The sequence below is a fragment of the Puerhibacterium puerhi genome, from assembly GCF_009846865.1.
GTDB lineage: Bacteria > Actinomycetota > Actinomycetes > Actinomycetales > Cellulomonadaceae > Puerhibacterium > Puerhibacterium puerhi.
Window position 1 is genome coordinate 1 of record NZ_WUWN01000009.1, and the last position, 56,764, is coordinate 56,764.

Below are 56,764 nucleotides of genomic sequence, written 5' to 3' on the forward strand. Positions count from 1 at the left end.
CCCGGCCGAGGCTGCGGCGCCGGCCGCTGCCGAGCCCGCCGGCGGCCCCGCCACCGAGCCCGTCACCGAGCCCGTCACCGAGCCCGCCACGGCCCCGGAGCCCGTGCTGAGCGAGGACGAGGTCGCCGCGGCCGAGGAGGTCGCCGCGATCGAGGCCGAGCTGCTGGCCGACGGCGTGGAGCTGGTCGACCTCGCCCCCGAGGACCTCGTCGAGGACGAGACCGACATCGACACCGACACCGACACCGAGGCCGACGCCGAGGGCGACCTCGACGCCGAGGAGCGCCCGCGCCGCCGTCGGCGCCGGGGCGGTCGCGGCCGCCGGGGCGGGCGCCGCGGCGACGAGCCCGCGGACCGCGAGGACGAGGAGCCCGAGGACGAGGCCGAGGAGGCCGAGGAGACCTCCGGCGCCGACGAAGGCCAGGGCGTCGAACGGGACGAGGCGGCAGCGGGCGAGCAGGACGACGAGCAGGAGGGCGGCGCGTCGCGCCGTCGCCGGCGGCGCCGCCGCGGCTCGCGTGCCGAGCGCCTCGAGCGCGCCGAGACCGCGACCGGCCGCGCGCGCGAGCGTGACGAGGTCACCGCGCTCAAGGGCTCGACCCGCCTGGAGGCCAAGCGCCAGCGCCGCCGCGAGGGCCGCGACGCCGGCCGCCGCCGCCAGATCATCACCGAGGCCGAGTTCCTCGCGCGCCGCGAGTCGGTCAAGCGCTCGATGATCGTGCGCGAGAAGAACGGCCGCACGCAGATCGCGGTGCTCGAGGACGGCGTGCTCGTGGAGCACTACGTCTCGCAGCAGTCGCAGGCCTCGATGGTCGGCAACGTCTACCTCGGCCGCGTGCAGAACGTGCTGCCCTCCATGGAGGCGGCGTTCGTCGACGTCGGCAAGGGCCGCAACGCCGTGCTGTACGCCGGCGAGGTGAACTGGGACGCCGCGGGCCTCGAGGGCCAGCCGCGCCGCATCGAGCAGGCCCTCAAGTCGGGCGACACCGTGCTGGTGCAGGTCACCAAGGACCCGATCGGGCACAAGGGCGCGCGCCTGACCAGCCAGATCACCCTGGCCGGCCGCTACCTCGTGTTCGTTCCCGGTGGGGGCATGACCGGCATCAGCCGCAAGCTGCCCGACGTCGAGCGGGGCCGCCTCAAGAAGATCCTGCGCGAGATCGTGCCCGACGGCGCCGGCGTCATCGTGCGCACCGCCGCGGAGGGCGCGAGCGCCGAGGAGCTGCGGGCCGACGTCGAGCGCCTGCAGAACCAGTGGGCGGCGATCAGCGCCAAGGCCGAGAAGGGCGCGTCGGCGCCCGCCCTGCTGCAGGGCGAGCCGGACCTGGCGATCCGCGTCGTGCGCGACATCTTCAACGACGACTTCACCTCGCTCGTCGTCCAGGGCGACGACGCGTGGCGCGAGGTCTCGGGCTATGTCGAGGAGCTGGCGCCGGACCTGCGCGAGCGCGTCACCAGGTGGACCGAGAACACGGACGCGTTCGCGGCGCACCGCATCGACGAGCAGCTCGCCAAGGGCATGGACCGCAAGGTCTGGCTGCCGTCCGGCGGTTCGCTGGTCATCGACCGCACCGAGGCGATGACGGTCATCGACGTCAACACCGGCAAGTTCACCGGCGAGGGCGGCACGCTCGAGGAGACCGTCACCCGCAACAACCTCGAGGCGGCCGAGGAGATCGTCCGCCAGCTGAGGCTGCGGGACATCGGCGGCATCATCGTCATCGACTTCATCGACATGGTGCTCGAGTCGAACCGCGACCTGGTGCTGCGCCGCCTCGTGGAGTGCCTGGGCCGCGACCGGACCAAGCACCAGGTGGCCGAGGTGACCTCGCTCGGCCTGGTGCAGATGACCCGCAAGCGCGTGGGCCAGGGCCTGGTCGAGGCGTTCTCGGAGACCTGCGAGCACTGCAAGGGCCGCGGGTTCATCGTGCACGCCGACCCGATCGAGAAGAGCCACCACAACCACGCCCACGACAACGGCGGCGACGCCGAGGGCTCGAAGCGCGCGCGCCGCAAGCGCGGCGCGGCCAAGGAGCCCGAGCCGGCGCACGCCGACGTCCCCAAGCTCCCCGACGACAAGTCGGAGGCGCGCGAGGCCGTCAAGGCCACCCTGGCGACCATCGCGGCCGCCGCGGCGCACGCCCACGAGCACAAGGACGACGAGGCGGTGGTGGTCGAGGAGACCCGGACCGTCCAGCAGACCGTCGTCGTCGCCGGCCGCGAGGAGGTCGTGGAGCCCGTCGGCGAGCCGACCGGGCCCGCCGAGGACTGAGGCCGCCCAGTCGCGACGCACGACGCCCCGCCGCGCACCGCGCGGCGGGGCGTCGTCGTGCGCGGGGTGTGCTTGACCGGTCGGCTTGACTGGGCGCATGACTGGGCGCATGACGGGGGAGCAGGGCGCGGCGCCGGGCCTGGGCGCCGGGCGCATCGAGGTCGTCGCCGGGCCGATGTTCGCCGGCAAGTCGGAGGAGCTGGTGCGGCGGGTGCGCCGCGCGCAGCTGGCGGGCCGCGCCGTCGTCGTGGTCAGCCACGCGCTCGACACACGCTCGGGCGCCGGGCGGGTCGCCTCGCACTCGGGCCTGGAGATGGCGTCGCTGCAGGCCGCCTCGGCGGCGGACGTGCCCGGGCTCGTCCCGCCCGGCACGGAGCTCGTCGCCATCGACGAGGCGCAGTTCTTCGGCCCGGGGCTCGTCGAGGTCGTCGCTGGCCTCGCGGACGCGGGGGTCGTCGTCGTGGTGGCCGGGCTCTCGGTGACGTTCGACGGCCGGCCGTTCGAGCCGCTGCCGGCCCTCATGGCCGTGGCCGAGCGCGTCGACAAGCTCACCGCCGTCTGCGCCGTGTGCGGGCGGGACGCCGCCTACCACGTGCGGGTCCGCGCCGACGGTCCGCCCGAGGCCGCCACCGACGCCGCGGCCCCCGTGGCCGCGCACGTCGGCGGCGCGGAGTCCTACCAGGCCCGCTGCCGCCTGCACCGCGCCTGAGCGCGCGCGGCGGCCGGCCCGGCCGGGCCGCCGTCAGACCCCGCGCAGGCGGTGGTAGGCGGGGCAGTCGAACGGGTCGCGCGCCGCGAGGCCGACCCGGTTGAGGTAGCGCACCACGATCGCGTAGGACCGCACGAGGCTCGTCTCGGTGTAGGGCACCTGGTGGGCGGCGCAGTGCGCGCGCACCAGCTCGCGGGCGCGGGCCAGGTGCGGGCGCGGCATGCTCGGGAACAGGTGGTGCTCCACCTGGTGGTTGAGCCCGCCCATCAGCACGCTCATCAGCGCGCCGCCGCGGATGTTGCGCGAGGTCAGGACCTGCTTGGAGAAGAAGTCGATCCGGCTCTCGGCCGGGATGATCGCCATGCCCTTGTGGTTGGGCGCGAACGAGGCGCCCATGTAGACGCCGAAGACGGCGAGCTGGACGCCGAGGAACGCCGCGGCGAGCCCGGGCGGCAGGAACCAGCACACCGCCGCGACGTACGCGGCCAGCCGCACCGCGATGGCGGCCACCTCGAGCGCACGCGCGCCGCGGTCGGCGCGCGTGCCGTGCAGCAGCGAGCGGATCGAGGTGACGTGCAGGTTGAGCCCCTCGAGGGTCAGCAGCGGGAAGAACGCCCAGCCCTGCACCCGGGTGAGCGGCCGCAGCCAGCGGTGCTGGGCGCGGGCGCCGTCCTCGGTGAAGACGACGGTGTCGTTGGCGATGTCCGGGTCCTTGCCGAGCCGGTTGGGGTTGGCGTGGTGGCGCGAGTGCTTGGACATCCACCAGGAGTAGCTGATGCCCACCACGCCGTTGGCGAGGAACCGCCCCAGGCGGTCGTTGGCCGGGCCGGAGGCGAGCACCTGGCGGTGGGCCGCCTCGTGGGCGAGGAACGCGAACTGCGTCAGCACGATCCCCAGGGCGCCGGCGACCAGCAGCTGCAGCCACGAGTCGCCCAGGAGCACGAACCCGGCGACGAGGCCGCCGAGCGCCACGACGAGCACGGCGCCGGTCCACGCGTAGTACCGGTAGGCGCGGCGCAGGAGGCCGGCCTCCCGCACGGCCTGGGACAGGGCGGTGTAGGAGCTGGTGGCGGCCGTGCGGCGCGCGGAGGAGGGTGCGGTGGACGGTGCTGCCAGGGGCATGCTGCCTCGCAGGGGTCGGGGTCGACTTCCCAGCCGCGGAGGTGAGCGGGTGCCCGTGGATGCCCCGAGCCTACGGGACCGTAGGTTTCGCCGCGCGCGGCACGTGTGAAGGGTGTGCGCGGGTCCGGCGGATCACTCCTCGGCCTCGACGAGCGGCACGAACGAGTAGGTGCCGTGCCCGCTGACGTGCACCTCGCCGTCGTCGTCCCGGGTGACCAGCGCCAGCACGTGGCGCACCGGGATGACCATGCGGCCGCCGGGTGCCACCTGCGCCACGAGCGCCGGCGGCAGCGACTGCGCGGCGGCGGAGACCAGCACGCGCTCCCACCCGCCGGGGCGCGGGGCGCCGAGCACGCCCGGCGCCGCGCCGACGAGCCGGGCCCACGGCATGCCCGCCCGTGCGACGTTGGCGGCGCCCCAGGCCGCCAGGCCCGGACGCACCTCGACGCCGAGCACCTCGCCGTCGGGCCCGACGAGGTGCCCGAGCAGCGCCGTCGTCCAGCCGGACCCCGCGCCCACGTCGAGCACGCGGGCGCCGCGGGGCACCCGCAGCAGCCGCAGCATCGCCGCCACCGTGGACGGCTGCGAGCACGTCTGGCCCAGCCCGATGTCGAGCGGCCGGTCCTCGCGGGCGTGCGCCCGGCGCGCGCGGGGCAGGAAGCCCCGCCGGTCCACGGCGCGCAGCGCCTCGGCCACGGGGTCGTCGCCGGCGTCCCACGCGCGCCCCATGCCCCCATCGTGCCGCCGAGTGGCGCGGCCCACAGGCCGGGCCGATCCTGGCGGTGCACCGAGGCGGTGCGGACGGTCGACGACGATCGGAGGACGACATGGCAGGCACCCACACGGTCGCGCGGATCACCGAGATCAGCGCACGGTCGGAGACGAGCTTCGAGGACGCCATCCGGGTCGGTGTGGAGCGGGCCACCTCCACGCTGCGCCACGTCCAGGGGGCGTGGGTCAAGGACCAGAAGGTCGAGATCGAGGACGGCCGCATCGTCGCGTGGACGGTGATGCTCGCGATCACGTTCGTCCTCGAGGACTGAGCGGCCTCAGCCCACCGGTGCGGGCGTGCGGCCGTCGCCGGCCGCATCCGCGGGCCGCTCGCCGGAACGGTCCGCCCTGTCCTGGGGGTGGTCCTCGGGGTGGTCCTCGGGCTGGTCCTCGGGCTGGTCCTCGGGCTGGTACCAGTCCGTCAGCGCCGGGTCCTCGGTGTCCAGCCAGGCGCCGGCCCCCTCGTCGGGCTCGGTGGCGACGACGCCGACGACGAAGTCGTCGCCGTGCTCCTCGATGCCCGCGCGCACGCCCTGGTCGAGGGCCTCGCGCGCGTACCGCCGGCGCAGCGTGAGCGGGTCGCGTGCCAGGTCCTTGGCCCACGCCACCATCACGAGGATCTGCAGCCCTGACAGCGCCACCTGCCCGCCGCCGACGAGCAGCACGGCGGCGATCGCGGCCAGCGCGACGCCCCACACCACGGTGGTCCACCGGCGCGGCTCCGGGTTGCCCTCCTCCGACAGGCTCGCCATGACGATCGAGGCCGAGTCCGCGCTGGTGACGAAGAAGATGACGATCGAGACCATCGCCAGCACCGACGTCACGGCGCCGAAGGGCAGCTCGCGCAGCACGGTGAACAGCATGTCCTCGCCGGACTCGGCGGCGCTGATCGCGGCGCCGGTCTGCTCCAGCCACATGCTGGTGCCACCCACGATCGTGAACCAGACCAGGCACACGACGCTCGGCACGACGATCACGGTGACCACGAACTCGCGCAGCGTGCGGCCGCGGCTGATCTTGGCGATGAACATGCCCACGAACGGCGTCCAGGACACCCACCACGCCCAGTAGTAGGTGGTCCAGGTGCTCATGAACCCCTGGGCGTCCGGCGCGGACGCCGCGGACTGCGCCATCAGCGTGGGCAGGTCGCCGACGAACGTCATCAGCACGCCGGGCACGAGGTTGAGCAGCAGCACCGTGGGCCCGACCACGAAGACGAACAGCCCGAGCAGCCCGGCCACGGCCATGTTGATGTTCGACAGCGCGCGGATGCCGCGCTTCAGGCCGGAGACGGCCGAGAAGATGAACGCCACGGCCAGCAGGGCGATGATCCCGACGATCACGCCGTTGCCCAGCGGCCCCGTGCCGCCGACGATCTCGACGCCCCGGCCGATCTGCAGCGCTCCGATGCCGAGCGACACCGCGGTGCCGAAGAGCGTGACGACGATCGCGAAGACGCCGACGACCTTGCCCAGCGGGCCCTCGGTGCGTCGGCCGAAGATCGGCTCCAGCAGCGCCGACATCAGCGGGGAGCGACCTTTGCGGTAGGCGGCGTACGCGACCGCGCCGCCGACCAGGGCGTAGTAGCCCCACGCGACCGGCCCCCAGTGGAACAGCGTCTGGGCGAGGGCCACGTGCATCGCCTCGTTGCTGCCGGCCGCGACGTCCTCGAACGCGGGCGGGAGCTCCAGGAAGTAGGTCATCGGCTCGAGCGGCCCGTAGAACAGCAGCCCGATGCCGATGCCCGCGGAGAACAGCATCGCGACCCAGGAGACGGTGGAGAACTCCGGCTTCTCGTCGTCCTGCCCCAGGCGCACCGCGCGGTAGCGGCCGAAGCCCAGCCACATCATGAACAGGAAGACCGCCACGGTCAGGATGCCGAAGAACCAGCCGAAGTCCGTGGTGACGACCGAGAACCCGGCGGCGGCGAAGGCGGCGAGGCCGTCGGGGGCGGCGACGCCCCAGACGATCACCGCGACCACCAGCGCGGCGGCGACGGCGAAGACGACCCTGTCGACGCCGAAGCTGCGGTGCGTCTGCTCGACCCCGATGCCGGGCAGGAGCGCCGGGTGCGGGAGCCCGGCGGGGGCGGGGGCGGCGACCTCCCGCAGGATGCGGGCGGCGCGAGGCCTTTGGGCGGGCGTCGTATGGCCGGGCTCGTCACCGGACGAGGTGCGCTGGCTGGGCGCCATGGATACGTGTCCTCTCATCAACAGGTCAAGAGACGGCCAACGACCCTAGCAGCACGGCCGCCTCCCCTTTGCCGAGGGGATAGATACCGCATCGGCGCGCGCCGCGCCCGTCGGAGGGGTGCGCGGCGGTGCTGCACCTCACGTTTGAACCGGGGGGAGGCGTCGCGTAGGCTGTGACGTCGGCGCGCCCTCGGTGCGCCTGTCCCGTGTGCCCACGGACGCACCGCACTCGACCGCCGCGGCGGGCCGAGTTGCCGACCAAGACGGTGTACCCCGACGTGCGGCACGCCAAGACCAGGAGAGATGAGCAGCAACGTGGTTTACGCGATCGTCAAGGCCGGTGGCCGTCAGGAGAAGGTGTCCGTCGGGGACATCGTCGTCACGAACAAGATCGAGGCGAAGGCCGGCGACACCGTCGAGCTCGCCGCTCTCCTGCTGGTGGACGGGGAGAAGGTGACCACCGACGCCGCCGCGCTGGCGAAGGTCAAGGTCACCGCCGAGGTCGTGCGGGACGAGAAGGGCCCGAAGGTCACGATCCTCAAGTACAAGAACAAGACCGGCTACCGCAAGCGCCAGGGTCACCGCCAGAGCCTGACCCGCCTGAAGGTCACCGGCATCAAGTGACTTCCCGGCGTCGCGGGCCCGCCCGCGCCGCGCCGGTGATCAACCCCGTTCTTCAGTACTGAAAGCAGGTCAGACAGATGGCACACAAGAAGGGCGCGAGCTCCTCGCGCAACGGTCGCGACTCGAACGCCAAGTCCCTCGGCGTCAAGCGCTTCGGCGGTCAGGTCGTCAAGGCCGGCGAGATCATCGTCCGCCAGCGCGGCACCCACTTCCACCCGGGCGCCAACGTCGGCCGCGGTGGCGACGACACGCTGTTCGCGCTGGCCGCCGGCTCGGTCCAGTTCGCGACGCGTCGTGGCCGCAAGGTCGTCGACATCGTCGAGGCCTGAGCCTCACCCCGAAACACTCCAGCGGAGGGGCGCACCGGTGCGGTGCGCCCCTCCGCTGCGTCCTGAGAGGATCGTCCCATGGCCAGCTTCGTCGACCGAGTCGTCCTGCACGCTTCCGGCGGAGACGGCGGCCACGGTGTCGCCTCCATCCGCCGCGAGAAGTTCAAGCCCCTGGCGGGCCCCGACGGCGGCAACGGCGGCGACGGCGGCAGCGTCCGCCTCGTCGTCGACCCCCAGGTCACCACGCTGCTCGAGTACCACCACCTGCCCCACCGCCACGCCACCAACGGCACCCAGGGCATGGGCGACGACCGCGACGGCGCCAAGGGCGAGGACCTCGTGCTGCGCGTGCCCGACGGCACCGTGGTCAAGGACCCCGACGGCACCGTGCTCGCGGACCTGGTCGGCGCGGGCGCCGAGTACGTCGTGGCGCACGGCGGGCGCGGCGGCCTCGGCAACCGCGCGCTGTCCTCGCCCAAGCGCAAGGCCCCCGGCTTCGCGCTGCTGGGCGAGCCAGGCGAGACCGCCGACGTCGTGCTCGAGCTCAAGACGATCGCGGACGTCGCGCTCGTCGGCTTCCCCAGCGCCGGCAAGTCGTCGCTCATCGCCGCGATCTCCGCGGCGCGGCCGAAGATCGCCGACTACCCGTTCACCACGCTCGTGCCGAACCTCGGCGTGGTCGAGGCGGGGGACACCCGGTTCACCGTCGCCGACGTGCCGGGCCTGATCCCCGGCGCGAGCGAGGGCAAGGGCCTGGGCCTGGAGTTCCTGCGCCACATCGAGCGCACCGCCGTGATCGTGCACGTGCTCGACTGCGCCACGCTCGAGCCGGGCCGCGACCCGCTCACCGACCTCGACGTCATCGAGGCCGAGCTCGCCGCCTACGCCGGCGACCTGGAGATCTCCGGCGGCCGGGTGCCGCTGACCGAGCGCCCCCGCCTGGTGGTGCTCAACAAGATCGACGTGCCGGAGGCGCGCGAGCTGGCCGACCTGGTGCGCCCGGAGCTCGAGGCCCGCGGCCTGCGGGTGTTCGAGATCTCGACGGCGAGCCACGAGGGCCTGCGCCCGCTGACGTTCGCGCTCGCCGAGATCGTCGCCCAGGCCCGCGCCGCCGCGCCGGCGCCCGAGCCGGCCCGCGTGGTGCTGCGCCCGCGCGCCGTCGACGAGGCGGGCTTCACGGTCACGCGCAAGAGCGACGCCGACGGCGTCTACTACGAGGTGCGCGGCGCCAAGCCGGAGCGCTGGGTGCGCCAGACGGACTTCAACAACGACGAGGCCGTCGGCTTCCTCGCCGACCGCCTGGCCAAGCTCGGCGTCGAGGACAAGCTCTTCGAGGCCGGCGCCGTGGCGGGCGACGAGGTGCGCATCGGCGACCCGCGCAACGCCGTCGTCTTCGACTGGGAGCCCACGCTCATGACGGGCCCCGAGCTGCTCGGCGCCCGCGGCACCGACCTGCGCCTCGAGGACCGCGCGCGGCCCACGCGCGCCGACCGGCGCCGGGAGTTCACCGAGCGCATGGACGCCAAGACGGAGGCGCGCCGCGAGCTGTGGACCGAGCGCGAGCAGGGCATCTGGACCCGTCCGGACGACGAGTGACGGCGGTCTGACCGGCGGACACGTCCGCGCGGCGGGCGTCCGGCGGGCGATGATGGGGCAGTGAACGTCCCCCTCGTCCGCGCCGTCCCCCGCGATGCCAGCTCGCGCGCCGCGCTGCCCGCCGCCCGCCGCGTCGTCGTCAAGATCGGGTCGTCCTCGCTCACCGGGCCGGACGGCCTGCTCGACGTCGGCGCCCTGCGCGCGCTGGTCGACGTGCTGGCCGCGCGGCACGCCGCGGGCGGGCAGGTCGTGCTGGTGACCTCCGGCGCCATCTCGGCCGGCATCGGTCCCCTCGGCCTGGCCACGCGCCCGCGGGACCTGGCCACCATGCAGGCTGCCGCGTCGGTGGGCCAGGGGATGCTCGTGGCCCGCTACACCGAGGCGTTCGCCGCGCACGGCATCGGCGTGGGGCAGATCCTGCTCACCGCCGAGGACACGGTGCGCCGCCTGCGCTACAAGAACGCCCAGCGCTCGCTGTCGCGGCTGCTGGCGCTCGGCGTCGTGCCGGTGGTCAACGAGAACGACGCCGTGACCACCGACGAGCTGAAGTTCGGCGACAACGACCGGCTCGCCGCGCTCGTGTCGCACCTGGTCAAGGCGGACGCGCTCGTGCTGCTCACCGACGTCGACGGCCTGCACGACGCGCCGCCGTCGCGCCCCGGCGCCCGCCGCATCCCGCACGTGGGCGACCTGGCCGAGGTGGCGGACGTGCCCGTGACCGCCCGCGGCAGCGTGCTGGGCACCGGCGGCATGGTCACCAAGCTGGAGTCGGTGCGCATCGCGACGGCGTCCGGCGTGCCGGTGGTGCTCACGCGCGCGGCGAACGCCGCCGCGGCGCTGGCGGGCGAGGACGTCGGCACGTTCTTCGCCGCCACGGGCCGGCGGACCTCGGCGCGCCGGCTGTGGATCGCGCACGCGGCGCGGGTGCGCGGTCGGCTGCACGTCGACGACGGCGCGGCCCGGGCGGTGCTCGGCGGGCGGGCGTCGCTGCTGCCGGCCGGGGTGACGCGGGTCGACGGCGAGTTCGACGCCGGCGACCCCGTCGAGCTCGTGGCGCCGGACGGCGCCGTCGTGGCCCGCGGACTGGTGGCGTTCGACTCCCACGAGCTGCCCGCCCTGCTGGGCCGCCAGACGGCCGAGCTGCGCGCGGCGCTGGGGGAGGGGTACGACCGCGAGATCGTGCACCGCGACGACCTGGTGCTCGAGCCGCGGGCCCGCGCGCGGGCCCGCGCCCCGCGCTGACCCCGCCCCGCGCTGACCGCCTCCGCAACGGTCAGGCGGTGGGGAGGTCCTCCTCCAGGCGGCGGCCCTTGAGCTCCGCGAGCAGCGCCGAGCCGGCCATCGCCAGCACGAACGCCGCGGCGAACACCACGAAGACGCCGACGGTCCCGATGCGGTCGTGCAGCGGCAGCACCACCAGCGGGGCGAGGATCGAGGCGACCCGGCCGAACGCCGTCGCGCTGCCGGAGCCGGTGGCGCGCACGGCGGTGGGGTAGCTCTCCGGGGTCACCGCGTACAGCGCGCCCCAGGCGCCGAGGTTGAAGAACGACAGCGCGATGCCGGCGACGAGGATCGCCGGCACCGAGCCCGCCAGGCCGAAGCCGATCGCCGAGACCGCCGAGCCGGCCAGGAACGTCACCAGCACGGCGCGCCGGCCCCAGGACTCGATGAGCCAGGCGGCCACGGCGTACCCGGGCAGCTGGGCGAGCGTGAAGACGAGGGTGAACGTGAACGAGCGCACCATGCCGAACCCGTCGGCCACCAGCAGGGTGGGCATCCAGGTGAACGCGCCGTAGTAGGCGAAGTTCACGCCGAACCAGGTCAGCCACAGCGCCACGGTCCGGCGGCGCAGCGCCGCGGTGAACAGCTCGCGCACCGGGACGCGCGGCGCGGGCGCGGCAGTGCGGGCCGCGGGGGTGACGGCGACGGCGGCCCGGTCCCCGGCGCCCGCGGGCGCCGGCACGCCGGCCGAGGCCTCGAAGCGGCGCACCGCCGCCTCGGCCTCGGCGTGGCGGCCCTGGCGCTCGAGGAACCGCACCGACTCGGGCAGGCCGGTGCGCACGACGATGGCGTACAGCGCCGGCACGAGCCCGATGAGGAACGCCCAGCGCCAGCCGTCGTCGGACCCAGCGACGACGAAGGTGCCGATGAGCGCCGCGGCGATCCAGCCGACGGCCCAGAAGGACTCGAGCACCACGATGACCCGGCCGCGGATGCGCGCGGGGGCGTACTCGCTCACCAGCGTCGAGGCCACGGGGAGCTCGGCGCCGAGGCCCAGCCCGACGACGAAGCGCAGCACCAGCAGCACGGCCACGCCGCCGGCGAGGGCCGACGCGCCGGTCGCGAGCCCGTACACGAGCAGCGTCAGGGCGAACACCTGGCGGCGGCCCACCTTGTCGGCGAGCAGGCCGCCGAGCGCTGCGCCCACGGCCATGCCGGCGAAGCCGATCGAGCCGAGCAGCGACAGCTCGCCGGTGCTCAGCTCCCACTGCACGGCCAGGGCGGCCAGCACGTAGGACACGATGCCGACGTCCATCGCGTCGAGCGCCCAGCCGACGCCGGCGCCCGTGAGCAGCCGGCCGTGCGCCCGGGTGAAGGGCAGCCGGTCGAGCCGCGCGGTGCGGCTGAGGTCGGGGGTGGTCTCGGTGGACATCGGTTCTCCCGTCGTGACCACGCCCGTCGCGGTCGGCGGAATGCTAGGGGGTGGCGCGCGGGCCTGGCCAGCGCCGTCTCGCGCGCCACCGCGGACGGCCCTGCCGCGCCGCGCGTCGCCGTCGTACCCTCGGGGCATGACCTCGACCCTCAGCGACCGGACGGCGGGCACCGACGTCGAGCAGGACGTCCGCGACGTCGCGCGCCGCGCCAAGGTGGCCTCGCGCGCCCTGGCGACCGCGACCCGCGCCACGAAGGACGCGGCGCTGCACGCCGTCGCGGACGCGCTCGTCGCCGCGGCCGACGACGTCGTCGCGGCCAACCGCGAGGACCTGGCGCGCGGCCGCGAGAACGGCCTGACGCCGGGCCTGCTTGACCGCCTCGAGCTGACCCCGGCCCGCGTGGGCGCCGTCGCCGAGGCGCTGCGCGAGCTCGCGGGCCTGCCCGACCCGGTGGGGGAGGTGCTGCGCGGCCAGACCCTGCCGAACGGCCTGCGGCTGCGCCAGCTGCGCGTGCCCATGGGCGTGGTCGGCGTGATCTACGAGGCGCGGCCGAACGTGACGGTCGACGCCGCCGGCCTCGCGCTGAAGTCGGGCAACGCGGTGATCCTGCGCGGCGGCAGCGCCGCGGCGTCGTCCAACACCGTGATCACCGACGTCATGCGCCGCGCGCTGGAGGCCCAGGGCCTGCCCGCCGACCTGGTGCAGTCCATCGACCGGTACGGCCGCCCCGGCGGCGTGGCGCTCATGCACGCCCGCGGCCTGGTCGACGTGCTCATCCCGCGCGGCGGGGCGGACCTCATCCGCACCGTCGTCCAGGAGTCGACGGTCCCGGTCATCGAGACCGGCGTGGGCAACGTGCACGTCTACGTCGACGCGACCGCCGACGTCGCCACGGCCGTCGAGATCGTCATGAACGCCAAGACCCAGCGCGTCGGCGTCTGCAACGCCGCCGAGACGCTGCTGGTGCACCGCGACGCCGCCGACGCGTTCCTGCCCGCGGCGCTCGCCGCCCTCGGCGGGGCCGGCGTGGTGCTGCACGGCGACGAGCGGACGACGGCGCTCGCGCCCGAGAGCGTCGAGGTGATCCCGGCCACCGACGCCGACTGGGCCACGGAGTACCTCGCGCTGGAGCTCGCGGTGCGCGTCGTCGACTCGCTCGACGAGGCGATCGAGCACATCCGCACCTGGTCGTCGGGCCACACCGAGGCGATCCTCACGCGCGACATCGCGGCGGCCGACCGATTCGTCGCCGAGCTCGACTCCGCAGCGATCATGGTCAACGCCTCGACGCGGTTCACCGACGGCGGCCAGCTCGGCCTGGGCGCCGAGATCGGCATCTCCACGCAGAAGCTGCACGCGCGCGGCCCGATGGGCCTGGCCGAGCTGACCACCACGAAGTGGGTGGTGCACGGCGACGGGCACGTGCGCCCCTGACCCGGCGCCCGCGCCCCGCCCCCGACGCGCCCGGGACGCTCGGGGGCGCGCCGTCGTGAGAGACTGACGACCGAAGTCCACGCACACCAGGAGGAGCATCGTGCTGCAGACCGTCGTCCAGGCCGCCCAGGAGACCAGCGAGGTCGTGGGGGGCATCTCGCCCGTCGCGCTCGGGGGCCTCGCCTTCGTCGGCTTCCTCTGCGCGCTGGGCGTGACCTACGCGTTCCGCAACGTCGGGAACCGCCACTGAGCAGCCGCTCAGGACCGTCTGCCTGCCCGTGAGTCTCGACGCCCCCGACCGCCACCCTTCCCGCCCTCGCATCGGCGTGATGGGTGGCACCTTCGACCCGATCCACCACGGACACCTCGTGGCCGCCTCGGAGGTGGCCGCGCACTTCGACCTCGACGAGGTCGTGTTCGTTCCCACGGGCAAGCCGAGCTTCAAGCAGCACCAGAGGGTCTCGCCGGCCGAGGACCGCTATCTCATGACGGTCATCGCGACGGCGTCGAACCCGCGGTTCACCGTCAGCCGGGTCGACATCGACCGGCCTGGCCTGACCTACACCGTCGACACGCTGCGCGACCTGCGCGCCGAGCGGCCCGACGCCGACCTGTTCTTCATCACCGGCGCCGACGCCGTCGAGCAGATCCTGGCGTGGAAGAACGCGGACGAGCTGTGGGGCATGGCGCACTTCGTCGCCGTGACGCGCCCCGACCACGCCCTGTCGATCGACGGCATCCCCGAGGGCGCCGTGACGACGCTCGAGGTGCCCGCCATGGCGATCTCCTCCACCGACTGCCGTCGGCGCGCCGAGGCCGGCCAGCCGGTCTGGTACCTGGTGCCCGACGGGGTGGTGCAGTACATCGCCAAGCACGGTCTGTATCGAGGTTCCGAGGATGAGTGAGAGCTCTGACCGGCCGGGACGGCCGCTGACGCGCCGCGAGCTGCGCGAGCGCGAGGAGATCCGCCTGCGCGAGGACGCACGCCCCGCGTCCGACGCCGCGGCCCCGGCGCCCGGCGCCGCCGCCCCGGCGTTCCCGCCGGTGGGCGGCGGTGCGACCCCGCCGACGCGCCGCTCGCTGCACCAGCCGCCCGCGGGGCCGGCCGGCGGCACGACGCCGCCCGTGGTGCGCCCGCCCGCCTCGACCGGCGGTGTGCGCGGCTTCGACGCGACGACCGGGCGCCTGACGCCGGTGCAGCGCACCGGCGTGGGCTCCGTGCCGGTGCAGTCCGGCGTCCCCGTGCAGTCCGGCGTCCCGGTGCGGCCCAGCACGCCGCAGCCCGGCGCCGCGTCGCCCGGTGCGCCGACCCGCACGTCGGCGCGCTCGGCGTTCCCGCCGGTGCGTCCCGCGGGCGCGACCGGCGCGCAGGCGCCCGCCTGGAACCCGGTGTCGAACCCGGTGTCGCCCGCCGCCACGTCGTCGGACCCCGCGCTCCCGGCACCGGCGCAGCCGTCGTCCGGCGCGGCGGGCATGCCCGCGAGCGTGCCCCCCGGCGGCCGCCGGCCGGCGCCGACGCCCGTGCAGCCCGCGACGCCCTCGCGGTCCGCGGCCCCCACGCCGTTCGACGCCGTGCTGGGCGTGGAGGCGCCGCAGCGTGCCGGCGCGGCGGAGCCGCAGCCGCAGGAGGCCGACGAGAAGCGCGGCGCGTCCTACACCTGGCTGCACTACATCGTCCTGGTCGTGGTCGCCTTCGTCCTCGGCCTGCTGCTGTGGAAGCTCATCGACACCGAGCAGCCCAGCTTCTCGTCCACCGACTCCGCCGCGGCGACGGTCACGACCGTCGCGCCCGGCCCCTGGGAGGGAACCCTGTGACCGCATCCGAGCGCGCCGTCGAGCTCGCCGTCGTCGCCGCCCGCGCGGCCGCCGAGCGCAAGGCGGAGGAGATCATCGCGCTCGACGTGAGCGAGCAGCTGGTGCTCACCGACGTGTTCCTCATCGCGTCCGGCACGAACGAGCGCCAGGTCTCGGCGATCGTCGACGCCGTCGAGGAGGCCATGCACAAGGCGGGCGCCAAGCCGATCCGCCGCGAGGGCCGCTCCGAGGCGCGCTGGGTGCTGCTCGACTTCGGCGACGTCGTCGTCCACGTGCAGCACGCCGAGGACCGCGTGTACTACGCGCTCGAGCGGCTGTGGAAGGACTGCCCGGTGGTGCCGCTGCCGGACGACGTCACGAACGCCGACGGCACGCCCGCCCAGCCGGCGACCGCCGACTGAGCCGCGCAGTGACCGCACGCACAGTCGTCCTGCTGCGCCACGGGCGCACCGAGTGGAACCTCGTCGGCCGCCTGCAGGGCCAGACCGACGTCCCGCTCGACGAGGTCGGCCGCTGGCAGGCCGCCGAGGCCGCCACGCACCTGGCGCGCGGCCACCGCGCGGCACGGGTGGTGGCGTCCGACCTGGCGCGGGCCGTGGACACGGCCCGCGCGTACGCCGACCTCGTGGGTGCCGAGGTGCTCCCCGACGAGCGGCTGCGCGAGCGGGCGTTCGGCAAGTGGGAGGGCCTGACCGACGCGCAGATCGCCGCCGGCTGGCCCGAGGAGCACGCCGCCTGGCGCGGCGGGCACGACGTGGAGGGCGTCCCGCCCGGCGGGGAGACCCGGGGCGAGGTCGGCCGGCGCGTGCTCGAGGCGGTCACCGAGCACGCCGAGGCCGTCGAGGACGGCGGCACGCTCGTCGTGGTCTCGCACGGCGCCGCCCTGACGACCGGCCTGACCGCGCTGCTCGGCCTGGACCCGGACGCCTGGCGCGGCGTCGTCGGCCTGACGAACGCCCACTGGTCGGAGCTGCGCCGCGCCCGCGGCGGCGACCTGGCGCCCGGGTGGCGGCTGGTCACCCACAACGTCGGCGCCGGCTACGCGGCCGAGGAGTGGCACGCCGGGCCGGCCACCGGCGCCGAGCAGCAGGCGGACACCGCCGATTTGGAGCCGAGGGGCAATCCTGCGTAGTATTACGGACGTTCCCGCGGAGCAGTCCCGGGAGCAACCACCCGAATCGGGCGTCACAGCCAGGTTCACGGGGCTGTGGCGCAGCTGGTAGCGCACCTGCATGGCATGCAGGGGGTCAGGGGTTCGAGTCCCCTCAGCTCCACCGGAGAACGCCGGACTCGTCGAGTCCGGCGTTTTTTGTCGTCCGGAGCGGGCCCGCTCGGCGCGGTTGCGCCGCCCGCGCGGCCTGCCACGGTGGAGCCATGATCGTCATCGGCGTCGACGTCGGCTCGGTCCGCCGCCCCGGCGGCTTCTCGTGGGCGGCGCCGGACGACAGCGTGCGCGGCCAGGACGACCCCTCGCTGCTCGGCGCCGTCGTCGTCGCCGCCCTGGAGGCGGGCGAGCAGGTGGCGCTGGCCGTCGAGTGCCCGCTGTCGGTCCCCGTGCCCGCCGCGACGGACGCGGGGTGGCGCCGGTGCCGAGCTGTTCGTCGCGGAGGCCATGGTGACCGCCGAGGGCAAGCCCGAGCCAGTGGGCGGCGCCGACCACGCCGACGCGGTGGCCGCCGCGCGGCGCCTCCAGGAGCTGCTGGACGACCGGGCGGCCGGAGACGCGCCCGTCGGGGACGTGACGTGCGCGCCGCACGTGCCGCTCAACCTCGCGGCCGTGACGATGCTGCACGCCGGCCTGCGCGTCGACCCGGGCGAGCTGCGGCAGGACGTGCTCGTCGCGAAGGCCCGCCCGGTGGCGGCACCGTGACCCGTCCGTGTGCGGACGTGCCACGCGGATCGGGTAGGATTCCGGAGGCTCGTGCGCCGGGGGACCGGCGGCAGGGCCGCGGGGCTGTGGCGCAGCTGGTAGCGCACCTGCATGGCATGCAGGGGGTCAGGGGTTCGAGTCCCCTCAGCTCCACCGCGCAGGACATGGGCACCGGAGCCTTCCTCCTGCCTCCACGGCGCGGGCCGATCCACCGGACGAGCGCGTCAGCGCCGCCGGCGCTGCGCACCGCCGTGTGCCGCGCGCTCAGCGCGGCGGGGGAGCCGTGCTCGCCCGGACGACGAGACGGGTCGGCACCATGACGGGCTCGAGACCCGGCGCCCCGTCGCCGCGGATCTGGACGAGCAGCAGCTCGACGAGCTCCCGGCCCATCCGGTGGAAGTCCTGCTCCACCGTGGTCAGCGGCGGGACGCTGTACTCGGACAGCCTGATCCCGTCGAAGCCGACCACGGAGACGTCCTCCGGGACGCGGCGGCCGTGCTCGTGCAGGGCCCGGAGCAGCCCGAACGCGGTCTCGTCGTTCGCGCAGAGCACCGCGGTGACGTCAGGGTCGGCCGCGACGTGCCGGCCGGCCGCGTACCCCGCCTGCGGGGTCCAGTCGCCGGGCCACGGCGGGGGCGGCGTGACGCCCGCCTCCAGCAGCCGGCCCCGCCAGGCGGCGAGCCGGCTCAGGGCGGGCTCGGAGCCGACCGGGCCCGCGACGTGGTGCACGGTCCGGTGGCCGAGGGCCAGGAGGTGCTCGACGGCGTCGCGCACGCCCTGCACCTGGTCGGCGGCCACCGCCGGGTACCGCCCGACGAGCCGGGAGTAGGAGGCGACCACCGGGAGCCCCGGCGGCAGCGCGAGCGTCTCGGGGGCGCTCTCCTCGGCGCGGATGATGACGAGGCCGTCGACCGCCCGCTGGGACAGGCGCCGCGCGGCGTGCTGCCAGTCGGCGGCGCCCGGGGTGCCCACGTGGATGAGCGTGACGGTGTAGTCCTCGAGCTCCGCGGCCTCGAGCACGGCCTCGGTGATGCCGGCCTCGCCGGTGCGGTCGAAGGCGTGCGCCAGGAGCCCGATGGTGCCGAAGTGCCCGCTCCGCAGGGCCCGGGCCACCCGGTTGGGGGAGTATCCGAGCTTCCCCATGGCGTCGAGCACGCGGTCGCGCGTGACGGGCCGCACGGACGGCGCCCCGTTCGCGACCCGGGAGACGGTCTGCGCCGACACCCCGGCCAGGAGCGCGACGTCCTGGATGGAGGGGCCGGTCGACCTCCGCCGCGCCGTCGTCGGTGTGGGCATGGCGCGATGATAGACCGCCCGCGGAGCGGGCGATGGTGACGTCACCATCGGCTTCGCCTGGTGCCGCCGCGGGCGCGTCCATCGTTACAGGAGTGTGACCTACGAACCGTGCCGCGCCGCCGAGCGGCGCTGCTATGTTCACGTCACCATTCGGGACGACGACGTCAGCAGTGGTGGAGGTGGCGGGCAGGCTGTCCGGTCACCGCTCCCGCGGCGCAGCCGTCGGACGTGGCACGCAACGACGCGACACACCAGAAGGAGACGGCGTTCCATGAGGACTACAGCACGCAAGCTCGCAGTCATGGCAGCGGTCCTGCCGCTCGGGCTCGCCCTCGCCGCCTGCGGCGGCGGTGGCGGCTCGACGGCCTCCGGTGAGGGCGGCGGGGGTGACGGCGACAACACCCTGACGGTGTGGGCGTGGGACCCGGCGTTCAACATCTACGCGCTCCAGGAGGCCGAGAAGGTCTACCAGCAGGAGAACCCGGACTTCGAGCTCGACATCCAGGAGGTGCCCTGGGAGGACGTGCAGACCCGCCTGACGACTCTCGCGCAGTCCCAGGAGACGGGGGAGCTGCCGGACATCTTCCTCATGCAGAACAACGCGTTCCAGAAGAACGTCCTCAACTACCCGGACCTCTTCAGCGACCTGTCGGGCAGCGACGTCGACTTCTCCGAGTTCCCCGAGTCCGTCGTCGCGTACTCCACGGTCGACGGCACCAACTACGGCGTGCCCTTCGACAACGGCACCGCCATCACGGCACTGCGCACGGACGTGCTCGAGCAGGCCGGATACACCGTCGACGACTTCACCGACATCACCTGGGACGAGTTCATCACGCTGGGCGAGGACGTCCTGGCGAAGACCGGGCAGCCCCTGCTGTCCGGGCAGGCGGGGTCTGCCGACCTCCCGGTGATGATGCTGCAGAGCGCCGGCGCGAGCCTGTTCGACGAGGAGGGCAACCCGACCATCGTCGACAACGACGCCCTCACCGCCGCCATCGACACCTACCAGCGGCTCGTCGAGACCGGCGTCCTGGTGGAGGTGAACACCTGGGACGAGTACATCAACACGCTCGTCAACGACTCGGTGGCCGCGACGGTGAACGGCGTGTGGATCCTCGGCTCCATCCAGAGCGCCGAGGACCAGGCCGGCAAGTGGGCCATCACGAACGTGCCCTCGCTCGACGGCGTGCAGGGCGCGACGAACTACACCGCCAACGGCGGCTCCTCGTGGGCGATCAGCTCCAACGCGGACGTCGAGCTCGCGCAGGACTTCCTGGCGAAGACGTTCGCCGGCTCCTCCGAGCTCTACGACACGATCCTGCCGGGCGCGGGCGCCCTGGCGAACTGGATCCCCGCCAGCGAGAGCGACGTCTACGGCGAGCCCCAGGAGTTCTTCGGCGGTGACGCCATCTACAGCAAGGTGGTCGGCTACGCCGAGAAGGTGCCGAGCAACAACACCGGCGCCTACTACTACGAGGGGCGCGACGCGGTGAGCGTCGCGATCACGAACATCATGAACGGGGCCGACCCGAAGGCCGCGCTCGAAGAGGCCCAGTCGACCGTCGAGTTCGCGATGGGCTCCTGACCCACCCCCGCGCGCGGCGGAGCGGCGCACGCCGTCCGCCGCGCGCGGGACCCGTCCCCCTCGAACGCACAGCTGAAAGGTGGGTCCTCCGTGGCTCGTCCGACTGCAACGGCGCAGCGGTCCGCTCCGGGAACAGCTCCCGTCGCCCGCACCGTGGCCGCGCCCCTGCCGCCCCGTCCGAAGGTCTCGCCGCTCGAGCGCCGCAAGAGCCTCACGGGCTGGGCGTTCCTGCTCCCCGCGTCCCTGCTCATCCTCTGGCTGAGCTTCTGGCCCATGATCCAGGCGGCGATCCTGTCGCTGCAGACCGGCCGCGGGACGCGGCTGAGCTTCGCCGAGCCGCTGTGGTCGAACTACACGCGCCTGCTCGAGGACGAGACCTTCAAGCTCACCCTGCAGAACACGTTCATCTACCTCGTCATCCAGGTCCCGCTCATGCTCGTCATGGCGTTGATCCTGGCGAACCTGCTGAACAACCCGAACCTGCGCTTCAAGAGCATGTGGCGCACCGCCATCTTCCTCCCGAGCGCCGTCGGCCTCGTGTCCTACGCCCTCGTCTTCCGGACGATGTTCGCCAACGACGGCCTCGTCAACGACATGCTCATGGGCCTGGGCCTGATCGACTCGCCCGTGAACTGGCTCGGTCAGACGGGCACCGCCCGCTTCGTGCTCGTCCTCGGCCTGCTGTGGCGCTGGACGGGCTACAACATGATCTTCTACCTGGCGGCGCTGCAGACGGTCGACCGCTCGACGATCGAGGCGGCCAAGATCGACGGCGCGAGCTCGGCGAAGGCGTTCTGGTACGTGACGGTGCCGCAGCTCAAGCCGATGATCCTGCTCACCGCGATCCTGTCGACGAACGGCACGCTCCAGCTCTTCGACGAGTCCTACGCGCTCACCGCCGGCGGTCCGGCGAACACGTCGATGACCATCTCGCACTACCTGTACATGGTGTCGTTCCGCAACAGCCCGAACTTCGGCTACGCGTCGGCGATCTCCTACGTGATCCTCATCATCGTCGCGGCGCTCGCCGTGGTGCAGCTCAAGGTCGGTGACAAGCGTGACTAGGTCGATGCAGAGCGTGGCGGGCTACGTCTTCCTCACCCTCGCGGCGGTGGCGTCGGTGTTCCCGCTGTACTTCATGGTGGTCTCGGCCACGAACTCGAGCAACGAGGTCCTGGCGTCGAAGCTGCTGCCGGGCACCCACCTGCTGGAGAACTTCCGGACCCTCGTCGGGGCGCAGCCCCTCGGCGTGGCGCTGTGGTACTCCGCGCTCATCGCGGTGGGCACGACGATCCTCGCCCTCGCGGTGACGTCGGTCGCGGGCTACGGCTTCGAGGTGTTCCACACGAAGGCCAAGGACCGGTTCATGGGCTTCCTCCTGCTGGGGATCATGATCCCGTTCGCGGCGACGATGATCCCGCTGTTCCGCATGTTCGGCGACCTCGGGCTCGTGAACAGCTGGATCGCCGTGGTGCTCCCCGCGATCTCGACCCCGTTCCTCGTCATGCTGTTCCGGCAGGCCTCGCGGTCGTTCCCCCACGAGATCATCGAGGCGGCGCGCATCGACGGCCTGAAGGAGCTGCAGATCTTCCTGCGGATCTACGTGCCGACGATGCGCCCCACGTTCGCGGCCGCCGCCGTCATCACGTTCATGGCGGCGTGGAACAACTTCCTGTGGCCCAAGGTCATCCTCGTCAACAACGACGTGCAGACCCTGCCGATGCTGCTGACCAACATCCAGGCCGGGTACGTCACCGACTACGGGATGCTCATGCTCGCCGTGCTGATCGCGTCCCTGCCCGCCATGCTCGTCTTCCTCGCCCTGCAGAAGAGCTTCGCCCAGGGCATCACCGGAGCCATCAAGTGACCTTCAGCCTCGCCCGCACGTCCGACCCTCGCTTCGTCGCCGAGCACCGGACGGCCCCGCACTCCGACCACCGGTGGTTCGCCTCCGCGCAGGAGGCCGCCACGGGGACCAGCTCGTTCGAGCAGAGCCTCAACGGGACGTGGCGCCTGCACTACGCCGCGAACCCGGCGGGCGTCCTGCCGGGCTTCGAGCAGCCGGACCTCGACCGCAGCGGCTGGGACGAGGTGACGGTCCCGGGCCACCTGCAGCTGCAGGGCTACCACCGGCCCCAGTACGTCAACGTGCAGTACCCCTGGGACGGGAGCGAGGCGCTCGAGCCCGGGCAGGCTCCCCGGCGCAGCAACCCCGTCGGCAGCTACGTGCGCACGTTCACGCTGGACCGCCGGCCCGCCGAGGGCGAGCGCGTGAGCATCACCTTCCACGGCGCCGAGAGCGCCGTGGCGGTGTGGGTGAACGGCCGGTACGTCGGCTACGGCGCGGACACCTTCACGCCGTCGGAGTTCGACGTCACGGACGCCCTCGTCGAGGGGGAGAACACCCTCGCCGCGCAGGTCGTCACGTGGACGTCCGGATCGTGGATCGAGGACCAGGACTTCTTCCGCTTCTCCGGTCTGTTCCGGGACGTGGTGCTCCGGCACCGCCCGGCGGTGCACGCCGAGGACGTCCGCGTCGTCACGGACGTGGCGCCCGGGCTCGACCAGGCGGTCGTGCGCGTGCGGGTGAGGCTCCAGGGGGAGGGCTCCGTCACCGCGGTGCTCGACGGCGTCGGGCCGCTCGGGCCCGGACCCGACGGCGAGCTCGTCGTCGAGGTGGCCGACCCGCACCTGTGGAGCAGCGAGGACCCGCACCTGTACGACCTGCACCTCGAGGTGCGGGACGCGGCGGGCGCAGTCACGGAGCACGTGCCGCTGCGCGTGGGCGTGCGACGCTTCGGCATCGAGGACGGCGTCCTGGCGGTCAACGGCCGCCGGGTGGTCTTCACCGGCGTCAACCGCCACGAGTTCGGGCGCCGGGGCCGGGTGATGACGCGCGAGGAGACCGAGGCCGACCTGCGCCTCATGAAGCAGATCGGCATCAACGCGGTCCGCACCAGCCACTACCCGAACAACGGCTTCTTCTACGACCTGTGCGACGAGTACGGGCTGTACGTCGTCGACGAGATGAACCTCGAGTCGCACGCCATGTGGGACCGGCTGCTGCGCCAGGAGCTGCCCGTGGAGGAGGCGCTGCCGGGTGACCGGCCCGAGTGGCTGCCGGCGCTGCTCGACCGCGCCGCCAACATGCTCGAGCGGGACAAGAACCACCCGTCGGTGGTGATGTGGTCCTGCGGCAACGAGTCCTACGGCGGCACGGGCATCCGGGCGGTCGCGGACTGGTTCCGCTCCGTCGACGACCGCCCGGTGCACTACGAGGGCGTGCACTGGGACCCGCGGTACCCGGAGACGACTGACGTGGTCAGCACGATGTACACCCCGGCGGCGGACGTCGCGGCGTTCCTCGTCGAGCACCGCGACAAGCCCGTGATCCTCTGCGAGTACGCCCACTCCATGGGCAGCTCGTTCGGCGCCGTGGGCAAGTACCTCGACCTCGCGTACCGCGACCGGCTGTTCCAGGGCGGGTTCATCTGGGACTTCGCCGACCAGGCCCTGCCGGTGACCGACCGGTACGGCCGCACGTTCGACGGCTACGGCGGGGACTTCGGCGACGTGCCGCACGACGCGGACTTCTCCGGCAACGGCATCCTCTTCGCCGACCGCACGCCGAAGCCGGCCGTCCAGGAGGTCCGGTACCTCTACCAGCCGTACCGGGTGGAGCTGCGCGTCGGCGGCGCGGACGCCGGCGTCGTGGTGCACAACCGCCACCTGTTCACGCGGTCCTCCGCCCACGCCTGCGTCGTGACGCTCGCGCGGGAGGGGCAGGTGCTCGACGAGCAGACGCTCGACACGGACGTGGCGCCCGGTGACGAGGGCGTGTACGCGCTGCCCGTGAAGGTGCCGGGGCACCCGGGGGAGTACACGGTCGACGTGTCGTTCCGCCTGCGGGCCGCCACCCGGTGGGCCGACGCAGGCCACGAGGTCGCGCACGAGCAGGCAGTGGTCCGGGTGGCCGAGCCCGCGCGCGCCGCGGCTCGCGTCGCGCCGGCGCCGACCGTCGTCGACGGCATCCACAACGTCGGCGTCCACGGAGAGGGCTTCAGCGCGCTCTTCTCGCGGCTGCACGGCGGACTCCTGTCGTACCGCACCGGGCCGGGCACCGCGACGGGCGAGGGGCGCGAGCTCCTGCGCTCCGTCCCGCAGCCGTGCTTCTGGCACGCGCCCACCTCGAACGAGCGCGGCTACGGCGGCCCGTCGGAGGACGGCCCGTGGCTGCTGGCCAGCCGGTACCCGACCCTGGACCGCGAGGCGCCGCAGCCCGAGGTCGTCCGGCACGACGACGCGGTGGCGCTCACCTTCCGGTACGTGCTGCCCACGGCCCCCGTGAGCACCTGCGCCGTGACGTACCGCGTCGACGGCACGGGCCGCGTCGAGGTGACCCAGGTCGTGCGCCCCGGCGAGGGGCTCGGGGACATGCCCGAGATGGGCATGCTGCTCACCACGGACCCCGACCTGCACCGGGTGCGGCTGTACGGCGAGGGCCCCGAGGAGTGCTACGTCGACCGGCGTGCAGGTGCCCGCCTCGACATCCACACCTTCGACGTCCGCACGGCGCTCACCCGCTACCTGCGTCCGCAGGAGGCGGGCAGCCGCACGGGCGTGCGGTGGGCGGAGGTGACCGACGACGACGGCGTCGGCATCCGGCTGGAGCACCTCGGTGACCCCGGCCCGACCGGCGGCATGGAGCTGTCGGCCCTGCCGTGGACGCCCTTCGAGATCGAGAACGCGGCCCACCCGAACGAGCTGCCCCCGGTCCACCGGACGGTCCTGCGTCCGGCCCTGCAGCGCCGAGGCGTGGGCGGCGACGACTCCTGGGGGGCTCGCACCCACCCGGAGTTCCTCCTGCCCACCGGCCGGGAGCTGACGTTCCGGTTCGCGTTCCATGGCATCGGCCATGGCATCGGTTATGGCATCGGCTGTGGCATCGGCTAGGGCATCGGCTAGCGCGCGCCCGGCTCGACGACGGGCCGGTCACCAGGTTCGGGTGACCACGCCGCCCGAGCCCCGCCGCGACCACCTTCCGCTCGGCGAGCCCGCCGGCAGCCCCGACCGGATCGAGGTCACGAGCCGGTGGATCGAGCGTGGCGGGCGCCCCTGGTTCCCGGTCACCGGCGAGATCCACTACTCGCGGGTCCCGCGCGAGCGCTGGTCGGAGGTGCTGGGTCACGCCCGGGCCGGCGGCCTGGACTCGGTGTCCACCTACGTCTTCTGGCGGGCGCACGAGCCCCGGCCAGGTGACTTCCGCTGGGACGGCGGCCTGGACCTGCGCGCCTTCGTCGAGCTCGCCGCGTCGCACGGGCTGGACGTCGTCGTCCGGCTCGGCCCGTGGGCGCACGGCGAGGCGCGTCTCGGCGGCTTCCCGGACTGGCTCGTCGAGCGTGACCTGCGCAACCGCACCGACGACCCCGCCTACCTCGACCTCGTGCGCGCCTTCTACGCCCAGTCGATCGCCCAGCTGGCCGGGCTCACCCACGCCGAGGGAGGGCCGGTCGTCGCCGTGCAGGTGGACAACGAGCTGTACGACCAGCCGGCGCACCTCGCCACGCTGCGGCGGATCGCCGAGGACCTCGGGCTGCGCGTCCCGCTGTGGACGGCCACCGGCTGGGGAGGCGCGCAGGTCCCGCACACGCTGCTGCCCGTCTACAGCGCCTACGTCGACGGCTTCTGGGAGGACTCGCGCACGGAGTGGCCGGAGTTCGCCGCCTGCCACTTCCGGTACAGCCCGGTGCGCGACGACCTGTCCGTCGGCGCGGACCTGCGCGAGGCGCTCGACGGGATCGTCCTCGACCCGGCGTCCGTCCCGCTCAAGGACGACGACGCGCTGCCGTTCGCCACCTGCGAGCTGGGCGGCGGGATGCACGTCGCCTACCACCGGCGGCCCCTGGTGAGCGCCGACGATGTCGCCGCGCTCGCCCTGGCCAAGGTCGGCAGCGGCTCGGTCTGGCAGGGCTACTACATGTACGCCGGCGGGACCCAGCGGACCAGCGCCGTGCCCGGGCAGGTCGGCGGTGAGCAGGAGTCGCAGGCCACCGGCTACCCCAACGACGTCCCGGAGCTCACCTACGACTTCTGGGCCCCCGTCGGCGAGCACGGACAGGTCCGCCGCCACCACCATGCGCTGAGGCGCCAGCACCTGTGGCTGCAGGCCGAGGGCGAGCGGCTCGCGACCATGACCACCACCGTGGGCGGCGGGAGCGCACGGACCGACGAGCTGCGGTGGGCGGTGCGCAGCGACGGGCGTCGTGGCTACCTGTTCCTCACCACGTACCAGCCGGAGCGGCAGCCCCTGGCCGCGCAGGCCGACCTGCAGGTGACCGTCGCCTTCGACGACGGCGCTGAGGTCACCGTCCCGACCGTGCCGGTCGACCTCCCGGCGGGTGTCTCGCTGGCGTGGCCGCTGCGGTACGCCCTGACCCCGGTCCTCGAGCTGCGCAGCGCCACCGCCCAGGTCGTCACGCGGCTCGTGGTGGACGGCGGCGAGGTCGTCGTGCTGGCGGCGACCGCAGGTGTCCCGGTCGAGCTCGTGGTGGCCGGGGACGTCCCGGTCGGCGGCGCGGGACGGGCCGTGCACCGCGACGGCGCCACGGTCGTCGAGCTCCGTACGCCGCCTGGACCGACGTGCGTCGTGGAGCTGCCGGGGGTGCGGCTGCTGGTCCTCGACGATGCGTCGGCCGACCGCCTCTACCGGCTGGAGGTCGCCGGACGCGAGCGCCTCGTGCTCTCCGACGCCCCGCTGTACGTCGAGGACGGAGCGCTGGTCCTGCACCCGGACTCCGGCCGGGCGACGGTGTCGTTCCTCCCGGCGCCGGACGGGGTGCGCGCCTCCGAGGGGCACGTCGGCGCGGGGCAGGACGCCGGCCCGTGGCGGACGTGGTCGCTGGACGTCCCGACGGCCGGGCGCCGACCGGTCCTTGCCGGCCCCCGCCGCCTCGACGCGACCGCCCCGCAGCCGGTCCGCGGCGGGCCGATGGACCGCCTGCGCGCGCCGACGGACTGGTCCGGTGCCGCCCACCTCCGGCTGGAGGTCCCCCGCGAGGCGCTCGACGACGTCGACCGCGTGCTCCTGCGGATCACCTGGCGTGGCGACGCGGGACGCGCGTACGTCGGGGAACGCTTGGTCAGCGACCACTTCTGGCACGGCCGCCCGTGGGACGTCGACCTCACCCCCTGGCGCGACGAGGTCGCGGCCGGCGCCCTCCGCCTCGAGCTGCTGCCCTGGAGCGACGCCGCCGGGGTGTGGGTCGATCCCGCGGTCCGTGGCCTGGCCGACGGCGTCGTCGTGGACGCGGTCGACGTCGTCCGGGTCGCTCGGGTGCGCCTCGAACCTCTCGGCGTCGGAGCCGGCGTCGGAGCCGGCGACGGCGACGGCGGCCCGCGGCCGGCCTGACCGTCCTCTCACGCGGCCCCGCGAGCGTGAGAGGAAGTCGCGCCGCGACCGTAACGGCGACGAGCGCGGGTCGAAACCCCGCGGCGAGAGGCTCGGGCCCACGGGGCGCCGTCGGCGGCGCCGCCCGCCGACCCGACTCCGCCAGGAGGAGCCATGCCCTATGTGAAGCCGACGGACCTCGTCACCCGGATGATCGACGCGGGCGAGTCCAAGGTGCTGACGTCCACCCGCGACACGCTCGTCCGCTCGTTCATGGGCGGTGCCGTGCTGGCGCTCGCCGCGGCGTTCGCCGTCACCGTCTCCACGCGCACCGACAACCCGCTCGCCGGCGCGATCCTGTTCCCGGTGGGCTTCTGCCTGCTCTACCTCATGGGCTACGACCTGCTCACCGGGGTGTTCACGCTCTCGCCGCTGGCGTGGCTCGACAAGAGGCCCGGCGTGACGTTCCCCGGCGTGCTGCGCAACTGGGGCCTGGTGTTCGTGGGCAACTTCGCCGGCGCGTTCGTCACCGCCGTGCTCATGACGATCTACTTCACCTACGGCTTCTCCACGGAGCCGGACGCCGTCGGCCAGGCGATCGGGCACATCGGCGAGGGGCGCACCGTCGGGTACGCCGACCACGGCGCCGCCGGCATGCTGACGCTGTTCGTGCGCGGCGTGCTGTGCAACTGGATGGTCTCGACCGGCGTGGTGGCCGCGATGATGTCCGAGAGCGTCATCGGCAAGGTGGTCGGCATGTGGATGCCGATCATGCTCTTCTTCTACATGGGCTTCGAGCACTCGATCGTCAACATGTTCCTGTTCCCGTCGGGGCTCATGATGGGCGGCCAGTTCACCATCGGCGACTACCTCGTGTGGAACGAGATCCCCACGGTGCTCGGCAACCTCGTCGGCGGCATCACCTTCGTCGGCCTCGCGATGTACGTCACGCACGGCCGCACCGCGCCGAGGCGGACGCCGCTGCCGCGCCTGCCCGAGCCCGAGCTGGCCACCGCCGAGGGGCGCTGACCCGCTCCGGTGCCGCACGCGGGGCCGCTGCCGACCGGCAGCGGCCCCGCGCGCGTGCCTGGCTCCCGCGCGCCCGGTCCCCGCGCGCCCGGTCCCCGCGCGCCCGGCCCCAGCGGCCGTCGGCGCGTCTCTCAGCCCGCCGCGCGACGCGGTGAGGACGTCGTTGCGGACGGGTAACCCCGCGCGCACCGCCCGGAAATCCCGGCTCCCTACGGTCGAGGCATGACGGCAGAACTGTCGGCGGCAGCGTCCGCGACGCAGGGGACCTCGGCACCTCGCCACCTCGTGGTGGTCGGCGGCGGCATGGTCGCGCAGCGCCTCGTCGAGGCCCTGCGCGCCCGCGACGACGCCGGCGCCTGGCGCGTCAGCGTCTTCGCCGAGGAGCCGCGCACCCCCTACGACCGGGTCGGCCTCACGCGCTACTTCGAGGTCCGCGACCCCGAGGAGCTCGCGCTGGGCGACCCGGCCCTGTGGGACGACCCGCTCGTCACGCTGCACCGCGACTGCGCGGTCACGGCGATCGACCGGGCGGCGCGCACGGTGACCGACCGGCTCGGGCGGGTGCACCCCTACGACGAGCTCGTGCTCGCCACCGGGTCGCGTGCGGCGATGCCGCCCGTCCCGGGCAACGACCTGCCGGGCGTGTTCGTCTACCGCACGCTCGACGACGTCGCCGCGCTGCGCGGGTGGGTGGAGGCGAAGCGGGCGTCCTTCCCGGCCGGCCGGCCGGTGCGCGGGGCGGTCGTCGGCGGCGGTCTGCTGGGCCTGGAGGCCGCCGGGGCGCTCACCACGCTGGGCGCGCACGCCACCGTGCTCCAGTCCGGCACGCACCTGATGAACGCCCAGCTCGACCACGGGGCCGGCGAGGCGCTCCGGCGGCTCATCAACGCCCGGGGCATCGGCGTGCGCACCCAGACCGTGACGAGCGCCATGAAGCCGCACCGCCGCACGGGCCACGTCGGGCGCCTCGAGTTCGCCGACGGCGGCCGGCTCGACGTCGACGTCGTCGTGGTGGCCACCGGCGTGCAGCCGCGCGACGAGCTGGCCCGCGCCGCGGGGCTGGAGACGGGCGAGCGCGGCGGCGTCGTCGTCGACCTCGCGTGCCGCACCGGCGACCCGCACGTGTGGGCGGTGGGCGAGGTCGCCTGCATCGAGGGGCGCTGCACCGGCCTGGTCGCGCCCGGCAACGCGATGGCCGAGGTGGTCGCCGACCGGCTGCTCGGCGGCGAGGCCACCTTCCCCGGCGCGGACACGGCCACGAGGCTCAAGCTGTCCGGCGTCGACGTCGCGAGCTTCGGCGACGCGCACGCGGGCACGCCCGGCGCCGTCGAGGTCGTCTGGGCCGACCCGGTGGCGGGCGTCTACAAGAAGCTGGTGCTGTCCGACGACGCGCGCACGCTGCTCGGCGGCGTGTTCGTGGGCGACGCGACGCCGTACGCCACGCTGCGGCCGATGCTGGGCGCCCAGCTGCCCGGCGGCGACCCGAGCGCGTTCCTGCTGCCGGAGGGCGGGGGAGGCGCGCCGAGCCTCGAGCTGCCCGACGACGCCGCCGTCTGCTCGTGCAACAACGTCTCGGCCGGCGCGGTGCGTGCCGCCGTCAGCGAGCACGGCTGCACCGATCTCGCCGGGGTCAAGGCGTGCACCCGGGCCGGCACCACGTGCGGCTCGTGCCTGCCGCTGGTGAAGAAGATCGCCACCGCCGAGCTCGAGCGCGCCGGCGTCGCGGTGAGCAGCGCCCTGTGCGAGCACTTCGAGCTCACCCGTGCCCAGCTCTTCGACGCCGTGCGCGTCGCCGACCTGCACACGTTCACCGAGATCGTCGAGCGCTTCGGGCGGCGTCCCGTCGCCGCCGACGGGACGCCCGGCGCCCCGGGCCGCGGCTGCGACATCTGCAAGCCGGTGGTCGCCTCGATCCTCGCGTCGCTGGGCAACGGGCACGTGCTCGACGGCGAGCAGGCCGCCCTCCAGGACACCAACGACCACATGCTCGCCAACATGCAGAAGGACGGCACCTACTCGGTGGTGCCGCGCATGCCCGGCGGCGAGGTGACGCCCGACGGGCTCATCGCCGTCGGGCAGGTGGCCAAGGACTTCGGGCTGTACACGAAGATCACCGGCGGGCAGCGCATCGACATGTTCGGCGCCCGCCAGGAGCAGCTGCCGGACATCTGGCGGCGGCTCGTCGACGCGGGGTTCGAGTCGGGGCACGCGTACGGCAAGTCCCTGCGCACGGTGAAGTCCTGCGTGGGCTCGACGTGGTGCCGCTACGGGGTGCAGGACGCCGTGGGCATGGCGGTCGCGCTGGAGCTGCGCTACCGCGGCCTGCGCTCGCCGCACAAGATCAAGCTCGGCGTCTCGGGCTGCGCGCGCGAGTGCGCGGAGGCGCGGGCCAAGGACGTGGGCATCATCGCCACGGAGAGGGGCTGGAACGTCTACGTGGGCGGCAACGGCGGCTTCACGCCCCGGCACGCGCAGCTGCTCGCGGAGGACCTCGACGACGAGACGCTCGTGCGGGTCGTCGACCGGTTCCTGATGTACTACGTCCGCACCGCCGACCGGCTGCAGCGCACCGCGCCGTGGGTCGAGGAGGTGGAGGGCGGGCTCGACGGCGTGCGGGCCGTCGTGCTGGAGGACTCCCTGGGCATCTGCGCGGACCTGGACGCCGCCATGGCGCGGCACGTCGAGGGGTACGAGGACGAGTGGAGGGCGGTGCTGGAGGACCCGGTCAAGCTCGCCCGGTTCTCGTCGTTCGTCAACGCGCCGACGACGCCGGACCCCGACCTGGCGTACGTGCCCGAGCGGGGCCAGCTGCGCCCCGCGACCGACGAGGAGAAGAGGTCCGGCGCCGCCGTGCTGGTGGCCGGGCCGCGGCTGGAGGTGCGCGCATGAGCACGATCACCGACGTGGGGACCGCCGCGACCACGGCGTGGACCACGGTCTGCCGGTTCGACGACCTCGCCGTCGAGCGCGGTGCGGCCGCGCTGCTGGCCGGCCCCGCCGGGCCCGTGCAGGTGGCGCTGTTCCGGCTGGTCGACGACCGGGTGCTGGCCGTGCAGCAGCTCGACCCGTTCGCGGGCGCCAACGTGATGTCCCGCGGCATCGTCGGCACGCGCGGCGGCGAGCCGACGGTCGCCGCGCCGCTGTACAAGCAGGTGTACTCCCTGGTCACCGGCGCCTGCCTGGACACGGCCGGCTACGCGCCGCGGCCCGGGCTCGCGCCGCGGCTGGCGACGTTCCCGGTGCGGGTGGCCGACGGCGTCGTGAGCGTCGGGCTGCCGGGGGCCGGGGGCGCGGCGGGCGCGCAGGAGCGGCGATGACCAGCCTCTACGGCCTCGACCTGACCGGCCGCGACGTCCTCGTGGTGGGCGGCGGCCCGGTGTCGGCCCGGCGCGCGGGCGCCCTGGCCGACGACGGCGCCCGCGTCACCGTCGTCGCCCCGGACGCGTGCGAGGAGCTGCGCGAGCTCGCCGGCGCCGGCCGGGTGCGGTGGGTGGCGCGCGAGGTCGTCGAGGCGGACCTCGACGGGGCGTGGCTCGTGCACACCGCCACGGGCGACCCGCGCGCCGACGCCGCCGTCGCCACCTGGGCGGAGGCGCGCCGCACGTGGTGCGTGCACGCCGGCGACGCCGCGCGCGGCACCGCCCGGACCGCGGCCGCCGGCCGGCACGGCGACGTCGTCGTCGGCGTGGTCTCGGCCGGCGCGGCGGACCCGCGCCGGGCAGCCGCCGTGCGCGGCGCGGTCGCACGGTTCCTCGACGGCGGGGGAGCGGACCTGCGCCGCCACCGCGCCGGCGCCGGCCGGGTCGTGCTCGTCGGCGGGGGACCCGGCGCCCCGGACCTCATCACCGTGCGCGGGCGCCGGGCGCTCGCGGAGGCCGACGTCGTCGTCACCGACCGGCTCGGGCCGACCGGCCTGCTCGACGAGCTGCCGGCGTCGGTCGAGGTGATCGACGTGGGCAAGACGCCGGGGCACCACCCGGTGCCGCAGCACGAGATCAACGCGCTGCTGGTCGAGCACGCCAGGCGGGGGCGCACCGTGGTGCGGCTCAAGGGCGGCGACCCCTACGTGTTCGGCCGCGGCGGGGAGGAGCTGCTCGCCTGCGCCGCGGCCGGCGTGCCCGTCGAGGTCGTGCCCGGCGTCAGCAGCGCGCTGGCCGTCCCGGCGCTGGCCGGCGTGCCGCTGACGCACCGCGGCACCGTGACGGCGTTCCACGTCGTCACGGGCCACCAGGGCCTCGACGCGGCCTCCCTGGCCTGCGTCGTCGACCGCGCCGCTACCCTGGTCATCCTCATGGGGGTGTCGGCCCTCCCCTCGATCAGCGAGCAGGCGCTCGCGGCCGGGGCGGACCCGGCGACCCCCGTGGCGATCGTGGAGCGGGGGTCCACCGCGCGCCAGCGCGTCACGCGCGCTCGGCTGGACCGCGTCGCGCAGGTCGCCGCCGAGGCCGGCGTCCGCGCGCCGGCCGTGATCGTGGTGGGGGACGTGGCCGCGGACGGACTGCTGGAGGTGGCCGGTGACGGGGACCGCGACGCCCGAGGGGCCGGCCGGGTGGCTGATGGCTGAGCCGCCGCGGCCGGCGCTCGGACAGGTGATGGCCGGGTGCACCGTGCTGGTCACCGCCGACCGTCGCTCGGACGAGCTGGCCGCCGCGCTCGAGCGCCGCGGCGCCACGGTGCGGCACGCGCCCGCGCTGAGCATGATCCCGCACGTCGACGACGAGTCCCTGCTCGCGGCGACGCGCGCGCTGGTGGCCGCCCCGCCCGACGTGCTCGTGGCCACCACGGGCGTCGGGTTCCGGGCGTGGATCGAGGCCGCCGACGCCCATGGCCTCGCCGACGACCTCGTGGCGGCCCTGCGCGGCGCCCGCATCGTGGCGCGCGGGCCCAAGGCCCGCGGCGCGATCCAGGCGGCCGGGCTGCAGGCCGACTGGGTGGCCGAGTCGGAGACGTCGGCCGAGGTGGCCGAGGTGCTGCTCAGCGAGGGCGTCGCCGGGCTGCACGTGGCGATCCAGCAGCACGGCGCCGGCGCGGACGGGCTGGACCAGGTCTTCGAGAAGGCCGGCGCCACCGTCACCGACCTCGTCGTCTACCGCTGGGGCCCGACGCCGGACCCGGCCGCGGTGGCCGCGTCCGCGCGCGCCGCGGCGGCGGGGGAGATCGACGCCGTCGTGTTCACGTCCGCCCCGGGCGCGGAGGCGTGGCTGGCGGCGGTCGAGGCCGAGGGGCTCGGGGACGCCGTCGTCGCGCGGTTCGCGAGCGGCGAGATGGTGGCCGCCGCCGTCGGCGCGGTGACCGCGCAGCCGCTGGAGCGGCGCGGCATCCCGTCGCTGCAGCCGGAGCGCGGGCGCCTGGGCGCGCTCGTGCGCACGCTGGTGGGTCACTACGAGCAGGTGGAGTCCGTCGCCCTGGCCACCGTGGCCGGCACGCTGGTGGTCCGGGCGCGGGTCGCGGTGCTCGACGGGCACGTGCTGCCGCTGTCGCCCACGGGCGTGGAGGTGCTGCGCCTGCTCGCCGCCGCCGGGGGCGGCGTGGTGCCGCGCGACAAGGTGCTCGACGTCCTGCCCGGCGAGTCCCGCGACCCGCACGCCGTCGAGGTCGCGATCGCGCGACTGCGCGACGCCGTCGGGCGCAAGGACCTCGTGCGCACGGTGGTCAAGCGCGGCTACCGGATCGAGCTCGCGCCGTGAAGCCCGCGGTGAACCCCGCCGTGACACCCGCACCCGCCGAGGAGGCGCCGTGACCGCTCCCGCCCTGCTCGCCGTCTCGCACGGCACGGCGTCCGCCGAGGGCGCCGACGCCGTCGCCGGGCTCGTCGCGGCCGTCGCCGACCGCCTCGACGGCCGGGCCGCGGTGGCCGCCGGGTTCGTCGACGTCCAGCAGCCCGACGTGCCCACGTGCCTCGGCGCGCTCGGCGTGGACCGCCCCACCGGGGCGTCGGCGGTGCTCGTGCCGCTGCTGCTGTCCGCCGGGTACCACGTGCACGTGGACCTCGCCGACGACGTCGCGGCCGCCCGGGCCGCGGGCGGCGACGTCACGCTCGCCGGGGCGCTCGGGCCGGACGACCGCCTGGTCGAGGTGCTCGCGCGGCGCCTGGCGGAGGCGGGGCTGCAGCCCGACGACCTCGTGGTGCTGGGGGCGGCGGGCTCGAGCGACCGACGGGCGCTCGTCGACTGCGAGGCGACGGCGGCGGGGCTCGCCGAGCGGCTCGGGCGGCCGCGCGAGGGCGTCGTGCTGGCGTACCTCAGCGCCGCCGAGCCCCGGCTGGCGGACGCGGTGACGCAGGCGCGCGCCGTCGTCGCGCAGGACGCGGCGCGCGCGGCCGGGGTGGGCGCGGTCGGGGCGCGCGCGGCCGGGGCGCGCGTCGTCGTCGCGAGCTACCTGCTCGCGCCCGGCTACTTCGCCGACCTCGCCGCGGCCGCCGGGGGCGACGTCACGACGCCGCCGCTGCTCGTCGCGGGGGAGCCGGCTCCGGCGGAGCTGGTCGACGTGGTGGTGGAGCGCTACGCGGTCGCGGCGGGCGCAGCCCTCGGCGCGTGACCCCGCGCAGGAGCCCGCGACGTCAGTCCTCCGGCGCCGGCCGCAGGTGGTCACCCAGGTCGCGCACGGTGGCGTCGAACGCCGCCTCGAGATCGACGCCGTAGGCGTCCGCGAGCGTGAGCACCGACCACAGGCAGTCGGCCAGCTCGTGGGCGAGCGCGGCGTCGAGGTCGTCCCGCGGGCGGACCCCGGCCTTGCCCTGCACGAGCTTGGCCAGGTCGCCGACGTCGCCGAGAAAGCCGAGCATGATCTCCTCGGGCGTCCAGCTGCGCCCGTAGCGCTCCAGCTCCATCGCCGCGTGCTGCGCTCGCACGGCGCGGGCTGACGCCTGCATTGCGTGGAAGTCCACGGCTCATCGTCGGTCAGGGGCGCGCAGCAGTGCGTCGGCGCGCGGCAGAAGGCGTGTCGGTGGCTCGCACTAGTGTTCGAAGGGAGCCGCAGCGGGCGGGCACGGCACAGGCGTGAGGGGGTGCGGGGCGTGACGGTCACGACGACGAGGTCGGCGGCGGCAGGAGACTCGGTGGCGGCACGTGCCGCGGCCCTGGCGTGGGTGCCGCTGACCGACGACGGCACCCTGGTCGCCCGGCTGGGCGCTGCAGGAGCGCCGGAGGCAGCGGCGGCGATGCTCGGGCGCGACCTGTCGAACCCGTACGCGACGCCCGCCCCGGCGGCGGCGGGCCAGCCGGCGGACGTGGCGTCGCTGGTGAGCAGCGTGGTCGAGGTGCACGGAGCCGTCGCGGCCGGCGAGCTGGCGGCCACGGTCGAGGCGCTCGTCGCGGTGCAGGAGCTCGTCAACCGAGCCCAGGCCGTGTCGGCGCTGCTGCTGGAGCGCGCCCGCCGGCAGGCCATGGCGGCCCCTGACCTGCTCGTGGACGGCTCGGACCCGCACGCGGCCGTGGCCTCGGGGTCCCGGCGGCGCGAGCTGGCCCATCGAGCGGTCGTGGCCGACGTCGCCGTGGCGGTCCGAGCGTCCGAGGACGCCGTCGCCGACTGGACCGACCGGGCCCGCACCCTGGTCACCAAGGCGCCGCGCACGCTGGCCGGGGCGCTGGCCGGCACGGTCCCCTGGGGAAATGCCCGCGTGGTGGCCCGTGCGGTGAGCGACCTCGACGCGGTGGCCGCGGGAGAGGTGGACCGGGCGCTGGCCGGAGCGGCGGCCACGGTGTGCGACCGGCGGCTGCGGGGCAGGGCGCGGCGGGCGCGCGAGCGGGTGCATCCCACGCCCGTGACGGTGCGGCACGAGGAGGCCGTGGCGAAGCGGTACGTCGCCCTGGACCCCGGCGCGGACGGGATGGCGTTCCTGTCGGCCTGTCTGCCGGCCCCGGCGGCGCACGCGGTGTTCGACCGGCTGACCCGCACCGGCCGGGCCGCCCGCACGAGCGGAGACGGTCGTACCTTGGCCCAGCTGCGCGCCGACGCCCTGATCGACCTCGCGCTCGACGACGGTGCCCTCGACCTCGGCGGCGCTGTGGACCTCGGCGGTACCGCGGATCCCGGCGGCGCCGCAGAACTCGCCGGCGCTGCGGACCCCGGCGGCGCCGTCGGCCGCGCCGGCACCGTGGGCCCCGGCAGTGACGAGCGCGGCAGCGGCGGCGCGCCGCTCCGTCGCGTGGTCGAGGGCGGGCCGCCGCACGGACCGCCGCCCGGACCGCCGCCCGGTCTCCCGGACCATCGGTTCTCCCTGGCGCGGCTGGCCCGCGCCATCCGCCCCCACGTCACCGTCACGGTGCCGGTGCTGACGCTGCTGGGCCGGTCCGAGGAGCCGGGGATGCTGGACGGCGTCACGCCGATCGGCCCCGACGCGGCCCGCGAGCTGGCCGGTCTGGCGCCGTCGTTCACCCGGCTGCTGACCGACCCCGAGAGCGGGGTGCCGTTGTCGGTGGGTCGGCGCACCTACACCCCGCCGGCGGGGCTGCAGCGCTGGGTGGCGCTGCGCGACGCCACCTGCCGGTTCCCCGGCTGCGTCCGTCCCGCCCACGCCGCCGAGGCCGACCACACCCTGGCGTGGGCGCACGGCGGGGCCACGGCCGCCGGCAACCTCGCGATGCTCTGCCGCCACCATCACCAGCTCAAGCACCAGACCCGCTGGCGGGTGCGCCAGACGACCGCCGGCGCGCTGGAGTGGACCAGCCCCACCGGCCGGCGCACCAGCACCCGCCCCGAGCCGCCGCCGGCCACCGTCCACACGACCGCCCAAGACCTGGCGCGCCTCCCGGGGCGTCCGCCCGACGGCGTCGACGACACCGAGCCCGAGGGGCGCGGCACACCGCCGGGCGACCCGGACGACGGCGGACCTCCGTACTAGCCCGCCGCCGACCTCCGCCTGCTGAGGCCCGCCCGGCTGAGCCCCGCCCTGCTGAGGCCTGCCGCTCTGCTGAGCCCCGCCCGGTGGAGCGCGGCTACCTGACCACCAGCGTCCCCGTCATGCTGGGGTGGATGCTGCAGTGGAAGGGGTAGTCGCCGGCGGACGCAGGCGCCTTCATCGTCGCGGTCTGGCCGGCGTCCACGGTGACGTCGAAGCCGCCCTGCTCGTCGGCCGTGACCGTGTGCTCCACCGAGTCCTCGTTGCGGATCGTCACCGTGCTGCCGGCGGGCACGCTGTCCGGCACGCTGAAGGCGAAGCCGCTGATGACGACGGTGCCCTGCTCGGCACCAGGGCCGGGGGTGCTCGGCTGCCGTGCGCTCATCGAGCCCATCGAGCCGGTGGCGGTCTGCCCGGTCGCCGCCGAGCCCGCGGTCGCCGCCGGCTCGCCCGAGCCGCCGCTGCATGCCGCGACGAACCCCGCGACCAGCAGGGCGAGGACGACGGCCGTCCAGCGCCGGACGGGCGTGCGAGGAGCCGTGCGAGGAGAAGAGCCGCTCGCTGCCATGGCGCCCACCTCCGCAGGGAAGCCACGTCCATCCTCGCGCGCCCGACCCGCGGCGTGAACCCCCGGTCCCGGCGAGGCCCGTCAGCCCCGCAGCACCACCACGCCCGGCCCGGCCAGCGTCACCGCCCCGTCGCTGCCGTCGTCGGTCCCGACCCCGACCCCGTCCGCGTCCCAGGCGAGCACGACCTCGCCGGCGCCGACGTGCGGCACGCGGGCGCCGTCGTCGGCCCACACGGCCACGACCTCGAGGTCGCCGCGCGTCATCGCGAGCCAGCCGTCGCCGGTGCGCACCTGCGTCCGGGTGCGGTCGCCCGTGGCGATCTCGGGCTCCGTGTGGCGCAGCCGCACCAGGTCGGTGTACCAGCGCAGCAGCCGGGCGTGCGGGCCGTCGGGCCCGTCGTCGGGCTCGGACCAGTCCAGCCGGGACGCCTCGAACGTCGAGCGCGCCTGCGGGTCGGGCACCTCGACGTCGTGCCCGTACAGCTCGGCCCAGCCGTGCGTGCCGAACTCCTCGGCGCGGCCCTGGCGCACCGCCTCCGCCAGCTCCGGCTCCTGGTGGTCGGTGAAGTACTGGAACGGGGTGGTGGCGCCCCACTCCTCGCCCATGAACAGCATCGGGGTGCCGGGACCGAGCAGCACGACCGCGGCGGACACGGCCAGCCGCGCGGGGTCGAGCACGCGCGAGGGCCGGTCGCCCAGCGCGCGGTTGCCGATCTGGTCGTGGTCCTGGTCGAACACGACGAACCGGCGCCCGTCGACCTCGTCCGGCACGGGCGCGCCCCACTCGGTGCCGCGGAAGGTGGACATCTCGCCGTCGTGCACGAACGCGTGCCGCAGCGCCTTGGCCAGCGTCTCCGGCGCGCCGAAGTCGACGTAGTAGCCCTGCCGCTCGCCGGTCAGCAGCGCGTGCAGCGCGTGGTGGAAGTCGTCGGCCCACTGCGCCGTCATCCCGCGCCCGGGCCGCCCCTCGAGGTCGCGCCCGGTGGGCGTCACCATCGCCGCGTCGTTGAGGTCGGACTCGGCGATCAGCGACAACGGCCGGCCCACCTGCTCCGCGAGCTGCGCGACGGCGTCGGACAGCTCGGCCAGCAGGTGCCGCGGCGAGTCGTCGACCAGCGCGTGCACCGCGTCGAGCCGCAGGGCGTCGAGGTGGAAGTCGCGCAGCCAGCGCAGCGCGTTCTCGACGACGAACGCCCGCACCTCGTCGGCGTCCTCGCCGTCGAGGTTCACCGCGGCGCCCCAGGGCGTGTGGTGCCGGTCGGTGAAGTAGGGCCCGAACTCGCCGAGGTAGTTCCCGGACGGGCCGAGGTGGTTGTAGACGACGTCGAGGCACACCGCCAGCCCGCGGGCGTGCGCCGCGTCAACGAACCGCTGCAGCGCCGCGGGCCCGCCGTACGGCTCGTGCACCGCCCACAGCGCGACGCCGTCGTACCCCCAGCCGCGCTCGCCGGGGAACGCGGCCACCGGCATGAGCTCCACGACGTCGACGCCGAGCCGCACGAGGTGGTCGAGGCGGCCGACGGCGGCGTCGAGCGTGCCCTGCGGCGTGAACGTGCCCACGTGCAGCTCGTAGACCACCGCGCCGAGCAGGTCGCGCCCGGCCCACCCGCCGTCGCCCCAGCCGAACGCGGCGGCGTCGTACGTGCGGGACGGGCCGTGGACGCCGGCGGGCTGCCACGGGCTGCGCGGGTCGGGCCGGCCGGGCCCGCCGTCGAGCGAGAACAGGTAGTCGGTCCCGGGCGCCAGCGGCGCGGCCGAGCGCCACCAGCCGCCGGCCTCGCCGACCATCGGCGTGCGCGCCTCCTGGGCGCCCGCCGGCGTCGTCTCGACGAGGTCCACGGTCTCCGCCCGCGGCGCCCACACCCGCACCGGCGCCGGGGTCCCGGCGGTCGCCGGCGTCTCCGCAGTGGCGCTCATCGGCCCTCCTCCTCGGTCTGTCCCTCGATGCCGGCCTCGATGTCGTCCGCGGCCGCGCGCTCCAGCAGCGCCACCGGCCACGGCCCCAGCAGGTCGCCCAGCCGCACCGCGCCGCCGGGGTGGTCGGCGCCGGTGAGCACCGAGCGCCACGTCGCGTCGCCCGGCAGCTGCGGCAGCACCACCGACGCGTCCGGCAGGTCGCGCGCGGCGGGCGCCTCGGTGCCCAGCCGCGTCGCCACGGTGACCGCCTGCGGGCCGTCGGCGTCGCCGCGGGCGAACGCGACGGCGTGCCCCGACGTCGTCGGCAGCGGCTCGTAGGTCGCGTCCGGGCCGACGAACGCCCCGGGGCGCCGGCGGCGCAGGCGCAGCGCGGCGGCGGTCAGCGCGAGCTTCTCCTCGGCGAGGTCGGCCGGCGCGTGCCCGCCGTCGAGGCGGGCGAGCTGCGCGGCGAGCCGCGCGAAGTCCACCGGGCGGCGGTTGTCCGGGTCCACGAGCGAGGTGCCGGTGACCTCGGTGCCCTGGTACACGTCGGCCACGCCTGGCACGGTCAGCTGCAGCGCCTTGGTCGCCAGCACGCTGCGGCGCGCCGTCGGCGTCGTGCGCTCCACCCACGCGGTGAACGCCTCGACGACGGCGGGGTGCTCCAGCAGCGCCGTCGCGTAGGCGGTCATCGCCTCCTCGCGCGCGGTGTCCGGCGCCGTCCAGGTGGTCCACGACTTCTGCTCGCGCGCCGCCTTGAGCAGGTAGGCGGTCAGCCGGTCGGCCTCGATCGGACCGGCCGCGGTCCAGGTGCCGGCCAGCGTCTGCCACAGCCGGTTCTCGGCGGCGCCGTCCAGGTCGGCGGGGCGCAGGTCGGCGGTGGCCTCGCGCAGGGCGTGCACCAGCGCCTCCCAGTCCTGGGCGACGGTGCTCAGCACGCCGATGCGGGCCCGCACGTCCTCGCTGCGCTTGGTGTCGTGCGTCGTGCCCGCCGTCATCGTCGCCGGCCACACCGCCTGGGTGCGCCGGGCGAACGCGTGCAGCTCGTCCGGGTCGATCCCCACGCGCGCGGGGTCGCCGCCCACCTCCGTGAGGCTGGTCAGCTGGGTCCAGCGGTAGAACGCCGTGTCCTCCACGCCCTTGGCCATCACCGCGCCGCACACCTGCTGGAAGCGCACCACGAGCTCGGCCCGCCGCTCCTCGCCGCGGCGCCCGGCCGTGCCCACCTCCCGGTCCAGCAGCAGGTCGACGACCAGCTCGAGCGTGTCGTGCCGGTCGGGCAGCAGGTGCTCGCGGGCGACGTTGGCCGCCTCCCACAGCACCTGCTCCTGCGCCGGCGGCACCGGCTCGCCCGGCACGACGTAGGCCCGGTAGCGGGGCAGGGCCACGACCAGCTCGACCACGCAGTCGCGCAGCGCGCGGAAGGTGTGGTCGCGCAGCCGCACGTCCTCGCGGCAGATCTCGGCCAGCAGCGCCGTGACGCGGTCCACCTCCGCGTACAGCGACGTGGCCACCACCTGCCGCTTGGCGGCCTCGACCACCTCCGGCAGCGTCGTCGTCCGCCCGGTCAGCTCGGTCTGCACCCGGGTCAGGTCCGCGGCGCCGGCCGGGTCCACCTGCAGGGCGTGCAGCCGCCACGCGACGTCGTACCCGGTCGTGCCGGCCACCGGCCAGTCGTGCGGCAGGTCCTCGTCCGCCTCGAGGATCTTCTCGGCCACGATCCACGCCCCGTCGGTCGCCTCGTGCAGTCGCCGCAGGTAGCCGCGCGGGTCGGCCAGACCGTCCGGGTGGTCGATGCGGAACCCGTCGACCACGCCGGCGCTGTACAGCTCCAGCAGCAGCGCGTGCGTGGCGTCGAAGACCTCCGGGTCCTCGACGCGGATCGCGGCCAGCGTGCCGACGTCGAAGAACCGGCGGTAGTTCAGCTCCTCGTCGGCCACCCGCCAGTACGCCAGCCGGTAGTGCTGCCGGCCCACGAGCTCCGCCAGCGGCAGGTGCTCGGTCTCCGGGCGCACGGGGAAGGCGTGGTCGTAGTAGCGCAGCACGGGCTGCTCGCCCTCGTCCTCGTGCCCCGGCACGACCGTCCGCTCGACCGTCAGCTCGCCCGAGGCCAGCACGTCGCCGATGCGCGCGCCGAGCACCGGCATGAGCAGCGGCGCGCCGGCGTCGAGCTCGACGTCGAACCACGCCGCGTACGGCGACCCGGGGCCGTGCCGCAGCACGGACCACAGCGCGCGGTTGTGCCACGCGGGCGTCGGCACCGCCATGTGGTTGGGCACGACGTCGACCACCACGCCCATGCCGCGCTCGTGCGCCGCCGCGGCGAGCCGCTCGAGCCCCTCGCGCCCGCCCATGACGTCGCTGATCCGGGTGTGGTCGACGACGTCGTAGCCGTGCGTGGACCCCGGCGCCGCCTGCAGCACCGGCGACAGGTACAGGTCGGTCACGCCGAGCGCGTCGAGGTACGGCAGCGCCTCGCGCGCGCCGTCGAAGCTCAGGTCGGGCCCGAGCTGGAGGCGGTAGGTGCTGGTGGGCGTTCGCCGGCCGGGCCGCGGCAGGTGGGGATGCACGGCCACACCGTGCCACGGGGCGCGCGAGCACGCACCGGGGGTGGGGCGGGCCTCCGTACCATCGGCGGCATGACCAGTCTCTCCGGCGGCGCCGTGCTGCGCCCCGCCGCCCCGGGCGACGAGCCCGGCATCCTCGAGTGCATCCGCGGCCTGGCCGAGTGCGAGCGCGAGCCCGACGCCGTCGCCACGACGACCGACGACCTCACTCGCGCCCTGTTCGGGCCGCGGCCCGCGGTGTTCGCGCACGTCGTCGAGCAGGACGGCGAGGTCGCCGGCATCGCCGTGTGGTTCCTGTCCTTCTCGACGTGGACCGGCACCCACGGCATCTGGCTCGAGGACTTCTTCGTGCGCCCCGAGCACCGCGGCCGCGGGTACGGCGTCGCGCTGCTGCGCGAGCTCGCGCACCTGTGCGTCGAGCGCGGCTACGAGCGCCTCGAGTGGACGGTGCTCGACTGGAACGCGCCCTCGATCGCCCTCTACGAGGCGGTCGGCGGGCGGCCCCAGGACGAGTGGACCACCTACCGGCTGGCCGGCGACGCGCTGGGCGACCTGGCCGCCGGCCGGCGGCAGAAGTGAAGATCCAGCGCGTGCTCCGTGAAAACCTGTGCCAGACTCCTGATCGGCGACCCGTCGCCCCGGGCACGCGGCAGCCCGCCTGTCACTGACCCGCGGCCTGGGCGCGCCGCCCGGACCTCCCGCGCAGGGGGCTGGACGTCCAGGCGCGCCGCCCTGCACGGTCGCCAGCGGAGAGGCCGCCGCCGGCGGCCTCTCCTGCTTGTCGCGGACCTGCACCCCGTGCCGGGAGCCTCGGATCCCGATAGGTTGCGCTCGTCCGGCCCGGGGAGGTCCGCATGCGCATCGGCGTACCGCGGGAGAGCCACGCGGGGGAGCGGCTGGTGGCCGCCACGCCCGCGACCGTCCCGCGGCTGCGGCGCCTGGGCTACGACGTCGTCGTCGAGGCCGGTGCCGGCGCGGATGCCACCTTTCCCGACGCCGCGTACGCCGAGGCCGGCGCGACGCTCGGCACGACGGCGGAGGTCTGGGGCGCCGACGTCGTCACCGCGGTGCGCGCGCCGGACGAGACCCGGCTCGGGCTGCTGCGGCCCGGTACCGTGCTCGTCGCCCAGCTGGCCCCCGCCGCGAGCCCCGAGCGGCTCGCGGCGCTCGCGGCCCGCGGGGTCACCGCCCTGGCCCTGGACGCCGTCCCGCGGCTGTCGCGGGCGCAGGCGATCGACACGCTCTCGACGATGTCCAACGTCGCCGGGTACCGCGCCGTCATCGAGGCCGCCGCCGAGTACCAGGGCATGTTCGCCGGGCAGGTCACCGCGGCGGGCAAGACGCCGCCCGCCGCGGTGTTCGTCATCGGCGGCGGCGTCGCCGGGCTGGCCGCGATCGGCACCGCCGTCAGCCTCGGGGCGGCCGTGCGGGCCTTCGACGTGCGGCCCGAGGCGGCCGAGCAGGTCGAGTCGCTCGGGGCCACGTTCGTCCGCGCCGACGAGGCCCAGCAGGAGGTCAGCGCCGACGGGTACGCCCGCCCGCTGACGCCCGCGCAGGAGGAGGCGGCGCTGCGCCTGTACGCCCGCGAGTGCGCCCGCGCGGACGTCGTCATCACCACGGCCCTCGTGCGCGGCCGCGCGCCGCGCACGATCACGGCGGCGACGGTCGCGGCGATGCGGCCGGGCTCGGTGATCGTGGACCTCGGCGCGCCCGGCGGCGGCAACGCGGAGGTGACGGTGCCGGGCGAGCGCGTGGTCACCGCGGGCGGCGTCGTGGTGCTCGGCTGGACCGACCTGCCCAGCCGCATGCCCGCGCACACGTCGCAGCTGTACGGGACCAACGTCGTGCACCTGCTCGAGCTCCTGACGCCGGCGAGAGACGGCCGGCTCGTGCTCGACCTCGACGACCCGGTGCAGCGGGGCATGACGGTGACGCTCGCGGAGGACGGCGGCCGGGTGCTGTGGCCGCCCCCGCCGGTGGCGGTCTCGGCGGCCCCGCCGCCGGCCCCGCCGCAGGCCGCCCCCGCGGCGCCGCCGCCCGTGCCCGAGGATGCCGGGGCGCGTGCCCGGCAGCGGTCCCTGCGCCGCGCCGTGGGCGCGGCCCTCGCCGCCGTGCTGGTCGTGCTGGCCCTAACGCTCGGGCCGCCCACGTTCCTGGGGCACTTCACGGTCTTCGCGCTGGCCGTGGTCGTCGGGTTCTACGTCATCTCGAACGTCAGCCACTCCCTGCACACGCCGCTGATGGCGCAGACCAACGCCGTCTCCGGGATCATCCTCGTCGGCGCGCTGCTGCAGCTGGGCGTGGACGACCCGGTGGTCACCGTGCTGGCGTTCGCCGCGGCGACGGTGGCGAGCGTCAACATCGTCGGCGGGTTCGGCGTCAGCCGCCGGATGATCGGCATGTTCCGGAAGGACGGCTGAAGTGGCCGCGGGGAGCGCCGGCACGGCGACCGCCTTCGCCCAGGCGGTCTACGTCGTCGCGGCCCTGCTGTTCGTCCTGTCCCTCGCCGGGCTCGCGCGGCCGACGACGGCGCGCCGCGGCGTGACGCTCGGGATCGTCGGCATGGTGCTGGCGCTCGGGGCCACGGTGCTGCTGGCGGCCGAGCGCTCGCAGCGGCCCGTGGGCGTGACGCTCGGCCTGGCGCTCGCCGCGCTCGTGCTCGGTGGCGCGGTCGGGGCGTGGCGGGCGCGGCGGGTCGCGATGACGCAGCTGCCGCAGCTCATCGCGATCCTGCACTCGTCGGTGGGCCTGGCGGCGGTCGCCGTCGGCTACAACTCGTTCCTCACCTCGCGCCTCGCCGGCGGGCCGCCGGACGACGCGGTGCACCGCGTCGAGGTGTTCCTCGGCGTGCTGGTCGGCGCGGTGACGCTCACCGGCTCCGTGGTGGCGTACCTCAAGCTGGCGGCGCGCATGCCGTCGGCCCCGCTGGTGCTGCCGCGCCGCAACACGCTCAACCTCGCCGCGGTGGTGGTGTCGCTCGGGCTGCTGCCGTGGTTCCTCGCGGCCGACGGGGCCGCCGCCCTCGCGCCGCTGCTGCTCATGACCGTGGTGGCCCTCGCGCTCGGCGCGCACCTGGTGGCGGCGATCGGCGGCGGCGACATGCCCGTCGTCGTCTCGATGCTCAACTCCTACTCCGGGTGGGCCGCCGCCGCGGCGGGCTTCATGCTCGGCAACGACCTGCTCATCGTCACCGGCGCCCTGGTGGGCGCCTCCGGCGCGATCCTCAGCTACCTCATGTGCCGGGCGATGAACCGGTCGTTCGTCTCGGTGGTGCTGGGCGGCTTCGGGGCCCCGACCGCCGGCCCGTCCGGCACCGGGACCGGCACCGGGACCGGCACCGGGACCGGCACCGGGACCGTGGCGGGCGCGGGGACCGGGGCGGGGCAGCACCGCGAGGTGCAGGTCGAGGACGTCGCCACGATGCTGCGCGGCGCGCGCAGCGTCGTCGTGACTCCCGGCTACGGCATGGCCGTGGCGCAGGCGCAGTACCCGGTGGCCGAGCTCGTCGCCCGCCTGCGCGCCCGCGGCACGACGGTGCGGTTCGGCGTGCACCCCGTGGCCGGCCGCCTGCCCGGCCACATGAACGTGCTGCTGGCCGAGGCCAAGGTGCCCTACGACATCGTGCTGGAGATGGACGAGATCAACGACGAGCTGGCGGCGACGGACGTCGTCCTCGTCATCGGGGCGAACGACACGGTGAACCCGGCGGCGGCGGAGGACCCCACCAGCCCCATCGCCGGCATGCCGGTGCTGCGGGTCTGGGAGGCGGGGCAGGTGGTCGTGTTCAAGCGCTCGATGGCTGCGGGCTACGCGGGCGTGGCCAACCCGCTCTTCGCCCGGGAGAACACCGCGATGCTGTTCGGCGACGCCAAGGAGCAGGTGGAGAAGATCGTCCAGGCGCTGTGAGCCGGCTCAGGCGGCCAGCAGCAGGCCCACGGCGAGGGCGACCATGACCGCGGCGATGACGCCGTCGAGCACCCGCCACGCGCCCGGGCGGGCGAACACGGGCCGCAGCAGCCGCGCGCCGTACCCCAGCGCGGTGAACCACAGCAGGCTGCCGAGCATCGCCCCGCCCGCGAACCACCAGCGGCCGTCGCCGTGCCCGCCGGCGATCGACCCGAGCATCACCAGGGTGTCCAGGTAGACGTGCGGGTTGAGCCAGGTGATCGCCAGGGCGGTGCCGAGCACCGCCGCCGCGCCGGCGCGGTCGGGTCCCGGGCGGGCGGCCTGGTCGGGCTGGAGCGTCGCGCCGGTGGGGCGCAGCGCGCGCCGGGCCGCGAGGGCGGCGTAGACCAGCAGGAACGCCGCTCCGCCGACCCGCATCACGGTCACCAGCCACGGCACGGCGCCGAGCAGCGCGCCGGCGCCCGCGACGCCCGCGCCGATGAGGACGACGTCGGACAGCGTGCACGCGGCCACCACCACGCCGACGTGCTCCCGGCGCAGCCCCTGGCGCAGCACGAACATGTTCTGCGCGCCGATGGCGACGATGAGGGAGAGGCCGAAGCCGAGGCCGGAGAGCGCGTGGAGCATCACGCCCTCGACGCTAGGCGCCCGCGTCGCCACAGTCCAACAAATGTTTCTCAGGTTGCCTTAGCGTTGCTTCATGGAGATCGCCCAGCTGGACGCCCTGCTCGCCGTGGTCGACGAGGGCTCGTTCGACGGCGCCGCCCGGGTGCTGCACGTGACGCCCTCGGCCGTGAGCCAGCGGATCAAGGCGCTGGAGACCAGCGCCGGCGCGGTGCTCGTGCGGCGCTCGCGGCCGGTCGCCGCCACGGAGGTCGGGGCCGACTACGTGCGCCTGGCGCGCCAGGTGCTCGCGGTGGTGCGCGAGTCCGGCCTGCCCGGGCGCACCTCGGGCGGGGCGGCGGGCGCCGGCGGGGGAGCGCCCGCGGGCGCCCCGCCGGCCCGGGTGCCCATCGCCATCAACGGCGACTCGCTCAACACGTGGGCGATGGCGGCGCTCGCCGAGGTCGCCGACCGGGCGGTGTTCGACGTGCACCGCGAGGACCAGGACCACTCGGCGGAGCTGCTGCGCTCGGGCGAGGTCATGGCGGCGATCACGACGCAGGCGGTCCCCGTGCAGGGCTGCACCGCCGTGCGGCTCGGCGTGATGCGGTACCGGCCGTTCGCCACGCCCGCGTTCGTGCGGCGCTGGTTCCCCCACGGCGTGACGCCCGACGCGATCGCCGCCGCGCCGATGGTGATGTTCGACCGCAAGGACGACCTGCAGGACCGCTACGCCCGCGCCAAGGCCGGCCGCGACGTCGAGCCGCCGCGGCACTACGTGCCCTCGACCGCCGACTACGCCCGCGCGGTGGTGCACGGGCTCGGCTGGGGGCTGCTGCCGCACGAGCACTCGGACGCGCCCGAGGCCGCCGGCGAGCTCGTGGAGCTCGAGGCCGGTGCGCACGTCGACGTCGAGCTGCACTGGCAGCAGTGGTCGCTGCGCACGCCGGTGCTCGACGCCGTCGCCCGGGCGGTGCGCCGCGCCGCCGCGGCGGCGCTGCTGCCGTGAGTGTCGGAGGCCCGTCCTACCGTGTCGGGCAGGACCCCGCGGGACGACCGGAAGGACGGGACCATGACGCTCGACCAGATGGACGAGATCACCGAGATCACTGCTGACGACGTGCTGGCGGACGTGCGCAGCGCCGCCCGCGCCATGGCGCGCGGCGGGTTCGCCACCTACGACGACGTGCTCTCCCGCTGCCTCGAGCTCGCCGCCCTGTCCGCCGTCACGCCGCGAGCCGGCAGCGTGGAGCGCGTGGTGCGCCAGGAGTGGGAGGCGGGCCTCGCCGCGCAGCGCGCCTGGACGGGGACCGAGAGCGACGACCGGCGCCTCGACGCCGCCTTCGCCGAGCTGCAGGGCGAGGGCGTGTTCGCCCGCGCGAGCCTGGGCGACTGCGTCGAGTGCGGCGCGCGCGAGGCGCGGGCCCTCGCCGGGCCCGCCGCGCGGGGCTACGTCTTCTTCCCGGCCAGCGCCGTGGACACGCTGGCGGTCGGCACGCTGCGGCTGGCCTGCGGCACGCCCGACGACGACCCGGCCCGCACCGCGGAGCTCGCCCGGCGCGTCGTGGCGGTGCTCGAGGCCCACGGCCTGTCCGCCGCGGCGGACGACGACGGGATCGTCGTCCGGGTGCCCCGGTGGCGCCGGCGGCTGCCGGCCTCCCGCGGCTCGGTGGCGTGAACGAAGGCGGTGCCCCTGCCGGGGCACCGCCTTCGTCGTGGAGGTGTGCGGGTCAGACCCGCGAGTCGGCCTGCGACTCGTAGACGGAGGCGTCCAGCACCTCGCGCCGGTCGAGGGCCGCGTCGAGCGCGGCGGTGTCGGCGGGGACGCCGCCGGCGAGGCTCGGCATCATCCGGGCCAGGCGCGGACGCCAGGCGTCCGCCTTCGCGGGGAAGCAGCGCTCGAGCACCCCGACCATGGCCGAGGCGGCGGTCGAGGCGCCCGGCGAGGCGCCGAGCAGGCCGGCGATGGTGCCGTCGGCCGCGGCGACGACCTCGGTGCCGAACTCCAGCACGCCCTTGCCGTCCTTGTCGCGCTTGATCACCTGCACCCGCTGGCCGGCCACGATCTTCTCCCAGTCGCCCGGCATGGCCTCGGGGAAGAACTGCTGCAGCGACTCGAACTTCGCCTCGGGGCTCTTGAGCAGCTCCTTGACGAGGTACTGCGTGAGGTCCAGGTTCTTGAGCCCGGCGCCCATCATCGAGGTGAGGTTGTGCGCGCGCAGCGAGGTGATCAGGCCCAGGTACTTGCCCTTCTTGAGGTACTTGGGGCTGAACCCGGCGTACGGGCCGAACATCAGGTACGTCTTGCCGTCGACCACGCGGGTGTCGAGGTGCGGCACCGACATCGGCGGGGCGCCCACGTCCGCCTTGCCGTACACCTTGGCCTGGTGGCGGGCCACCAGCTCGGGGTTGGCGGTGCGCAGGAACTCCCCGGAGATCGGGAAGCCGCCGAAGCCCTGGATCTCCGGGATGCCGGCCGACTGCAGCAGCGGCAGCGCGCCGCCGCCGGCGCCCACGAACACGAAGCGCGCGGTGACGGTGTGGCTGCGCTCGGGGGCGTTCCAGGAGCGGTCCTTGACCTTGAGGCGCCAGCGCCCGTCGCGCGTGCGCCTGAGGCTCTTGACCTCGTGCTGCAGGCGCAGCTCGGCGCCGTTCGCCACGAGGCCGTCGAGCAGCTGACGGGTGAGCGACCCGAAGTCGACGTCGGTGCCCAGGGCGTTGCGCGTCGCGGCGACGGGCTCGGCCGGGTCGCGGCCCTCGACGAGCAGCGGCGCCCAGCCGGCGATCTGCGCGCGGTCGGTGCTGAACTCCATGTCGCTGAACAGCGGGTGGGCCGAGAGCGTCTCGTACCGGCGGCGCAGGTAGTCGACGTTGGCCTCGCCGCGCACGAACGTCATGTGCGGCGTGCGGTTGATGAACGAGGCGCTCGTCAGGCGGCCCGTGGTGAGCAGGTGGCTCCACAGCTCGCGGGAGACCTCGAACTGCTCGTTGATCTTCACCGCCTTGGCGATGTCGATCGTGCCGTCGGGCTTCTCGGGGGTGTAGTTCAGCTCGCAGAGCGCGGCGTGCCCGGTGCCGGCGTTGTTCCACGGGTTGGACGACTCCTGGGCGACGTCGTCCAGCCGCTCGTAGACGCGGATCGACCAGTCCGGCTCCAGCTGCTGCAGCAGCGTCCCGAGGGTCGCGCTCATGATGCCGCCGCCGATCAGGACGACGTCGACGGCGTCCTTGGTGCTCGTGGAAACAGAAGTCACGAGTCGTCAGTGTAGGAGCACGTGAAAACCGTCACGAAACGGCGGGCGCGTCTATGACGCCCGTCACAATCGCTCCCACGATCCCGGTGGGATCGCTCACACGCCGGCGGGAGGCGTCACCGCCGCGCCCGGCGCGGGCGACGAGGACGGCCACGGGCCCAGCTCCGGCAGCGGCACGTGCGCGCCGTCGCGCTCGGCCCACACCGTACCCGACGGCACGCGCCCGGCCAGCCACGACGCCACGTCGCGGGCGTCGCCGCGCAGGTCGGTGACCCGCCAGCCGGCGGGCAGGCGCACCGCGAGGAAGGCGTCCAGGTGCGCGCAGAACGGGGCGCTCCACGTCGCCGGGCCCAGGGCGGCGCCCAGGCCGGCCGTCGCGTCGCCGGCGTGGATCACCGCCTCGCGCCACCACGCGAGCAGGGCACCCTCGAGGGTGCCGAGCCGGTAGGTGACCGGCGCGTGCCACAGCGGGTCGCCGGGCGCCGGCCACGCCGCGCGCAGGCGCTCGCGCAGCGCCTCGAGCGCCGCCACGTGCTGCGCGGTGGTGCGGCGTGCCCCGGCCTCGATGGCGGCGGCGCGGCCGGCGGCCCCGCCGTCGTACACCTCGACCTGCTCGCCGCGCGCGGCGGCCTCGGCCTGGCGCGCGAGGGCGGCGCCGACGCCGTCGACGTGCGCCAGCACGTGCCCGCGCGTCCAGCCCGGCAGCGGGGACGCCTCGGCGTGCGCCGCGTCGGGCAGGGCGCGCACGACCTCCACGAGGCGGTCGAACGTCGCGGCCGACTCGCGCAGGGCGGTCGTCCGGGTCTCGGTGCTCACGGCCACAGCAGCCCCTTCGTCCAGCCGGCCGCCCCGGCGCGGTAGCGCAGCCGCACGTGGCCGTCGTCGGCCGCCTGCCAGAACTCGATCTCGGCCGGCTCGAGGACGTAGGCGGTCCACGTGGGCGCGGCCAGCTCGCGGTCGGCCCGCACGCGCTCGAGCGCTGCGTCGAAGGCCTCGCGCAGCTGCGCCTGGTCGGTCAGCGGCTCGCTCTGGTGGGCCAGGAGCCCGGCGGCGCGCGAGGTGTCCGGGCGCGCCAGGAAGTCGGCGCGGGACGTCGCCTCGGGGCCCGGGTGCACCGCACCGGTCACCCGCACCTGCCGGCCCAGCTCCCGCCAGAAGAACGTGAGCGCCGCGTGCGGGTTCTCGGCGAGGTCCCGGCCCTTGGGGCTGGTGGCGTGCGCGGCGAACCAGAAGCCGTCGGCGTCGACGTCCTTGAGCGTGAGCGTGCGCGCGTGCACGGCCCCCGCGGCGTCCGCGGTGGCGAGGTTCGCCGCGTGCGGGGCCGGCACGCCGGCCGAGACGGCGTCGTCGAACCAGGCGGCGAACAGCGCCAGGGGATCGGTCGGCGTGGCCTCGACCGCGAAGGGCGGCAGGTCGTCGGGGAACGTCGGCAGCCCGCGCAGCCGGTCGCGGAACTCGCTCATGCGGTGGCCTCCTCGGGCGTGATCGCTGTCACACCCGGAGCCTACCGACCCGCCGGGCGCCGGTCGGCGCCCGTCAGAAGTAGTCGCGCACGTGCACCTGGCGTCCGCCCCAGACGGCGTCCCACACGAGGTCGTCGTGTGCCGGACCGGTGAGCTGGCCGGCCAGGCGCAGGTTCGCGGTCGACTGCGCGCCCGCGTACGACGCCGCGAGGCCGGCCGGGGTGAACGTGGGCCGGTCGGCGTCCGCGGGCGACGCGGGGGCGTCGCCGTCGCGCGTGACGTGGACGGCGCCGTCGGCGACCTCGAGCGTCCAGGCGCCCCGCAGCCGGTCACCCGGGCCGACGGCGTCGCCACGGCCGACGACGGCGAACGGCACGCGGGCGGTGAGCGGCGCGACGCGGGCGGCCCCGAGCGCGCCCGGCACGTCGAGCACGCGCAGCATGTACGCCTCGCGCGCCGCGAGCGTCGCCGCGTGGTCCGGCAGGACGAGCCGCGCCGGGTCGAGGCCCGAGGTGCTCAGCGCCACCGCGCCCACGACCATGCCGAACGACCCGAGCGCCCGCCACAGCGTCCGTGCGGCGTCCGGCGTGAGCGCCACGAGGTCCTCGACCTCGAGCCGGCCGGTGCGGTCGTAGCCGGACCCGCGGTCCCACGAGGCGAACCCGACGACGCGGTCGGCGGCGTCGACGGCGAGCGTGACGCCGGTGTGGTCGCTCAGCAGGGCCTCGTCCATGGCGAACGGCGGCTCGGCACGGGTGAGGGGACCGTTCTGGCCGGCGGCCCACGCGTCGTACGCGGCGCGGACCGCGGGCAGGTCCGCGGCCTCCGCGCGCCGGACCCGCGTGCCGTCCGTCGGCGCCGCGACGCGGGCCAGCGCCGCGAGCGGCACGTGCACGGTGTCGAAGCCGCCGACGATCCCGTACCCCAGCCCCTGGTAGATCCCGGCCGCGCTGGGGTACAGGGTGGAGATCACCTCGCCGCGCTCGCGCGCCTCGCCCAGGGCGGCGTCGAACAGCGCGCGCACCAGCCCGCCGCCGCGGGCCTCGGCGGCGACCGTGACGCCGGCGAACCCCGCCGTCGGCAGCGTGGCGCCGTGGAACCAGGACGTGAAGCCGCGCACGAGCAGGCGTGCGGCCAGGGCGTCGCCGTCGAACGCGCCCCACGGGCGGCCGCCGGTGGGCGGCCAGGACTCGGCGGTGGGCGCGGGCGGCGGCGTGGCGGGGACGCCGAAGGCCTCGGCGCCCAGCGCCTGGAAGGCGGGTGCGTCGGCGAGCTCGACGGGGCGCACCGCGACGGCACGGTCGGAGAGGGTCACGCCCCGACGCTACGGGGGCGCGGGCGGGGCGTCGTCCTCAATCCGCGGCGCGCCGGGTCACAGCTCGACGAGTCCCGCCCGGTGGGCCAGCACCACGGCCTGCGTGCGGTCGCGCGCCTGCAGCTTGGCGAGGACGGCGGCGACGTGGGTGCGCACGGTCTCGACCCCCACCACCAGCTCGGCCGCGATCTCGGCGTTCGTCATGCCCTGGGCCACGAGGCCGAGCACCTCGGCCTCCCGCGGGGTGAGGGCGGGCCCGGCCCAGGCGCCGCGCGGCGCGCGGGCGCCCCGGACGAGCTCCCGGACGGCCCGCGGGAACACCAGGCTCTCGCCGGTGGCCACGGTGCGGACCGCCTGCACCATCGCCTCGGCGCTGGCCCGCTTGAGCAGGAACCCCGACGCCCCCGCCACGAGGGCGTCGACCACGTACGCGTCGTGCTCGAACGTGGTCACCACGAGCACCCGCGGCGGGTCGGCGAGCCGCAGCACGAGCTCCGTGGCGCGCAGCCCGTCGACGCCCGGCATGCGGACGTCCATGCACACGACGTCGGGCCGCAGGCGCCGGACCGCCTCGACCGCCGTGGCGCCGTCGCCGGCCTCGCCGACCACCTCGAGGTCCGGCTCGGCGTCGAGGATCAGCCGCAGGCCGCTGCGCACGAGCGGCTCGTCGTCGGCGACGACGACGCGGACCCGGCGGGCGGTGGGCGGTGCGGTCACGGGGCCTCCTGGCGCTCGCGGTCGTCGCGGTGGTCCTCGGGCATCTCGGGGCGGGGGAGGACGGCGCGCAGCACCCACCGGTCGCCGCGCACGCCCGCGTCGACGGCACCCCCGAAGAGCGCCGCCCGCTCGCGCACGCCGGCCAGGCCGCGCCCGCCCGCGCGGCGTGCCGCGCCGCGATCGGCGCGGCCGGTGGGCAGCGGGTTGCTCACGTCCACGGTCACCTCCCTCGGCGTCGTCGCCACGACGAGGCGCACGGCACCCGGGCCGCCGTGGCGGTGGGCGTTGGCGAGCGCCTCGGCGACGACCCGCCGCACCGCGCGGTGCAGCAGCGCCGGCAGGCGGTCGGGCAGGTCGAGCGACGCGGTCACCTCGAGGCCCGCACGGCGGTGCGCCGCCACCACGTCGGCCAGCTCGACGGCCGTGTCGGCCAAGCGGTCGTCCGCGGCCGCCCGGTCCTGCCGCAGGGCGCCGAGCAGCGCGTCGAGCTCGCCGAGCGCCTGCCGCGCGGCGTCCTCGATCGCCTCGAAGGACCGGGCGGCGAGCGCCGGCTCGCGCTCGACGACCCGCCGGCCGGCCGCCGCCTGCACGCCGACGATCGTCAGGGCGTGCCCGATGCCGTCGTGCAGCTCCCGGGCCAGGCGCACGTGCTCGGCCTCCCGGTCGGCGCGGGCGAGCGCCGCCTCCAGCCGGTCGTGGGGCGTCGGGCCGAGCACGCGCCCGGCGAGCACGGCGGCGGCCGCGCCGACCGGCGCCGCGGCGAGCAGCAGCGCCGTCCCCGCCCCAGCGGCGGCGAGGACGCGCAGGGCCTGGCCCGCACCGGGGGCTGGCGGGGGGACGGCCGACGCCAGCGGCCGGCCGGTCACGGCCTCCACCGCGACCAGCACGGCGAACGGCACGCCGGCGAACAGGGCGGCGGCGACAGCGAGCCCGGCGACCTGGTGGCCCAGCACCCACGCAACGGTCCGCACGCGGTGAGCGGCGCGCGGACGGCGCGGCAGCACCAGCTCGGCGTCCGTGCCGAGCATGGTGCGCGCCGCGGTCACCTCGAGCTCCCGCGCGCCGGGCACGAGGCCGAGCGCGGCAGCCGCGGCGACCGTGAGGCCCGCGACCACCCCGACGGGCGCGCCCGGGGCCGCCGACCGGACCAGGGAGACGGCGAGCAGCGCCGCGGCCAGGCCGATCGCCGCGCCGAGCATCAGCCACGCGAGCCGCCGCGCGAGCCGCCGCGCCAGGCGGGCGGCCCGGCGGCTCGGGTGGCGCGGTGCGGTCGGCATGGCGCCATCCTCGCCGGGACGGCGCCGGCCCGGAAGGACCGCCACGGCCCGTCAGGCCTCGCGTGCGTCGACGGCCGCGCGGTGACCGACGTATCCCCACACCGCCAGCGCGAGGGCCGGGCCCCACAGCCAGCACGGGAACACGACGGCCGAGACCAGCGCGGTGACGAGTCCGTCGGCGGGCAGCAGCACGAGCATGGGCACGGCGGTGAAGGTCACCGCCGCCGCGACGAGGCCGCCAGGCACGGCCGCCGCCGCGACGGGCACCGGGCGCCGGGCGAGCACCGGCACCCAGCGGGGAAAGACCGCACCCCAGGGGCGGATCAGGCCGAGCGTCAGCACGACGCCGAGCCATGCGCCGCCGGAGAGCGTCACCCCCCAGATGCGGGTCGCCGGGTCGAGCACCTCGCCACCGAGCAGGGGCCAGGGGGTGAGCCAGGTGAGCCGGACCAGGGCGTACGGCAGCGGTCCGCAGGCCGCCACGACGGTGATCGGTACCCGGTGGCGCACGACCCACCGCGTCGCGCGAGCCGCTCCGGGCGACCCGGCGAGCGCCGACGCCAGGACGGCGCCCCACGCGGCACCGGCACCGAGCACGAGCAGCACGATGGCGAGCCGGCCGGCCTGCTGGGCGAGCGCCGTGCCCAGGTTCGCGACGAGCGAGACGATCGGCGCGCGTGCCGCGACGGCGCCTCCTGCCAGCAGCACGAGCGCGGGGACGCCGACGGTCCAGCGCGCGACGGGGTAGCGCCGGACCACCTGGACCAGGAGGACGACGACGGCGGCCGGCAGCGCCATCGCCACGAGGTAGCCCAGCACGGCGAGGGTCGCGGTGCCCTGCAGCACGAGGCCCAGCACGACGACCTCGGCCGCGGCGAGCACGGCGAGCGCGCGGCGGGGCAGCGCCCCGGCGAGCGCGGCGAGGGCGCCGGCAGCACCGACGAGCGCCGCGACGGTCTGCACGACGACGGCGGCGTGCGGCGAGGCGGCAGCCAGCCAGGCCGTCCCCGGGTCCGGTCGGGGGAGCGCGCCCGCGAGCGCGGCCAGGCCGGCGAGCGCGGCAGCGCCGGCGAGCACGGCGGCCGCGACGAGCGCGCGGCGGGCGGGGCGGGAGGGGAAGGGGAGGGCGCGGGAGAGGTCGGCGGGGTGCACGGCGGTTCCGTTTCGTCGCGGGAGCGGGTCCCCACCACGTTCCGGGACCGCAGCGCCGCGGCGTCTCCCCCGCGAGGGGGAGATGCCGCGACGGCCGGGGGAGAGGGCCGGCGCTAGAGCGCCCGCAGCAGCGCGATGAGCTCGTCGGCCATGTCGAGCTTGCGCGCCAGGTCGGCGCGGCGCTCCTGCGCGGCGGCGACCAGGTCGCTCAGCTCGGCGCGCACGGCGTCGTCGGCGTCGCCGGCGGCCACGCGGTCGGCCAGCTCGAGCAGCCGGCTCATCTCCTCGAGGGAGAAGCCGAGCGGCTTCATCCGCCGGACCAGCAGGATCCGCTCGACGTCGGCCTCCGTGTAGAGCCGGAAGCCGCCCTCGGTGCGGCCCGACGGCCGCACGAGCCCCACCTCGTCCCAGTGCCGCAGCGTGCGCAGCGACAGGCCCGTGCGCTCGGCGACGGCGCCGATGTGCATCGTGGCGGCCGGGTCCTGCGGGGCGGGCGTCGTCATGACCGTCGATTGTGCC

General features: G+C 75.5%; 49 protein-coding genes and 2 tRNA genes. 33 read left to right on the plus strand and 18 right to left on the minus strand.

Features of this window, described 5'->3' with window-relative positions; all coding sequences use genetic code 11:
- Both GSF02_RS07045 and GSF02_RS07050 read left to right on the plus strand, forming a co-directional pair.
- On the plus strand, positions 1-2,272 hold a 2,272-nt coding region (locus tag GSF02_RS07045), incomplete at its 5' end, for an Rne/Rng family ribonuclease (RefSeq protein WP_159794182.1).
- A gap of 97 nt (positions 2,273-2,369) precedes the next feature.
- Complete coding sequence (locus GSF02_RS07050) at positions 2,370-2,981, plus strand: thymidine kinase (protein ID WP_235915426.1); 612 nt, start codon at positions 2,370-2,372, stop codon at positions 2,979-2,981.
- A gap of 33 nt (positions 2,982-3,014) precedes the next feature.
- Here GSF02_RS07050 and GSF02_RS07055 read toward each other — a convergent pair whose 3' ends face one another.
- Together GSF02_RS07055 and GSF02_RS07060 are read right to left on the minus strand one after the other, a co-directional pair.
- Entirely contained in the window at positions 3,015-4,103 is a 1,089-nt protein-coding gene (locus GSF02_RS07055) for a fatty acid desaturase family protein (protein WP_159794184.1), read from the minus strand.
- A gap of 132 nt (positions 4,104-4,235) precedes the next feature.
- A complete protein-coding gene (locus GSF02_RS07060) occupies positions 4,236-4,832 on the minus strand; it encodes a protein-L-isoaspartate O-methyltransferase family protein (protein WP_159794186.1) in 597 nt (198 codons plus the stop codon).
- A 98-nt stretch (positions 4,833-4,930) separates the two neighbouring features.
- On the opposite strand from GSF02_RS07060, the gene GSF02_RS07065 reads away from it, so the two are divergent.
- Positions 4,931-5,146, plus strand: coding sequence for a dodecin family protein (locus tag GSF02_RS07065; RefSeq protein WP_159794188.1), 216 nt, complete (start codon positions 4,931-4,933; stop codon positions 5,144-5,146).
- A gap of 6 nt (positions 5,147-5,152) precedes the next feature.
- Here the strand turns inward: GSF02_RS07065 and GSF02_RS07070 are convergent, their stop codons facing one another.
- The gene (locus tag GSF02_RS07070) at positions 5,153-7,066 is read right to left on the minus strand and encodes a BCCT family transporter (RefSeq protein ID WP_159794190.1); all 1,914 of its coding nucleotides are present in this window, start codon (positions 7,064-7,066) and stop codon (positions 5,153-5,155) included.
- Positions 7,067-7,381: 315 nt separating this feature from the next.
- Here GSF02_RS07070 and rplU point away from each other — a divergent pair, with 315 nt between their 5' ends.
- The 4 genes from rplU to proB all read left to right on the plus strand — a co-directional run bounded on the left by rplU (position 7,382) and on the right by proB (position 10,857).
- Positions 7,382-7,690 carry a 50S ribosomal protein L21 gene (rplU, locus tag GSF02_RS07075; RefSeq protein ID WP_201308835.1) on the plus strand — a complete coding sequence of 103 codons (309 nt, stop codon included), beginning with the start codon at positions 7,382-7,384 and terminating at the stop codon, positions 7,688-7,690.
- Between the two features lie 77 nt (positions 7,691-7,767).
- The gene (gene rpmA, locus GSF02_RS07080; protein ID WP_159794194.1) at positions 7,768-8,019 is read left to right on the plus strand and encodes a 50S ribosomal protein L27; all 252 of its coding nucleotides are present in this window, start codon (positions 7,768-7,770) and stop codon (positions 8,017-8,019) included.
- 78 nt (positions 8,020-8,097) lie between these two features.
- Positions 8,098-9,615 (plus strand): GTPase ObgE, encoded by a 1,518-nt coding sequence (gene obgE, locus GSF02_RS07085; RefSeq protein WP_159794196.1) that lies wholly within the window; start codon positions 8,098-8,100, stop codon positions 9,613-9,615.
- Positions 9,616-9,675: 60 nt separating this feature from the next.
- Positions 9,676-10,857: a glutamate 5-kinase gene (gene proB / locus GSF02_RS07090; RefSeq protein ID WP_159794198.1), complete on the plus strand. Its 1,182-nt coding sequence runs from the start codon at positions 9,676-9,678 to the stop codon at positions 10,855-10,857.
- Between the two features lie 31 nt (positions 10,858-10,888).
- Here the strand turns inward: proB and GSF02_RS07095 are convergent, their stop codons facing one another.
- Positions 10,889-12,268 (minus strand): MFS transporter, encoded by a 1,380-nt coding sequence (locus GSF02_RS07095; RefSeq protein ID WP_159794200.1) that lies wholly within the window; start codon positions 12,266-12,268, stop codon positions 10,889-10,891.
- A gap of 136 nt (positions 12,269-12,404) precedes the next feature.
- Here GSF02_RS07095 and GSF02_RS07100 point away from each other — a divergent pair, with 136 nt between their 5' ends.
- From GSF02_RS07100 to GSF02_RS07135, 9 genes are all read left to right on the plus strand, one after another.
- Positions 12,405-13,703, plus strand: a complete 1,299-nt coding sequence (locus tag GSF02_RS07100) for a glutamate-5-semialdehyde dehydrogenase (protein ID WP_159794202.1) — start codon at positions 12,405-12,407, stop codon at positions 13,701-13,703.
- A 100-nt stretch (positions 13,704-13,803) separates the two neighbouring features.
- Positions 13,804-13,953, plus strand: coding sequence for a hypothetical protein (locus GSF02_RS18560; protein WP_201308829.1), 150 nt, complete (start codon positions 13,804-13,806; stop codon positions 13,951-13,953).
- A gap of 28 nt (positions 13,954-13,981) precedes the next feature.
- Positions 13,982-14,608 (plus strand): nicotinate-nucleotide adenylyltransferase, encoded by a 627-nt coding sequence (gene nadD, locus GSF02_RS07105; RefSeq protein WP_268892855.1) that lies wholly within the window; start codon positions 13,982-13,984, stop codon positions 14,606-14,608.
- Entirely contained in the window at positions 14,601-15,518 is a 918-nt protein-coding gene (locus tag GSF02_RS07110) for a hypothetical protein (RefSeq protein WP_159794206.1), read from the plus strand. Before nadD ends, GSF02_RS07110 begins: the two co-directional genes overlap by 8 nt.
- Positions 15,515-15,919 carry a ribosome silencing factor gene (gene rsfS, locus GSF02_RS07115; protein WP_159794208.1) on the plus strand — a complete coding sequence of 135 codons (405 nt, stop codon included), beginning with the start codon at positions 15,515-15,517 and terminating at the stop codon, positions 15,917-15,919. The genes GSF02_RS07110 and rsfS overlap by 4 nt, the downstream gene beginning before the upstream one ends.
- Positions 15,920-15,927: 8 nt before the next feature.
- A complete protein-coding gene (locus GSF02_RS07120) occupies positions 15,928-16,650 on the plus strand; it encodes a histidine phosphatase family protein (RefSeq protein WP_159794210.1) in 723 nt (240 codons plus the stop codon).
- Between the two features lie 69 nt (positions 16,651-16,719).
- Positions 16,720-16,792, plus strand: a tRNA-Ala gene (locus tag GSF02_RS07125).
- Positions 16,793-17,130: 338 nt separating this feature from the next.
- Positions 17,131-17,388, plus strand: a complete 258-nt coding sequence (locus GSF02_RS07130) for a hypothetical protein (protein ID WP_159794212.1) — start codon at positions 17,131-17,133, stop codon at positions 17,386-17,388.
- Between the two features lie 80 nt (positions 17,389-17,468).
- Positions 17,469-17,541: transfer RNA gene (locus tag GSF02_RS07135), tRNA-Ala, on the plus strand.
- A 111-nt stretch (positions 17,542-17,652) separates the two neighbouring features.
- Here the strand turns inward: GSF02_RS07135 and GSF02_RS07140 are convergent.
- Positions 17,653-18,684, minus strand: coding sequence for a LacI family DNA-binding transcriptional regulator (locus GSF02_RS07140; protein ID WP_159794214.1), 1,032 nt, complete (start codon positions 18,682-18,684; stop codon positions 17,653-17,655).
- 271 nt (positions 18,685-18,955) lie between these two features.
- On the opposite strand from GSF02_RS07140, the gene GSF02_RS07145 reads away from it, so the two are divergent.
- The 11 genes from GSF02_RS07145 (at position 18,956) to GSF02_RS07195 (ending at position 35,225) form a co-directional block, all read left to right on the plus strand.
- Positions 18,956-20,272: an ABC transporter substrate-binding protein gene (locus GSF02_RS07145; protein ID WP_159794216.1), complete on the plus strand. Its 1,317-nt coding sequence runs from the start codon at positions 18,956-18,958 to the stop codon at positions 20,270-20,272.
- A 153-nt stretch (positions 20,273-20,425) separates the two neighbouring features.
- Positions 20,426-21,337 (plus strand): carbohydrate ABC transporter permease, encoded by a 912-nt coding sequence (locus GSF02_RS07150; RefSeq protein WP_235915427.1) that lies wholly within the window; start codon positions 20,426-20,428, stop codon positions 21,335-21,337.
- Between the two features lie 4 nt (positions 21,338-21,341).
- Positions 21,342-22,139 (plus strand): carbohydrate ABC transporter permease, encoded by a 798-nt coding sequence (locus GSF02_RS07155; protein WP_201308830.1) that lies wholly within the window; start codon positions 21,342-21,344, stop codon positions 22,137-22,139.
- Positions 22,136-25,225, plus strand: coding sequence for a glycoside hydrolase family 2 TIM barrel-domain containing protein (locus GSF02_RS07160; RefSeq protein WP_159794218.1), 3,090 nt, complete (start codon positions 22,136-22,138; stop codon positions 25,223-25,225). The genes GSF02_RS07155 and GSF02_RS07160 overlap by 4 nt, the downstream gene beginning before the upstream one ends.
- A gap of 52 nt (positions 25,226-25,277) precedes the next feature.
- Positions 25,278-27,680 (plus strand): beta-galactosidase, encoded by a 2,403-nt coding sequence (locus GSF02_RS07165; RefSeq protein WP_159794220.1) that lies wholly within the window; start codon positions 25,278-25,280, stop codon positions 27,678-27,680.
- A gap of 153 nt (positions 27,681-27,833) precedes the next feature.
- Positions 27,834-28,688: a formate/nitrite transporter family protein gene (locus GSF02_RS07170; RefSeq protein WP_159794222.1), complete on the plus strand. Its 855-nt coding sequence runs from the start codon at positions 27,834-27,836 to the stop codon at positions 28,686-28,688.
- A gap of 222 nt (positions 28,689-28,910) precedes the next feature.
- The gene (gene nirB / locus GSF02_RS07175) at positions 28,911-31,577 is read left to right on the plus strand and encodes a nitrite reductase large subunit NirB (protein WP_159794224.1); all 2,667 of its coding nucleotides are present in this window, start codon (positions 28,911-28,913) and stop codon (positions 31,575-31,577) included.
- A complete protein-coding gene (gene nirD / locus GSF02_RS07180; RefSeq protein ID WP_159794226.1) occupies positions 31,574-32,005 on the plus strand; it encodes a nitrite reductase small subunit NirD in 432 nt (143 codons plus the stop codon). Before nirB ends, nirD begins: the two co-directional genes overlap by 4 nt.
- A complete protein-coding gene (gene cobA, locus GSF02_RS07185) occupies positions 32,002-33,252 on the plus strand; it encodes a uroporphyrinogen-III C-methyltransferase (RefSeq protein ID WP_159794228.1) in 1,251 nt (416 codons plus the stop codon). The genes nirD and cobA overlap by 4 nt, the downstream gene beginning before the upstream one ends.
- Complete coding sequence (locus GSF02_RS07190) at positions 33,245-34,375, plus strand: uroporphyrinogen-III synthase (protein WP_159794230.1); 1,131 nt, start codon at positions 33,245-33,247, stop codon at positions 34,373-34,375. The genes cobA and GSF02_RS07190 overlap by 8 nt, the downstream gene beginning before the upstream one ends.
- 49 nt (positions 34,376-34,424) lie before the next feature.
- Positions 34,425-35,225: a sirohydrochlorin chelatase gene (locus tag GSF02_RS07195; protein ID WP_159794232.1), complete on the plus strand. Its 801-nt coding sequence runs from the start codon at positions 34,425-34,427 to the stop codon at positions 35,223-35,225.
- Positions 35,226-35,247: 22 nt separating this feature from the next.
- Here GSF02_RS07195 and GSF02_RS07200 read toward each other — a convergent pair whose 3' ends face one another.
- Positions 35,248-35,574, minus strand: coding sequence for a MazG nucleotide pyrophosphohydrolase domain-containing protein (locus GSF02_RS07200; RefSeq protein ID WP_235915428.1), 327 nt, complete (start codon positions 35,572-35,574; stop codon positions 35,248-35,250).
- Between the two features lie 171 nt (positions 35,575-35,745).
- Here GSF02_RS07200 and GSF02_RS07205 point away from each other — a divergent pair, with 171 nt between their 5' ends.
- The gene (locus tag GSF02_RS07205; protein ID WP_159794234.1) at positions 35,746-37,530 is read left to right on the plus strand and encodes an HNH endonuclease signature motif containing protein; all 1,785 of its coding nucleotides are present in this window, start codon (positions 35,746-35,748) and stop codon (positions 37,528-37,530) included.
- 94 nt (positions 37,531-37,624) lie between these two features.
- Here GSF02_RS07205 and GSF02_RS07210 read toward each other — a convergent pair whose 3' ends face one another.
- From GSF02_RS07210 to treY, 3 genes are all read right to left on the minus strand, one after another.
- Complete coding sequence (locus tag GSF02_RS07210) at positions 37,625-38,095, minus strand: cupredoxin domain-containing protein (protein WP_159794236.1); 471 nt, start codon at positions 38,093-38,095, stop codon at positions 37,625-37,627.
- Between the two features lie 81 nt (positions 38,096-38,176).
- Positions 38,177-40,012, minus strand: coding sequence for a malto-oligosyltrehalose trehalohydrolase (treZ, locus tag GSF02_RS07215; RefSeq protein WP_159794238.1), 1,836 nt, complete (start codon positions 40,010-40,012; stop codon positions 38,177-38,179).
- Positions 40,009-42,561: a malto-oligosyltrehalose synthase gene (gene treY, locus GSF02_RS07220; RefSeq protein ID WP_159794240.1), complete on the minus strand. Its 2,553-nt coding sequence runs from the start codon at positions 42,559-42,561 to the stop codon at positions 40,009-40,011. Before treY ends, treZ begins: the two co-directional genes overlap by 4 nt.
- A gap of 69 nt (positions 42,562-42,630) precedes the next feature.
- Between treY and GSF02_RS07225 the strand changes: the two genes are divergently transcribed.
- The 3 genes from GSF02_RS07225 to GSF02_RS07235 all read left to right on the plus strand — a co-directional run bounded on the left by GSF02_RS07225 (position 42,631) and on the right by GSF02_RS07235 (position 46,464).
- Complete coding sequence (locus GSF02_RS07225) at positions 42,631-43,137, plus strand: GNAT family N-acetyltransferase (protein WP_201308831.1); 507 nt, start codon at positions 42,631-42,633, stop codon at positions 43,135-43,137.
- Between the two features lie 275 nt (positions 43,138-43,412).
- The gene (locus tag GSF02_RS07230; RefSeq protein WP_159794242.1) at positions 43,413-44,978 is read left to right on the plus strand and encodes a Re/Si-specific NAD(P)(+) transhydrogenase subunit alpha; all 1,566 of its coding nucleotides are present in this window, start codon (positions 43,413-43,415) and stop codon (positions 44,976-44,978) included.
- A gap of 1 nt (position 44,979) precedes the next feature.
- Entirely contained in the window at positions 44,980-46,464 is a 1,485-nt protein-coding gene (locus GSF02_RS07235; protein WP_159794244.1) for an NAD(P)(+) transhydrogenase (Re/Si-specific) subunit beta, read from the plus strand.
- 6 nt (positions 46,465-46,470) lie between these two features.
- On the opposite strand, the gene GSF02_RS07240 is transcribed toward GSF02_RS07235, so the two are convergent.
- The gene (locus GSF02_RS07240; protein ID WP_159794336.1) at positions 46,471-47,091 is read right to left on the minus strand and encodes a LysE/ArgO family amino acid transporter; all 621 of its coding nucleotides are present in this window, start codon (positions 47,089-47,091) and stop codon (positions 46,471-46,473) included.
- Between the two features lie 73 nt (positions 47,092-47,164).
- Between GSF02_RS07240 and GSF02_RS07245 the strand changes: the two genes are divergently transcribed.
- Positions 47,165-48,076, plus strand: a complete 912-nt coding sequence (locus GSF02_RS07245; RefSeq protein WP_159794246.1) for a LysR family transcriptional regulator ArgP — start codon at positions 47,165-47,167, stop codon at positions 48,074-48,076.
- Between the two features lie 63 nt (positions 48,077-48,139).
- Positions 48,140-48,745 (plus strand): DUF6891 domain-containing protein, encoded by a 606-nt coding sequence (locus GSF02_RS07250; RefSeq protein WP_159794248.1) that lies wholly within the window; start codon positions 48,140-48,142, stop codon positions 48,743-48,745.
- Positions 48,746-48,797: 52 nt separating this feature from the next.
- On the opposite strand, the gene mqo is transcribed toward GSF02_RS07250, so the two are convergent.
- The 8 genes from mqo to GSF02_RS07290 all read right to left on the minus strand — a co-directional run bounded on the left by mqo (position 48,798) and on the right by GSF02_RS07290 (position 56,748).
- Positions 48,798-50,258: a malate dehydrogenase (quinone) gene (gene mqo, locus GSF02_RS07255; protein WP_235915436.1), complete on the minus strand. Its 1,461-nt coding sequence runs from the start codon at positions 50,256-50,258 to the stop codon at positions 48,798-48,800.
- 159 nt (positions 50,259-50,417) lie between these two features.
- The gene (locus tag GSF02_RS07260) at positions 50,418-51,137 is read right to left on the minus strand and encodes a maleylpyruvate isomerase family mycothiol-dependent enzyme (RefSeq protein WP_235915429.1); all 720 of its coding nucleotides are present in this window, start codon (positions 51,135-51,137) and stop codon (positions 50,418-50,420) included.
- Complete coding sequence (locus tag GSF02_RS07265) at positions 51,134-51,784, minus strand: pyridoxine/pyridoxamine 5'-phosphate oxidase (protein WP_159794252.1); 651 nt, start codon at positions 51,782-51,784, stop codon at positions 51,134-51,136. The genes GSF02_RS07260 and GSF02_RS07265 overlap by 4 nt, the downstream gene beginning before the upstream one ends.
- A 73-nt stretch (positions 51,785-51,857) precedes the next feature.
- Positions 51,858-53,099 (minus strand): GNAT family N-acetyltransferase, encoded by a 1,242-nt coding sequence (locus GSF02_RS07270; RefSeq protein ID WP_159794254.1) that lies wholly within the window; start codon positions 53,097-53,099, stop codon positions 51,858-51,860.
- A 57-nt stretch (positions 53,100-53,156) separates the two neighbouring features.
- Positions 53,157-53,816, minus strand: a complete 660-nt coding sequence (locus tag GSF02_RS07275; protein ID WP_159794256.1) for a response regulator transcription factor — start codon at positions 53,814-53,816, stop codon at positions 53,157-53,159.
- Positions 53,813-55,093, minus strand: a complete 1,281-nt coding sequence (locus tag GSF02_RS07280; RefSeq protein WP_159794258.1) for a sensor histidine kinase — start codon at positions 55,091-55,093, stop codon at positions 53,813-53,815. The genes GSF02_RS07275 and GSF02_RS07280 overlap by 4 nt, the downstream gene beginning before the upstream one ends.
- Positions 55,094-55,144: 51 nt before the next feature.
- The gene (locus GSF02_RS07285; protein ID WP_159794260.1) at positions 55,145-56,245 is read right to left on the minus strand and encodes a hypothetical protein; all 1,101 of its coding nucleotides are present in this window, start codon (positions 56,243-56,245) and stop codon (positions 55,145-55,147) included.
- Between the two features lie 113 nt (positions 56,246-56,358).
- Positions 56,359-56,748: a MerR family transcriptional regulator gene (locus tag GSF02_RS07290; RefSeq protein WP_159794262.1), complete on the minus strand. Its 390-nt coding sequence runs from the start codon at positions 56,746-56,748 to the stop codon at positions 56,359-56,361.
- Positions 56,749-56,764: the final 16 nt, after the last annotated feature.

What these genes read in the sequence shown, in the direction of transcription:
- GSF02_RS07225 (WP_201308831.1), top strand. Translation starts at nt 42,631, where the DNA reads ATGACCAGTCTCTCCGGCGGCGCCGTGCTGCGCCCCGCCGCCCCGGGC.
- GSF02_RS07100 (WP_159794202.1), top strand. Translation starts at nt 12,405, where the DNA reads ATGACCTCGACCCTCAGCGACCGGACGGCGGGCACCGACGTCGAGCAG.
- GSF02_RS07055 (WP_159794184.1), bottom strand. Translation starts at nt 4,103, where the DNA reads ATGCCCCTGGCAGCACCGTCCACCGCACCCTCCTCCGCGCGCCGCACG.
- GSF02_RS07170 (WP_159794222.1), top strand. Translation starts at nt 27,834, where the DNA reads ATGCCCTATGTGAAGCCGACGGACCTCGTCACCCGGATGATCGACGCG.
- GSF02_RS07280 (WP_159794258.1), bottom strand. Translation starts at nt 55,093, where the DNA reads ATGCCGACCGCACCGCGCCACCCGAGCCGCCGGGCCGCCCGCCTGGCG.
- GSF02_RS07095 (WP_159794200.1), bottom strand. Translation starts at nt 12,268, where the DNA reads ATGTCCACCGAGACCACCCCCGACCTCAGCCGCACCGCGCGGCTCGAC.
- GSF02_RS07110 (WP_159794206.1), top strand. Translation starts at nt 14,601, where the DNA reads ATGAGTGAGAGCTCTGACCGGCCGGGACGGCCGCTGACGCGCCGCGAG.
- GSF02_RS07245 (WP_159794246.1), top strand. Translation starts at nt 47,165, where the DNA reads ATGGAGATCGCCCAGCTGGACGCCCTGCTCGCCGTGGTCGACGAGGGC.
- GSF02_RS07265 (WP_159794252.1), bottom strand. Translation starts at nt 51,784, where the DNA reads ATGAGCGAGTTCCGCGACCGGCTGCGCGGGCTGCCGACGTTCCCCGAC.
- nirB (WP_159794224.1), top strand. Translation starts at nt 28,911, where the DNA reads ATGACGGCAGAACTGTCGGCGGCAGCGTCCGCGACGCAGGGGACCTCG.
- GSF02_RS07060 (WP_159794186.1), bottom strand. Translation starts at nt 4,832, where the DNA reads ATGGGGCGCGCGTGGGACGCCGGCGACGACCCCGTGGCCGAGGCGCTG.
- GSF02_RS07065 (WP_159794188.1), top strand. Translation starts at nt 4,931, where the DNA reads ATGGCAGGCACCCACACGGTCGCGCGGATCACCGAGATCAGCGCACGG.
- GSF02_RS07145 (WP_159794216.1), top strand. Translation starts at nt 18,956, where the DNA reads ATGAGGACTACAGCACGCAAGCTCGCAGTCATGGCAGCGGTCCTGCCG.
- GSF02_RS07190 (WP_159794230.1), top strand. Translation starts at nt 33,245, where the DNA reads ATGGCTGAGCCGCCGCGGCCGGCGCTCGGACAGGTGATGGCCGGGTGC.
- rpmA (WP_159794194.1), top strand. Translation starts at nt 7,768, where the DNA reads ATGGCACACAAGAAGGGCGCGAGCTCCTCGCGCAACGGTCGCGACTCG.
- GSF02_RS07240 (WP_159794336.1), bottom strand. Translation starts at nt 47,091, where the DNA reads ATGCTCCACGCGCTCTCCGGCCTCGGCTTCGGCCTCTCCCTCATCGTC.
- GSF02_RS07230 (WP_159794242.1), top strand. Translation starts at nt 43,413, where the DNA reads ATGCGCATCGGCGTACCGCGGGAGAGCCACGCGGGGGAGCGGCTGGTG.
- GSF02_RS07140 (WP_159794214.1), bottom strand. Translation starts at nt 18,684, where the DNA reads ATGCCCACACCGACGACGGCGCGGCGGAGGTCGACCGGCCCCTCCATC.
- GSF02_RS07130 (WP_159794212.1), top strand. Translation starts at nt 17,131, where the DNA reads ATGGTGACCGCCGAGGGCAAGCCCGAGCCAGTGGGCGGCGCCGACCAC.
- GSF02_RS07070 (WP_159794190.1), bottom strand. Translation starts at nt 7,066, where the DNA reads ATGGCGCCCAGCCAGCGCACCTCGTCCGGTGACGAGCCCGGCCATACG.
- obgE (WP_159794196.1), top strand. Translation starts at nt 8,098, where the DNA reads ATGGCCAGCTTCGTCGACCGAGTCGTCCTGCACGCTTCCGGCGGAGAC.
- GSF02_RS07050 (WP_235915426.1), top strand. Translation starts at nt 2,370, where the DNA reads ATGACTGGGCGCATGACGGGGGAGCAGGGCGCGGCGCCGGGCCTGGGC.
- GSF02_RS07210 (WP_159794236.1), bottom strand. Translation starts at nt 38,095, where the DNA reads ATGGCAGCGAGCGGCTCTTCTCCTCGCACGGCTCCTCGCACGCCCGTC.
- GSF02_RS07290 (WP_159794262.1), bottom strand. Translation starts at nt 56,748, where the DNA reads ATGACGACGCCCGCCCCGCAGGACCCGGCCGCCACGATGCACATCGGC.
- cobA (WP_159794228.1), top strand. Translation starts at nt 32,002, where the DNA reads ATGACCAGCCTCTACGGCCTCGACCTGACCGGCCGCGACGTCCTCGTG.
- mqo (WP_235915436.1), bottom strand. Translation starts at nt 50,258, where the DNA reads ATGAGCGCGACCCTCGGGACGCTGCTGCAGCAGCTGGAGCCGGACTGG.
- treZ (WP_159794238.1), bottom strand. Translation starts at nt 40,012, where the DNA reads ATGAGCGCCACTGCGGAGACGCCGGCGACCGCCGGGACCCCGGCGCCG.
- GSF02_RS07155 (WP_201308830.1), top strand. Translation starts at nt 21,342, where the DNA reads ATGCAGAGCGTGGCGGGCTACGTCTTCCTCACCCTCGCGGCGGTGGCG.
- nirD (WP_159794226.1), top strand. Translation starts at nt 31,574, where the DNA reads ATGAGCACGATCACCGACGTGGGGACCGCCGCGACCACGGCGTGGACC.
- GSF02_RS07250 (WP_159794248.1), top strand. Translation starts at nt 48,140, where the DNA reads ATGACGCTCGACCAGATGGACGAGATCACCGAGATCACTGCTGACGAC.